At 59.5% G+C, this 54,628-nt stretch carries 57 protein-coding genes and 2 tRNA genes (1 of these 59 cut by a window edge); 31 read left to right on the top strand and 28 right to left on the bottom strand.

From position 1 onward, the window contains the following. On the bottom strand, positions 1 to 323 hold the 5' portion of the coding sequence (locus tag FEV16_RS16210; RefSeq protein ID WP_171015273.1) for a sigma-70 family RNA polymerase sigma factor. Its footprint begins 211 nt before the window's first position; 323 of the gene's 534 nt are visible here — the first part of the coding sequence; the start codon lies at positions 321 to 323; the stop codon falls past the left edge of the window. Between the two features lie 132 nt (positions 324 to 455). Next, positions 456 to 854: a nuclear transport factor 2 family protein gene (locus FEV16_RS16205; RefSeq protein WP_138168638.1), complete on the bottom strand. Its 399-nt coding sequence runs from the start codon at positions 852 to 854 to the stop codon at positions 456 to 458. A 271-nt stretch (positions 855 to 1,125) separates the two neighbouring features. Between FEV16_RS16205 and FEV16_RS16200 the strand changes: the two genes are divergently transcribed. The 3 genes from FEV16_RS16200 (at position 1,126) to FEV16_RS16185 (ending at position 5,030) form a co-directional block, all read left to right on the top strand. Then, the gene (locus FEV16_RS16200) at positions 1,126 to 2,811 is read left to right on the top strand and encodes a hypothetical protein (protein WP_246657390.1); all 1,686 of its coding nucleotides are present in this window, start codon (positions 1,126 to 1,128) and stop codon (positions 2,809 to 2,811) included. A gap of 100 nt (positions 2,812 to 2,911) precedes the next feature. Further along, entirely contained in the window at positions 2,912 to 3,157 is a 246-nt protein-coding gene (locus tag FEV16_RS16190) for a hypothetical protein (RefSeq protein ID WP_138168637.1), read from the top strand. A 61-nt stretch (positions 3,158 to 3,218) separates the two neighbouring features. Further along, entirely contained in the window at positions 3,219 to 5,030 is a 1,812-nt protein-coding gene (locus tag FEV16_RS16185) for a S8 family serine peptidase (protein ID WP_246657389.1), read from the top strand. On the opposite strand, the gene FEV16_RS16180 is transcribed toward FEV16_RS16185, so the two are convergent. Next, entirely contained in the window at positions 5,023 to 5,787 is a 765-nt protein-coding gene (locus tag FEV16_RS16180; protein ID WP_138168636.1) for a response regulator transcription factor, read from the bottom strand. The two genes, FEV16_RS16185 and FEV16_RS16180, sit on opposite strands and share 8 nt — an antisense overlap. Positions 5,788 to 6,089: 302 nt before the next feature. Beyond that, positions 6,090 to 6,563, bottom strand: coding sequence for a cupin domain-containing protein (locus tag FEV16_RS16175; RefSeq protein ID WP_138168635.1), 474 nt, complete (start codon positions 6,561 to 6,563; stop codon positions 6,090 to 6,092). Positions 6,564 to 6,640: 77 nt separating this feature from the next. On the opposite strand from FEV16_RS16175, the gene FEV16_RS16170 reads away from it, so the two are divergent. Continuing rightward, positions 6,641 to 7,540, top strand: a complete 900-nt coding sequence (locus FEV16_RS16170) for an isoaspartyl peptidase/L-asparaginase family protein (protein WP_138168634.1) — start codon at positions 6,641 to 6,643, stop codon at positions 7,538 to 7,540. A 7-nt stretch (positions 7,541 to 7,547) separates the two neighbouring features. Here FEV16_RS16170 and FEV16_RS16165 read toward each other — a convergent pair whose 3' ends face one another. The 8 genes from FEV16_RS16165 to FEV16_RS16135 all read right to left on the bottom strand — a co-directional run bounded on the left by FEV16_RS16165 (position 7,548) and on the right by FEV16_RS16135 (position 13,451). Further along, positions 7,548 to 7,874, bottom strand: a complete 327-nt coding sequence (locus FEV16_RS16165; protein ID WP_138168633.1) for a hypothetical protein — start codon at positions 7,872 to 7,874, stop codon at positions 7,548 to 7,550. Between the two features lie 248 nt (positions 7,875 to 8,122). Continuing rightward, entirely contained in the window at positions 8,123 to 9,958 is a 1,836-nt protein-coding gene (locus FEV16_RS16160; RefSeq protein WP_138168632.1) for a carbamoyltransferase, read from the bottom strand. A gap of 6 nt (positions 9,959 to 9,964) precedes the next feature. After that, the gene (locus FEV16_RS17015; protein ID WP_171015272.1) at positions 9,965 to 10,111 is read right to left on the bottom strand and encodes a DUF5989 family protein; all 147 of its coding nucleotides are present in this window, start codon (positions 10,109 to 10,111) and stop codon (positions 9,965 to 9,967) included. 11 nt (positions 10,112 to 10,122) lie between these two features. After that, positions 10,123 to 10,500, bottom strand: a complete 378-nt coding sequence (locus FEV16_RS16155) for an SxtJ family membrane protein (protein WP_281404868.1) — start codon at positions 10,498 to 10,500, stop codon at positions 10,123 to 10,125. A 150-nt stretch (positions 10,501 to 10,650) separates the two neighbouring features. Next, the gene (locus FEV16_RS16150) at positions 10,651 to 11,811 is read right to left on the bottom strand and encodes an SGNH/GDSL hydrolase family protein (protein WP_138168630.1); all 1,161 of its coding nucleotides are present in this window, start codon (positions 11,809 to 11,811) and stop codon (positions 10,651 to 10,653) included. Between the two features lie 220 nt (positions 11,812 to 12,031). After that, a complete protein-coding gene (locus FEV16_RS16145) occupies positions 12,032 to 12,181 on the bottom strand; it encodes a lmo0937 family membrane protein (protein ID WP_138168629.1) in 150 nt (49 codons plus the stop codon). Positions 12,182 to 12,215: 34 nt separating this feature from the next. Beyond that, complete coding sequence (gene hdeA, locus FEV16_RS16140; protein WP_138168628.1) at positions 12,216 to 12,551, bottom strand: acid-activated periplasmic chaperone HdeA; 336 nt, start codon at positions 12,549 to 12,551, stop codon at positions 12,216 to 12,218. A gap of 108 nt (positions 12,552 to 12,659) precedes the next feature. Continuing rightward, positions 12,660 to 13,451, bottom strand: coding sequence for a TOBE domain-containing protein (locus tag FEV16_RS16135; RefSeq protein WP_138168627.1), 792 nt, complete (start codon positions 13,449 to 13,451; stop codon positions 12,660 to 12,662). A gap of 604 nt (positions 13,452 to 14,055) precedes the next feature. On the opposite strand from FEV16_RS16135, the gene FEV16_RS16130 reads away from it, so the two are divergent. The 3 genes from FEV16_RS16130 to FEV16_RS16120 are packed head-to-tail and all read left to right on the top strand — an operon-like array spanning position 14,056 to position 18,803. Then, positions 14,056 to 15,276 (top strand): extracellular solute-binding protein, encoded by a 1,221-nt coding sequence (locus tag FEV16_RS16130; protein WP_246657387.1) that lies wholly within the window; start codon positions 14,056 to 14,058, stop codon positions 15,274 to 15,276. Next, a complete protein-coding gene (locus tag FEV16_RS16125) occupies positions 15,273 to 16,568 on the top strand; it encodes a di-heme oxidoredictase family protein (protein ID WP_138168625.1) in 1,296 nt (431 codons plus the stop codon). The genes FEV16_RS16130 and FEV16_RS16125 overlap by 4 nt, the downstream gene beginning before the upstream one ends. Before the next feature lie 15 nt (positions 16,569 to 16,583). Continuing rightward, the gene (locus FEV16_RS16120) at positions 16,584 to 18,803 is read left to right on the top strand and encodes a TonB-dependent receptor (protein ID WP_246657386.1); all 2,220 of its coding nucleotides are present in this window, start codon (positions 16,584 to 16,586) and stop codon (positions 18,801 to 18,803) included. A gap of 54 nt (positions 18,804 to 18,857) precedes the next feature. Here the strand turns inward: FEV16_RS16120 and FEV16_RS16115 are convergent, their stop codons facing one another. Both FEV16_RS16115 and FEV16_RS16110 read right to left on the bottom strand, forming a co-directional pair. Further along, complete coding sequence (locus FEV16_RS16115) at positions 18,858 to 19,760, bottom strand: pepsin/retropepsin-like aspartic protease family protein (RefSeq protein WP_138168624.1); 903 nt, start codon at positions 19,758 to 19,760, stop codon at positions 18,858 to 18,860. Positions 19,761 to 19,785: 25 nt separating this feature from the next. Beyond that, entirely contained in the window at positions 19,786 to 20,796 is a 1,011-nt protein-coding gene (locus FEV16_RS16110) for an MBL fold metallo-hydrolase (RefSeq protein WP_138168623.1), read from the bottom strand. 137 nt (positions 20,797 to 20,933) lie between these two features. On the opposite strand from FEV16_RS16110, the gene FEV16_RS16105 reads away from it, so the two are divergent. Continuing rightward, the gene (locus tag FEV16_RS16105; protein ID WP_138168622.1) at positions 20,934 to 21,926 is read left to right on the top strand and encodes an aldo/keto reductase; all 993 of its coding nucleotides are present in this window, start codon (positions 20,934 to 20,936) and stop codon (positions 21,924 to 21,926) included. Positions 21,927 to 21,936: 10 nt separating this feature from the next. Here FEV16_RS16105 and FEV16_RS16100 read toward each other — a convergent pair whose 3' ends face one another. After that, a complete protein-coding gene (locus tag FEV16_RS16100) occupies positions 21,937 to 22,497 on the bottom strand; it encodes a hypothetical protein (protein ID WP_246657385.1) in 561 nt (186 codons plus the stop codon). 19 nt (positions 22,498 to 22,516) lie between these two features. Between FEV16_RS16100 and FEV16_RS16095 the strand changes: the two genes are divergently transcribed. Next, positions 22,517 to 23,095, top strand: coding sequence for a DUF308 domain-containing protein (locus tag FEV16_RS16095; RefSeq protein WP_138168621.1), 579 nt, complete (start codon positions 22,517 to 22,519; stop codon positions 23,093 to 23,095). A 173-nt stretch (positions 23,096 to 23,268) separates the two neighbouring features. Here the strand turns inward: FEV16_RS16095 and FEV16_RS16090 are convergent, their stop codons facing one another. The 3 genes from FEV16_RS16090 to FEV16_RS16080 form a co-directional block, all read right to left on the bottom strand. Further along, entirely contained in the window at positions 23,269 to 23,475 is a 207-nt protein-coding gene (locus FEV16_RS16090; protein ID WP_138168620.1) for a hypothetical protein, read from the bottom strand. Positions 23,476 to 23,543: 68 nt separating this feature from the next. Further along, positions 23,544 to 23,620, bottom strand: a tRNA-His gene (locus FEV16_RS16085). Positions 23,621 to 23,792: 172 nt separating this feature from the next. Then, a complete protein-coding gene (locus FEV16_RS16080) occupies positions 23,793 to 24,356 on the bottom strand; it encodes a DciA family protein (RefSeq protein ID WP_138168619.1) in 564 nt (187 codons plus the stop codon). Positions 24,357 to 24,418: 62 nt separating this feature from the next. Here FEV16_RS16080 and mutY point away from each other — a divergent pair, with 62 nt between their 5' ends. Further along, entirely contained in the window at positions 24,419 to 25,480 is a 1,062-nt protein-coding gene (mutY, locus tag FEV16_RS16075; protein ID WP_138168618.1) for an A/G-specific adenine glycosylase, read from the top strand. Between the two features lie 23 nt (positions 25,481 to 25,503). Next, positions 25,504 to 25,770 (top strand): Imm74 family immunity protein, encoded by a 267-nt coding sequence (locus tag FEV16_RS16070; protein ID WP_138168617.1) that lies wholly within the window; start codon positions 25,504 to 25,506, stop codon positions 25,768 to 25,770. An 8-nt stretch (positions 25,771 to 25,778) separates the two neighbouring features. Here the strand turns inward: FEV16_RS16070 and glpK are convergent, their stop codons facing one another. After that, the gene (gene glpK, locus FEV16_RS16065; protein WP_138168616.1) at positions 25,779 to 27,275 is read right to left on the bottom strand and encodes a glycerol kinase GlpK; all 1,497 of its coding nucleotides are present in this window, start codon (positions 27,273 to 27,275) and stop codon (positions 25,779 to 25,781) included. A 96-nt stretch (positions 27,276 to 27,371) separates the two neighbouring features. Between glpK and FEV16_RS16060 the strand changes: the two genes are divergently transcribed. From FEV16_RS16060 to bfr, 3 genes are all read left to right on the top strand, one after another. Continuing rightward, complete coding sequence (locus FEV16_RS16060; RefSeq protein ID WP_138168615.1) at positions 27,372 to 27,686, top strand: hypothetical protein; 315 nt, start codon at positions 27,372 to 27,374, stop codon at positions 27,684 to 27,686. A gap of 304 nt (positions 27,687 to 27,990) precedes the next feature. Continuing rightward, positions 27,991 to 28,227 carry a (2Fe-2S)-binding protein gene (locus FEV16_RS16055; protein WP_138168614.1) on the top strand — a complete coding sequence of 79 codons (237 nt, stop codon included), beginning with the start codon at positions 27,991 to 27,993 and terminating at the stop codon, positions 28,225 to 28,227. A gap of 26 nt (positions 28,228 to 28,253) precedes the next feature. Then, entirely contained in the window at positions 28,254 to 28,733 is a 480-nt protein-coding gene (gene bfr / locus FEV16_RS16050) for a bacterioferritin (protein WP_138168613.1), read from the top strand. Positions 28,734 to 28,789: 56 nt separating this feature from the next. Here bfr and FEV16_RS16045 read toward each other — a convergent pair whose 3' ends face one another. Beyond that, the gene (locus FEV16_RS16045) at positions 28,790 to 29,407 is read right to left on the bottom strand and encodes an XRE family transcriptional regulator (protein WP_138168644.1); all 618 of its coding nucleotides are present in this window, start codon (positions 29,405 to 29,407) and stop codon (positions 28,790 to 28,792) included. Between the two features lie 251 nt (positions 29,408 to 29,658). Between FEV16_RS16045 and FEV16_RS16040 the strand changes: the two genes are divergently transcribed. From FEV16_RS16040 to moeB, 3 genes are all read left to right on the top strand, one after another. Further along, positions 29,659 to 30,492 carry a UDP-2,3-diacylglucosamine diphosphatase gene (locus FEV16_RS16040; protein ID WP_171015271.1) on the top strand — a complete coding sequence of 278 codons (834 nt, stop codon included), beginning with the start codon at positions 29,659 to 29,661 and terminating at the stop codon, positions 30,490 to 30,492. Continuing rightward, positions 30,492 to 31,592 (top strand): glycosyltransferase family 1 protein, encoded by a 1,101-nt coding sequence (locus FEV16_RS16035; RefSeq protein ID WP_138168611.1) that lies wholly within the window; start codon positions 30,492 to 30,494, stop codon positions 31,590 to 31,592. The genes FEV16_RS16040 and FEV16_RS16035 overlap by 1 nt, the downstream gene beginning before the upstream one ends. Positions 31,593 to 31,693: 101 nt before the next feature. Then, entirely contained in the window at positions 31,694 to 32,473 is a 780-nt protein-coding gene (gene moeB, locus FEV16_RS16030) for a molybdopterin-synthase adenylyltransferase MoeB (protein WP_138168610.1), read from the top strand. A 180-nt stretch (positions 32,474 to 32,653) separates the two neighbouring features. On the opposite strand, the gene FEV16_RS16025 is transcribed toward moeB, so the two are convergent. Together FEV16_RS16025 and FEV16_RS16020 are read right to left on the bottom strand one after the other, a co-directional pair. Further along, entirely contained in the window at positions 32,654 to 33,007 is a 354-nt protein-coding gene (locus FEV16_RS16025; protein WP_138168609.1) for a RidA family protein, read from the bottom strand. Between the two features lie 105 nt (positions 33,008 to 33,112). Further along, positions 33,113 to 33,334, bottom strand: a complete 222-nt coding sequence (locus FEV16_RS16020; protein WP_138168608.1) for a hypothetical protein — start codon at positions 33,332 to 33,334, stop codon at positions 33,113 to 33,115. Between the two features lie 431 nt (positions 33,335 to 33,765). On the opposite strand from FEV16_RS16020, the gene FEV16_RS16015 reads away from it, so the two are divergent. Together FEV16_RS16015 and FEV16_RS16010 are read left to right on the top strand one after the other, a co-directional pair. Continuing rightward, positions 33,766 to 34,458, top strand: coding sequence for a S24 family peptidase (locus FEV16_RS16015; RefSeq protein WP_171015270.1), 693 nt, complete (start codon positions 33,766 to 33,768; stop codon positions 34,456 to 34,458). Positions 34,459 to 34,539: 81 nt separating this feature from the next. Next, a tRNA-Phe gene (locus FEV16_RS16010) sits at positions 34,540 to 34,615 on the top strand. A 265-nt stretch (positions 34,616 to 34,880) separates the two neighbouring features. Here the strand turns inward: FEV16_RS16010 and FEV16_RS16005 are convergent. The 3 genes from FEV16_RS16005 to FEV16_RS15995 form a co-directional block, all read right to left on the bottom strand. After that, positions 34,881 to 35,504, bottom strand: a complete 624-nt coding sequence (locus FEV16_RS16005) for a pyridoxamine 5'-phosphate oxidase family protein (RefSeq protein WP_138168606.1) — start codon at positions 35,502 to 35,504, stop codon at positions 34,881 to 34,883. 31 nt (positions 35,505 to 35,535) lie between these two features. Further along, positions 35,536 to 36,024 carry a nuclear transport factor 2 family protein gene (locus FEV16_RS16000; protein ID WP_138168605.1) on the bottom strand — a complete coding sequence of 163 codons (489 nt, stop codon included), beginning with the start codon at positions 36,022 to 36,024 and terminating at the stop codon, positions 35,536 to 35,538. 61 nt (positions 36,025 to 36,085) lie between these two features. Then, on the bottom strand, positions 36,086 to 36,631 hold the full coding sequence (locus tag FEV16_RS15995; protein WP_138168604.1) for a peroxidase-related enzyme: 546 nt from the start codon (positions 36,629 to 36,631) through the stop codon (positions 36,086 to 36,088). A gap of 129 nt (positions 36,632 to 36,760) precedes the next feature. Here FEV16_RS15995 and FEV16_RS15990 point away from each other — a divergent pair, with 129 nt between their 5' ends. From FEV16_RS15990 to FEV16_RS15975, 4 genes are all read left to right on the top strand, one after another. Then, the gene (locus tag FEV16_RS15990; RefSeq protein ID WP_138168603.1) at positions 36,761 to 37,711 is read left to right on the top strand and encodes a LysR family transcriptional regulator; all 951 of its coding nucleotides are present in this window, start codon (positions 36,761 to 36,763) and stop codon (positions 37,709 to 37,711) included. 416 nt (positions 37,712 to 38,127) lie between these two features. After that, complete coding sequence (locus tag FEV16_RS15985; protein ID WP_138168602.1) at positions 38,128 to 38,496, top strand: hypothetical protein; 369 nt, start codon at positions 38,128 to 38,130, stop codon at positions 38,494 to 38,496. Positions 38,497 to 38,717: 221 nt separating this feature from the next. Further along, on the top strand, positions 38,718 to 38,918 hold the full coding sequence (locus tag FEV16_RS15980; RefSeq protein WP_138168601.1) for a hypothetical protein: 201 nt from the start codon (positions 38,718 to 38,720) through the stop codon (positions 38,916 to 38,918). A 683-nt stretch (positions 38,919 to 39,601) separates the two neighbouring features. After that, positions 39,602 to 40,324 carry a TylF/MycF/NovP-related O-methyltransferase gene (locus tag FEV16_RS15975; protein WP_138168600.1) on the top strand — a complete coding sequence of 241 codons (723 nt, stop codon included), beginning with the start codon at positions 39,602 to 39,604 and terminating at the stop codon, positions 40,322 to 40,324. 33 nt (positions 40,325 to 40,357) lie between these two features. Here the strand turns inward: FEV16_RS15975 and FEV16_RS15970 are convergent, their stop codons facing one another. The 3 genes from FEV16_RS15970 to FEV16_RS15960 all read right to left on the bottom strand — a co-directional run bounded on the left by FEV16_RS15970 (position 40,358) and on the right by FEV16_RS15960 (position 44,270). Next, on the bottom strand, positions 40,358 to 41,539 hold the full coding sequence (locus tag FEV16_RS15970) for a hypothetical protein (protein ID WP_138168599.1): 1,182 nt from the start codon (positions 41,537 to 41,539) through the stop codon (positions 40,358 to 40,360). Positions 41,540 to 41,653: 114 nt separating this feature from the next. After that, positions 41,654 to 43,018, bottom strand: coding sequence for an O-antigen ligase family protein (locus FEV16_RS15965; protein ID WP_138168598.1), 1,365 nt, complete (start codon positions 43,016 to 43,018; stop codon positions 41,654 to 41,656). 49 nt (positions 43,019 to 43,067) lie between these two features. Then, on the bottom strand, positions 43,068 to 44,270 hold the full coding sequence (locus FEV16_RS15960) for a polysaccharide biosynthesis/export family protein (protein WP_138168597.1): 1,203 nt from the start codon (positions 44,268 to 44,270) through the stop codon (positions 43,068 to 43,070). Positions 44,271 to 44,872: 602 nt separating this feature from the next. On the opposite strand from FEV16_RS15960, the gene FEV16_RS15955 reads away from it, so the two are divergent. The 8 genes from FEV16_RS15955 to FEV16_RS17500 all read left to right on the top strand — a co-directional run. Further along, the gene (locus tag FEV16_RS15955) at positions 44,873 to 46,246 is read left to right on the top strand and encodes an exopolysaccharide biosynthesis polyprenyl glycosylphosphotransferase (RefSeq protein WP_171015269.1); all 1,374 of its coding nucleotides are present in this window, start codon (positions 44,873 to 44,875) and stop codon (positions 46,244 to 46,246) included. Between the two features lie 60 nt (positions 46,247 to 46,306). Next, entirely contained in the window at positions 46,307 to 47,467 is a 1,161-nt protein-coding gene (locus FEV16_RS15950) for a glycosyltransferase family 4 protein (RefSeq protein ID WP_171015268.1), read from the top strand. 4 nt (positions 47,468 to 47,471) lie between these two features. Then, a complete protein-coding gene (locus FEV16_RS15945) occupies positions 47,472 to 49,904 on the top strand; it encodes a polysaccharide biosynthesis tyrosine autokinase (protein WP_171015267.1) in 2,433 nt (810 codons plus the stop codon). Between the two features lie 157 nt (positions 49,905 to 50,061). Continuing rightward, entirely contained in the window at positions 50,062 to 50,844 is a 783-nt protein-coding gene (locus FEV16_RS15940; protein WP_210234909.1) for a hypothetical protein, read from the top strand. Positions 50,845 to 50,909: 65 nt separating this feature from the next. Next, the gene (locus FEV16_RS15935; protein WP_138168593.1) at positions 50,910 to 51,671 is read left to right on the top strand and encodes a glycosyltransferase family 25 protein; all 762 of its coding nucleotides are present in this window, start codon (positions 50,910 to 50,912) and stop codon (positions 51,669 to 51,671) included. Positions 51,672 to 51,716: 45 nt separating this feature from the next. Next, complete coding sequence (locus FEV16_RS15930) at positions 51,717 to 53,243, top strand: lipopolysaccharide biosynthesis protein (RefSeq protein WP_138168592.1); 1,527 nt, start codon at positions 51,717 to 51,719, stop codon at positions 53,241 to 53,243. 7 nt (positions 53,244 to 53,250) lie between these two features. Beyond that, positions 53,251 to 54,282, top strand: coding sequence for a polysaccharide pyruvyl transferase family protein (locus FEV16_RS15925; RefSeq protein ID WP_138168591.1), 1,032 nt, complete (start codon positions 53,251 to 53,253; stop codon positions 54,280 to 54,282). Between the two features lie 222 nt (positions 54,283 to 54,504). Beyond that, positions 54,505 to 54,628: hypothetical protein (locus FEV16_RS17500; protein ID WP_138167664.1), on the top strand; the 124-nt coding region annotated here is incomplete at its 3' end.

Here is a 54,628-nt window from a genome sequence, read left to right as displayed (position 1 = left end):
GCGATTTCGAATAACGCGTCGCCGTCGAGCGAATCGTGCGCATCGTCGCGACGGCGCAGATCATTAAGCGCGATGCGGCGCGTTACGACGCTCATCCATGCTAGCGCCGCGCCCTTCGCCTCGTCATAGGCGTTAGCGCGCTCCCAGATACGCACGAATGATTCCTGCATCGCCTCCTCGGCGCGCGCACGGTCTTTCAACAAGGCGAGACAAATCGCATAAAGCCGCGACGACGTCGCCGCGTAGAGATCGCGAAAAGCCGTCCGATCTCCCGCTGCGACGCGCAACAACAATGCTTCGTTGGAAAACGATTTCGCGCTCACCCGCGCTTCCTGCCACACACATGCCGCGTGAAAGAAAATATAGTCAAAGCGCGGTCCTCCGTCGAGACGGAGCGTGGGGTTGTAGGCGCGAGAAGCGTTGTTCACTCGAGAAACTCTCGACGTCGGTGCGCCTTACGCCGCGATGGCGCTGACGATGGCGGCGGTGTCATAAAACTCGCGAAAGCGAGAAAGCTTGCCGTTCTTCACGGTGAAGACATGCGCCCAGTCACAGTCGAAGACGCCGCCGCTAGATTTGAGACGCGCGCGCGTGCGGCCGATGACGATCACCGTGTCGCCCGCATCGAAGAAATCGCGGGGTTCGAAGAGCTCAAAGTCCAGATTTTCGGAGAGCGACTTGAAAAAGTAAGCCGTCCCTGCGACGCCGTTGCGGCGACCGCCCCAAGGAATTGCCTTCGCGTCGCCGTTCGAGATCCATTCTATCGACGGATCGACATTGTCGAGTATCGTCTTGACGTCGCCCCGGCCGAAGGCGGCGTATAGCGAACGGATAAAGCTGCAATTGTCGGCCATGGCGTTCTCCCGAGCTAAACAGATTCGACGCGGCGCTTGGCGAGCCGAGCCGCTGATCTGTTACAGACGGCCGAGGAGAACGGATGCAGCCGATCTCGCTTATTTTGCGGGCAGACGCGATTGAGCCGTCCGTCCCGCATGTATCCTCAACTGTGCCCAACGATCCATATGTCCGGCTTCCCAAAGCGCCTATCGTTTGCAATGCGTCGATGAGCAAATGCGACAGGCGTTTGAGCGACGCGGATTCCTTTGACCTTTGGGAGGTTGAGATATGCAAGTCGCTTTCAATGGAGCAACGCCTACGGTCGCGCCTATGGGCGTCGTTGTCGATCAGAACTTTGCGCCGCAAGGCATCATCGGCGGGGCGCTCGGCAGCGCGCTGGGTGGATTAGGCGGCGGCGCGCTCGGCCGCGCCTTTGGCAATCAGAATCTCGGTCGGCAGATCGGCAGCGTCGCCGGCGGCGTGCTCGGCGGTTTTCTGCCGTTTGAGGCCGGTCCGCAAGCTTACGCTGGAACCTATTATGTCCCGCAGATGGCTGCGCCTGGATTCGCGCCGCAAGGCGTTATCGTCGATCAGCAGTTCGCGCCGCAGGGCATTATCGGCGGCGCGCTTGGCAACGCGCTCGGAGGTCTTGGCGGCGGCGCGCTTGGCCGCGCCCTGGGCAACCAGAATATCGGCCAGCAGATCGGCCGCGTCGCCGGCGGTTTTCTTGGCGGCTTGCTGCCCTTCGAGGCCGCGCCGCAGTTCGCGCCGCAGAGCCTGTTCGGCAGTGCGCCCTGGGCGCGCCAGCCCATCGGCATCGTCGATAATTGGGGTCCTCAGACAAGGGCGAATATTTTGCCCTTCGAGGCGGCTCCGGTTTTCGCGCCGCAGGGGATCGTGGGCGACGCGCTTGGCGCGATCGGCGGCCCGCTTGGCGGCTTCATCGGCGGCCGCTTCGGCAACGCCGGCCTCGGCCAGACGATCGGCAACACGGTGGGCGGACTGGCCCAACGCTTCCTGCCGTTCGAAGCCGCGCCTGTGTTTGCGCCGCAGGGGATCGTCGGCGACGCGCTTGGCGCGATTGGCGCCCCGTTTGGCGGCTTCATCGGCGGCCGTTTCGGCAACGCCGGCCTTGGCCAGACGATCGGCGGCACGGTGGGCGGTCTCGCTCAGCGCTTCCTGCCGTTCGAGGCGGCTCCGGTTTTCGCCCCGCAGGGCATTGTCGGCGACGCGCTTGGGGCAATCGGCGGGCCTGTCGGCGGCTGGATCGGCGGTCGCTTCGGCAACGCCAGCGCCGGCCAGACGATCGGCAATGTGGTGGGCGGCCTTGCCCAGCGCTTCCTGCCGTTCGAAGCCGGCCCGCAGCAGCCTGTCTACTACGCGCCGCAGGCGGCCGCGCCTGTGTTCGCCCCGCAGGGGATTGTCGGCGACGCGCTTGGCGCGATTGGCGCCCCGCTTGGCGGCTTCATTGGCGGCCGTTTCGGCAACGCCGGCCTTGGCCAGACGATCGGCGGCACGGTGGGTGGTCTTGCTCAGCGTTTCCTGCCGTTCGAGGCGGAGCCGGTTTTCGTTCCGCAGGGCTTCATCGGCGATGCGCTCGGCGCAGTCGGGGGCCGGGTCGGCAACTGGATCGGCGGACGCTTCGGCAACGCTGGCGTCGGCCAGACGGTTGGCAATGTGGTGGGCGGTCTCGCCCAGCGCTTCCTGCCGTTCGAAGCCGGCCCGCAGCAGCCTGTCTATTACGCACCGCAGGCGGCCGCGCCCGTGTTCGCGCCGCAGGGAATTATCGGCGACGCGCTCGGCGCGATCGGCGGCCCCGTTGGCGGCTGGATTGGCGGACGCTTCGGCAACGCCGGCGCCGGCCAGACGATCGGCAATGTGGTGGGCGGACTCGCTCAGCGCTTCCTGCCGTTCGAAGCTGGCCCGCAACCCGTCTACTACGCGCCGCAGATGCAGGCGCCGATGTACGGATGAGGTTGAGCCGCATAATCGACGCGGCGTGTGAAGGATGCTTTGCTGCCGCTCCCGGGCCGATTGTTCGGCCTGGGAGCCCACAAAAGATCAGGATCGCGACATGAGCGCAACGAACGGCAACGATCAATTTCTGGTGGCGCCGCGGAACGCGGCGAGCGCAGGCGATTTAGCGGCTTTCGAACAGGCGATGCAGTCTGTCCCGGGCGCCGCAATCCTCCAGCGCGCCGGCAAGGCCGGGCAGCCGAGGCTGGTCGTCACCCTTCCTGCCGCAAGCGCAAGTCAGTTGCGCGAACAATTCGGCGCGACCCTGATCATTGAACCGAATGCTCCGCTCAAACCATTTTAGCGCTGGCGTCGCGTCCTTCTCTGTGGCGCGCAGGCTGGCTTGATTTCTTAGGAGAGTCGAAATGGCTGGTCCCGACAATAGTAATCCGGCGCCCAATGGTCGTAGTTCTGGGCCCTCCGCGCCGTCGCCGAATGGCGCCGACACGCGCGTGGAGCCGATGGCGCTCGCGCCCACAGAGCGCTTTATGATCGCCTCGCGGCGGCTTCCCGGATTCGCGCCCGCTTCGGCGACGGATCTGGCCAATGCGCTCCCCGATGTAAAGATTGTGCGGCGGATTGCGCCCCGCGGGCTTAACGCCTTTTCAGCCGGCGGGTCATCCTCTCAGACGCCAGAAATTCTCGTCGCTGAGATGGACCCTGCGCGCGGCGCCGCGCTGCAGGCGTCAGCGCCGCCCAACGTCGTCGTCGAGCGCGACGCTTTTCTCCGCGCCTCGGATGATTTTCGTCCCTTCGACTTCAATGGAATGATGCCGATCGCTGCAGGCGTCGGAGTCGACGTTCAGCTTCGCGTCGTAGGGGCAGGCGGCAAGCCGCTGCCGAAAGCGACGGTCTATGTCTATGGTCAGGGTTTTCCTGGCCAAGGCGTCACGAATGAACGCGGCGAAGTCGTCGTGACGGTTTTCGGCGGCCCGATTGAGACCGTCCAGGCGATTTACGTGAAACCCGTCGCCGATCATTGGGATCGGATGCTTCGCGCGCCAGCGCTCCAGGCCGGCGCGATGAACACGGTGCAACTGCGTCCGCTGACCGACAGCTTCAACGGCTTCCCACAAACCGGCATGATTGGCTGGGGTCAGCGCTTGATGAAGCTCGATCGGCTTGACGCTTCATTCACAGGCGCTGGCGTCAAGATCGGCATCATCGATTCGGGTTGCGACAGCGCGCATCCCCAACTGCGTCATGTGACGCGCGGCGCCGATCTCACTAATGGCGGCGACAAGACGAGTTGGTCGAACGATCAAATCGGTCATGGAACGCATTGCGCCGGAATCATCACCGCCGCCTCTGACGGGGGCGTCGCCGGCATTCGCGGCTTTGCGCCGAAAGCGGAAGTTCACTCGTTGAAGGTATTTCCGGGCGGGCGTTTCAGCGACCTTATCGACGCGCTCGACGAATGCATCGAACGGCAACTCGACGTCGTCAATATGAGCCTCGGCAGCGGCGACCCTTCGGAACTGGTGACGCAAAAATTAGCCGAAGCGCGTCAGAACGGTGTCGCTTGCATCGTTGCGGCCGGAAATTCCAGCGGTCCCGTGCAGTTTCCTGGCATGCTGCCGACGGTGCTGACCGTCGCGGCGCTGGGTAAGCTCGATGAGTTTCCAAACGACAGCTACCACGCTCAGACCATCGTGCCGCAACTTGTCGCGGGTTCGATGTTCTCGCCGAAGTTCACCTGCTTTGGACCGCAGATCGCGGTCGCCGCGCCCGGCGTCGCGATCGTCTCGACGGTGCCCGGTGGCGGCTATGCGGCGTGGGACGGCACGTCGATGGCGACGCCTCATGTGACCGGCATGGCGGCGTTGCTTCTCGCGCATCATCCGCTTCTTGCTGGGGCGCGGATGGCGCGGAACGAACAGCGCGTCGCGCAGCTCTTCTCGCTAGTGGCGTCGTCCGGAGTGCGCTATCTCGGCGAGGCGACGCGCGAAGGCGTCGGCGCCCCCGATCTTGAGCGCGTGCCAGGTCTCGCGGCCGCCCAGCCGATGGGCGCTGCGGCGCCAGCCAGCGCTGGATTGGCGCCCGCCGGCGTCATGGTCGACGGATTTGCTCCCTTGAGCGCGCCGGCGCCATGGGCGGTCAATCCGGCAATGATGCAAGCGATCAATCCCGCGATCATCCAGCGCATGATTCAGCTGCGGGCCGCGGGTCTCATTTAGCCGCGAGAACAAACGGGACTTTATCGGTCGGCGTAAGAAGCGCTCCTCCATCATGTGTGGAGGAGCGCTTTCGCATCGAGTGCGCCGCTTCGCCACGTCCGCGCACTTGCAACTTCTGAAGAACATTGTGCACGTGATTCTTCACTGTGCCGAGTTCGATGCGCAGTCGACGAGCGATCTCCTTGTTCGACAACCCGCGTTCGATGAGCGCGAGAATCTCATGTTCGCGCGCCGTAAGCGCGTCCTTTGCGCCGGCGCCGGCGGTTTGCGAACTCTCGCCAATCTTCCCGCGCTCGTCGATCGAATGAATCGCAGGCGCAGCCAATTGCTCGAGCAGTTCGACGACGTCGTCGACTGAGCCCTCGCGAGGAACGACGCCTACGATGGTTTGACAAGCGGCGGTCAACGCCGCGCCGGCTGACGCTGGCGCTCCAATGGCGACGATTCGCAGCTCTGGATGTCGTTCGCGAAGATCTTGCGCAATCGCGAGACCTCCTAGCTCGCCAACGTCAAGCAGGACAATATCGGGTTTAGAATCAGCGGCCGCCGCCAGAGCGGCGTCGCCCGCAACGACAGCGACAATGGACATTCCTGGATGCTGACCGAGACGCAACCCGAGCGCTTCGCTAAACAGACGCACGTCGCTAACGATCAAGATGCGCGTGTTCCGCCTGAGATTCGCTGGAACAAACGCGCTTTGCGTCGACAGCCCGACGTTCACAATGGAATCGTATCGAGAGGCCGCAAAACGGGGCATGGAAAACTCCTGAGCGCTATTTTTGATTAGGGCGCCTAAGAAATTGGCGCGTTTCTCAAAGGCGCGACACTAGAGCGTCGCCGCCTGCAATCTTCTCAGCTCCGTGGCGGTTGTTAAACCGCATCGACATTTCGTCATCATGACGTTTTCGAGCGTTGCGCTGATCGTCAACATGATGGTCTTCATAAGCGCTTTTTCAAGAGCTTTGTCCTCGTGCAAACGAATGGCTTATCAAAGAGCCCGACGCGTGCTGTCGAGCGGCTCAGCTTAATTCGCACGAGCGAGGAGAGATTGAGCAGTGTCTATTTTTTGGTCGGATAGAGAATGACATGCTCCTGTTCATTCCCATCGTTGCGGGCGACGATCGCAACCGCTGCTTCGCTGTCGCTTAGGTTTATGGGCTGATGCGGCACGTCTGGAGGAATGAAAATGAAATCGCCAGCGACGTTCACGACGCTTTTTTCGAGATGTTCTCCGTATCGCGTCTCAACTTTGCCTTGCAAAAGATAGATTGCTGACTCGTGGCCCTTATGGGTGTGAGCCTCAGCCTTGCCGCCTGGAGGAATCACGACCTTCAGCAAAGACAGCCCCTTCGCGCCGGCGGTGTTTGTTGAAATTCCAGGAAAGATGGGCAGCGCTTGCTTGGACGGCATTGCATCGCCGGCGCGCACCGTGACGATGTCCTTCCCGTCCTTCTGGCCTATGATCAACGTCTCCGACGCAGCCGGCCCAATGAGCGCTGCGAGGATGAAGGAAACAAGCAATGTGTTGCGCATGGTGTTCTCCAAAATTTGGCGACGCGAGAATATAGCGCAAACGTACGGTGAGGCGACAAACGACAGGCTGAGGAACGATGGGCTTTTCGCTGATGATTCATGGCGGCGCCGGCGCGATTCGCGATCCGCAACGCTACGAAGCTTCGTTACGCGCAATCGTGAAGTCGGGCGCGAGCCTTCTTGCGGCAGGGTCGTCGGCGCTAGACGCGGTCGTCCACTGCGTCGCCTTGCTTGAAGACGATCCTTTGTACAACGCCGGTCGGGGCTCCGTGCTCGATGCTGAAGGCTCCGTATTGTGCGACGCGTCGATCATGGAGGGCCGTACGCTCAAAGCGGGCGCCGTCGCGGCGGTTCGCGGCGTGAGAAATCCGGTACGTCTGGCATTTGAGATCATGGAGAACAGCAGTCATGTTTTGCTCGTCGGAGAAGGCGCGGAACGCTTCGCGAGAGAGCGGCGGCTGGCGTTTGAAAGCGACGATTATTTCCGGACGCGAGAACGCATCGATCAATTGGCGAAAGCGAAGCGAAAGCGTGAGACTGCGCTCGATCATTCGGAATTGGACGATACTAAATTTGGCACGGTGGGCGCCGTGGCGCGTGATACAAACGGCGATCTCGCGGCGGCGACGTCAACGGGAGGCGTCGTCAATCAGCCGGTTGGCCGCGTCGGCGATTCGCCGATCATCGGCGCCGGCACGTTTGCCGACAACGCCAGTTGCGCAGTCTCATGCACAGGCGTCGGTGAGGATTTCATACGCACTGTGCTCGCTCGCACCGCCAGTTTCTTTGTTGAATTTCGCGGCATGCAAGCCGAGCAAGCCGCGTGTGAGGCGATCCGCTATCTCGTCGACAAAGTCGACGGCCAGGGCGGCCTCATCCTCGTGGATCGCCAAGGAAGGTGCGGACGCGCGCACTCGACTCCGGGCATGCTGACGGCGAGGTTCGCCGACGGCGTCGCATCGGTGGAGACGAGATAGACCGCCATCATCTCGTGAGCCCCAGTCGCGGCGCCTGCCGACGACGACTGGCGAGCCGCTGGGCCAAGGGGTGTCTGCGGTCGAGCGCAATTTGCGCCAGCGGCGCGACGAAGCCAGGCGCATCTACGTCGTCAGCGATCTCGAAGCGGCACATCAGACCTTGCGTTGCGCCAGCGTCGAAGATGTCGATGACGACGAGTCTCGGCGCGTTTCTCCCTATTGCGCCGCGCTCGCGCAGAAAGGCGAGGAGCGGCGGACGGGGATAAGCGGAAAGGGGCAGTGCGCCGCGCAAACTATGGACAAGACTTTCCTGTCTGACGCGATCGAAATTCATTTGCCGCTCCGCCAAAAAAACAATGCATTCGATGCAAATCTCAGGCGCTCACGCCTCCCTCAAAAGGATGAGGCTTTAGAGAATGCGTCAAGCTGAGCGGCGAATTTTTCTGTGGCCGATCCCCGCATCTAACAATGCGATGGTTACGAGGCCTCGCGCGGATGCATTCTGATCAAATCTTTTCAAAGAAATTCGTTTAAGCGATTCAGGCCAAATGCTGATCTACAGATAGGGGGACGCTGCGCCCCTCAGTCGAGTTCAAATTGCTCCTTATAGTCGTGCTTGAGCGATGCGTCCTGATTCTCTTTGCGAAGATAGCAGTCGCCGATCGCCAGCGTGTCCATCTCAGTGCCCATGAAACAGCCGAATGCGTCCTCCGGCGTGCATACGATCGGCTCCCCCCGCACATTGAAACTTGTGTTGACGAGCACCGGGCAGCCAGTCATTCGTTTGAACGCTGAAAGCAGCGCGTAATAACGCGGATTCGTCTCCTTATGCACCGTCTGGATCCGCGCCGAATAGTCGACATGGGTGACGGCGGGAATAGAGCTGCGAGGCACATTCAGTCTGTCGATCCCAAAGAGCGCCTGCTGCTCGGCCGTCATTGCGAGGCGATGTTTATCTGCGACGTCGGCGACGAGGAGCATATAGGGAGAATCGCCGTTAAGCTCGAACCAGTCGGCGACATCCTCACGCAGAACCGATGGCGCGAAGGGACGAAACGACTCGCGATATTTGATTTTGAGATTAAGCGTCTTTTGCATTGTATCGGAGCGTGGGTCGCCCAGAATCGAGCGTCCGCCAAGAGCTCGCGGCCCGAATTCCATTCGGCCCTGAAACCAGCCGACGGCCTTCTCGTTGGCGAGATCCTGTGCAGTCGCCTCGATGATATCGCTTTCCGTCATTGTCTCGAATTTTGCTCCGACGGATTTGAGCCGACGCTCAATCTCGGTTTGCGAGAATAAAGGACCGAGATAGGAGCCGCTCATGGCGTCGCCCCCGCCATTGAGACTCCTGGGATTCTTCTTGTGGCTATAGTACGCGGCAAGCGCCGCGCCGAGCGCGCCGCCGGCGTCGCCGGCTGCAGGTTGAATCCAGATCTGATCGAAACGGCCGTCACGGAGCAGCTTGCCGTTGGCCACGCAGTTCAGCGCAACGCCGCCGGCAAGACACAGATTGCGGGCGCCGGTCTCGCGGGCGAGCGCGCGCGTGAGCCTGAGGACGATCTCCTCGGTAACGGACTGTATCGAGGCGGCGATATCCATATGACGCTGCGTCAGCAATTCTTCCGGCTTGCGCGCGGGACCACCGAACAATTGGTCGAACTTGGCGTTCGTCATTCGCAATCCGGTGCAATAGTCGAAATAAGATTGATCGAGCCGGAAGGTGCCGTCCTGCTTGAGATCGATAAGGCGATCGAAGATCAGATCGACGTATTTAGGTTCGCCATAAGGGGCGAGGCCCATCAGCTTATATTCGCCGGAGTTCACCTTAAAGCCGGCATAATATGTGAAGGCCGAATAGAGCAGGCCGAGCGAATGCGGAAACCGCAGTTCGCGCTGCATCGTCAGCTGATTGTCGTCGCCAAAGGCGACTGATGTCGTCGCCCACTCGCCCACGCCATCCATGGTCAGAACGACCGCGTCGTTGAACGGAGACGGATAGAATGCGCTCGCGGCGTGACTGAAGTGATGTTCGGCGAAGAGCAACCTCTTCGACCAATCGACATCCGCCGAATAGGCCTTCATCTCTTTTAAGAGCAGCGACTTTTGAAAGAGCTTTTCGCGCAGCCAAAGCGGCAGCGCCATCTTGAACGATTGGAATCCTCGTGGCGCGAAGGCGATATAGGTCTCGAGCAACCGCTCGAATTTGACGAAAGGCTTATCGTAGAAGGCGACGAAATCTATGTCCTGAGGCGCAGCGCGGGCGGCCGCAAGACAATAGTCGATTGCGTGGCGTGGAAAGCGCGAGTCGTGCTTTTTGCGCGAAAATCGCTCTTCCTGAGCGGCTGCGATGATTTCGCCATCCTCTACCACGGCGGCTGCGCTATCGTGGTAGAAGGCGGAGACGCCAAGTATGCGCATCGAGCTTTAGAAGAGCGTGTAGATGAATGGCGCGACTGCGGTTCCTTGCAGCACGATCAAGGCGCCGATCAGCAGCATGATGACGAGCACGGGCGCCATCCAGTATTTCTTTCGGGTTTTGAGGTAGTCCCAAAGCTCGAACAGAAAACTCATTTATCTTCTCCTCAGAACTGTTTGCTCATGTCGCCCGCCGCGTCGACGGCATCGCGCATGGTCCAGTACGACGTCGCGTTCTTGTCGAACGAAAGTTTGAGCGGATCGGTGCCGCGAAATCGGAAAAGCATCGCGATTGGAAGGATCACGCCAAAGAACAGGACGCCCATGATGATCGGATTGGTGATCTTGTGCAGTGCCCCGCCAAGCTTGAACCAAAGTCGGTTGAGCGGCCGCAATCTGGCTGGCGCCAGCAACGCCGCCGCCGCAAAGGCGGCCGCTGCAGCAAGCCCCCAGAAGTGAGGGCTTTCTCCGTGCCGGATTGGCAGCATGCTGATCATCGCGATCGCCGCAGCGATCACCAGCCCGAATGATCGATCCGACCCCATGGTCGGCGAACGATCTCTCGAAAAGTCCTCGTGCGACATTCAGTGAATCCCCCCAGCCGCCTGGATAACAAATTATCTCCAATGTCGCCGAACCGCAAATTTTCTTTGCCTTTTCATGGGTTACAAAAAATTGTTTCGTCTGCGGGCGCCTTATTCGTAATTCTTGATGAGGCCTTGCGCCAACAGCGCATTGCCCTTTCCGTTAAAGTGGAAGTCTCCCCAGAAGTACAATGACCTGATGAAATCAGGATCTTGCGCCTTGTATTCGAAAAAATCGGGAAAGTGATTGAAAAATCTTCTGCATTTCCCCGCGCACCATTCGCGCCAGATGCGCGCTTGTCGCGAATTTTCAACGTCGTAAAGAAGCTGCTGCGGCCATGGATAGACCCCAACCGAAAGCGCGATCCCGCGCGACGACAGGAGTTCGTAGAGGCGATCCATTTGCTTCTTCGCCTTGTCGATAGACGCTTCGATCCCTAACGCGCCATAGCAGTTTGAATTCTCGCTATATGTCCAACTCGCGCGCGCATAGTCGCGACTATAGACGGCGCGAGATTTTGAGAGGTCTTCGAGTTTCGCTGCGCCGATCGCTCTTCCCAGTTCCGCCGAATAGCGCATCTGGCCGAGAAACTCGTCCATATAGGAGATCTTCTCCCACCACTGCTTTTCCGGGCGCTGCAGCGGCGGACGCGGGATAGGAGAACACTCGTCGGAGCCGGTCTGAAACAGGCCCATCTGCAATACGCCATTTTGGTCGTATGAATAGAGAGTGGCTTCGTCCTGTATGTCGGAGATATCGATATAGACGACGGCCTCGTCGAACTTGAGCCCCGCGTCGAGAAAATATTTGAGTTTCTCGTAATAGACGGACGGCGCGTAGCTCGAGACGCCGGCGTTCAGCACATCGAAGGCGGGAAACGCCTGCGCGAAGAGGCCGATAAAGGATTCTTCGTAAGGGACGCCCAGACTTTCAGCGAACGAATCGCCGATAAAGACGATGCGCTTTCGATCTGTCGCCATCGGCACGTCGCGGACGGCGGCGTCTCTGAAGCCCAAGGAGTTTGTGAAAATGCGGACTGTGTTCGAGCCCCAGGCGTCGAAGCCGTTGAAATTCGGCTTGAGGCCATGAGTGTAATGGGGATCACGTACCCTCAGCTCGTTTTTGGCGGGCGCAAGGAACGGATTGCCGCCCCTGTAAATGATATGAAGGACAATCTCGGCAACTAAGGCAAGGCAGAGCAGTAGGCCAAGGTTGATCAAGAGAATGCGACACAGCTTCCACAAGGCATTCATGGCGGACCACGATCGCATTGGTTAAATTTGGCTCCCGACGCTGCGGACATCAGTCCTGCCATAGCTCGCCTGAAAAGGGCAAGCTTCCTCTGCAAACTATCTCTGTGGGGGAAGGAGTTACGATGACGCCTCAGAGGCCGCTTCAAGCAAAAGGAGAGCGGGACGGGAAGCAAGCAAACGGCGTTGCGCTCGCTCCCCTTCTCGATTGTTAGCTCTGCGCGAGCGTTCCGGAGTTCTGCTAAATAATGCTACGGCCGCGAATGACGCGCAGAAGAATCACGATGATCGCGATGACAAGCAGGATGTGGATGAAGCCGCCGAGCGTATATGACGAGACGAGCCCGAGCAGCCATAGCACCAAGAGAATAACTGCTATCGTTTCAAGCATTCTCTAGCCTCCCGATTTGCGGCGCAGCAGATCCTCACAGCTTTTTGCCGAGCGACTTTGCGTCTGCTTCGACCTTTTTCCAAGCATCCTTGAGCTTGCTCCAGAAGGACTCCTGCGGCGCCTTCTTGCAATCGTCGATGACCATCGGAATGACCTTCTCCGTGCCTTCGATATCGACATTCTCTCCGGCCGGCTTGCCCTTCTTGCTCTGAGCGGACGACCAGTAGATCACTTTCGGCTGAAATTGATCATCGACGGCGAGGAATTCCTCGCATGTCCATTTCGAGGTCGGCTTCTTCGTTGTCGTTTCGGCGAGGACGTTCGTCGCACAAAAAGCCACGGCGACGGCGATGAAATAGATTCGCTTCATAGCTTGCTCCTTCGAATCGACGCTTTTCGCGAAGCGCGCCCAAAGAAACTATTGCGGAATCGAACCCATATCCAGTTGCGCCCGAGCGGTCGAGCGTCTTCGACCCGGCTATTCCACCGCTAAAATGACGTCCGACGCGTCGAAGGTCGCGAGCGCGGCGTCCCCTTTCTTCAGTCCCATATCTTCAACATGGTGGCGTGGGGTCACCGCGGTCATCGTCTTTCCGAAGCCGACGTCAAGCAGGATTTCGCTATTTCGTTCGGCGTCGATCCGCTGCGTAACCACGCCACGGAAGCAATTGCGCTGCTGCGGCGCCACATCGCCTGCAGGCGAGAGATTGACAAAAGACGCCTTGATGAGCGCCAGCGCCTTCTGTCCTCTGGAGAGATGCAGCCGCTCGGCAGACTCATTGGTGACGATCGCGAGGATCGTATCCTTCTCCGACACACGCAGCGTCACTTCGACGTCGACCGGCCATTTCTTGACTTGCGTCACTTCGGCTCTGAAAACATTGCGCGCCGAAATCGTCATTCCGGCGGTCCAGAGCAAGAAATCCTCGGCGCCGGCAAGGCCTTCTTCGGCGATGGTCTCGGATATGCGCCCGAGTTTTTCTTCGAGGCGGTGGAATGTTGCGATCAGCCGGCGTCCCTCGTCGGTCACCTCGGCGCCGCCGCCGCTGCGCCCGCCCGCCTTGGTGACGAAAGCGGGCGTCGGCAGCAGATTGTTGATGGCGTTCACCGCATCCCACGCGGCCTTGTAACTGAAGCCGACCGCCTTGGCCGCCTTTGTGATGCTGCCGTGGGCCGCGACGGCTTCGAGCAGCTTGACGCGATCGCGGCCCACGAGGAGTCGCCCCTCGCTGCGCAGCGCCAGTGAAGCATCGATCTTACCGTCGGCCATGTCAGAGCCTCGCCCTTTCGCCCGAGGTACAGGGTCGCACAAGCGGACGCAACCATGGCGTGAGACGAAATTCCTTCAACGAAGCGTCGCCTTAGCGAATTGGCCCGTCGCCGTGCAGCGCGGCGGGCGCCAAGGCGATTTCGTTCGCCCGACAGTGACCGGAAACGCAATGCGAGGGAGGACTGCGCGCTGATCGCCAGGGGCCGTGAGCGATAAGTCGGGGAGACATCGCTTCTTTCGTCTTCCTGTGTGAATTCGACTTTGCGTACTGTATTAAACTCAACACAATGTAGTAAAGCCGTCAATGGTCATCTAACGGCTCCACGGCTGCGGCTCATCACATTGAGATATTTATATAATTTTTGCGAGCTGCGATATTAATCGATAACATATCGATATGTGTTGCATCTATATCACACGTCTATATACTTATCGTTTCTGCATAAAATTCTCATATTGACATTTATATGGCACGTTCGTAGTTCAGCATTATATAGATGGAATATACAACGGTGTCCCTGCAATGACTCGCCTTTTCCCTGCCGGGCTAATCGCCCTTGTTATCAGTATCTTGAGCGCGTGTCCCGGGGGCGCGACGGATGCTGTGACGATCATCGTCGTCACAAGCTTTCCGGAAGAGTTGACGACTCGCTACGAGCGGGAGTTCGAGCGCGGCCACCCGCAAATTCACGTTCAATTCGTCTGGAAGCAGTCCCGCGACGCGCTTGTCGAATTGACCAAGCCCGAACAGGGCGGAGCCGATATCTATTGGGCGCCATCGCCGGCGAATTTTGCGCTTCTTTCCGACCGCGGCGCCTTTCGCAAGATATCGGTCGATCGCGCTTCGCTCCCTGGAAGACTCGGCGCGCAGCAATTGTCCGATCCTGCCGGATCCTACGAAGCATACGACGTCGCCGGCTATGGGATCGTCGTCAATCCGAGCGCGTTAGCCGCCGTTGGACTTTCGGCGCCTCGACGCTGGCGCGATCTCGCCTCTCCAGAATTTGCGCGCCGATTGGCCATGCCCGTCGCCGGCAAGGTCGGCTTTTCGCCTGCGCTTTACGACATCTTTTTGCAGAGCGAAGGTTGGACGGAAGGGTGGCGTCTCCTTAGCGAAATGGCCGGAGAGGCGACGCTGCTCGATTCGGGATTCGGACCGACGGCGTCGGTGCGAGACGGCAAGGCCGCCCTCGCGCTGACGATTGATTTCATCGCCGAGATCGCCAGGGCGAATGGCGCGCCTGTCGAGATGATCTATCCCGAGCGCGCCGCCTTCCTGCCCGCGCATGTTGCGATGACCGCCGGCGCCAAGCATGTCGCCGGCGCGCAGGCCTTCATCGACTTCCTGCTGTCGAAGGATGGCCAGCAACTCATGATGGAGCGCGACAGCCGGCGTCATCCGGCGCGACCCGACGTCTATCAAAACGCGCCGGCAGGCTTCGCCAATCCCTTTGCGCTGCCAGCGTCGACAATCCTCGACTACGACTCCGAGATAGGCCGTCGCCGGCCGCCGCTGATCACTCTGTTATTCGATCTCGCAATCGTCGAAGGCCACGCCGAAAGCGCCGACCTATGGCGCAAGATTCACGACTCTGAGAAAAAGTTTGCCGCCGACGCCAAGGCGATGGCGGTCCTCGGAGAGGCGAAGAACCTCGCCGCCTTCGTTCCGATCTCCGAGAGCGATGCGCGCGCGACGGTCTTCCTTGAGCGCTTCTCGCGTCGCGACGCCATCGATCCGCAGCAGATCGTGCAATGGCGTGGGGAAATAGCGTCTGCGCGGCAAAAGGCGCGTGACCTCGTCAAAAGCCTGGAGCCGGCGCCATGAAACGCTTCGGCGTCCTTCTATGCGCAGCAATGCTGGCGGGCGCCGCGCGATACGAGGCGAGCGCTCCCGAAAGCGAAGCCTTTACCCAGCCCATTGAAGGACTGGACGCGACACATGCCGCGAGCTTTCGCAAGGGGAGCGGCATTTTTCGACAGGCCTGGGTCATCGGGCCTTCGCAGGATCATCCCGACTTCATCGGTCTCGGTCCCCTTTACAATCGGCTTTCCTGTATCGCCTGCCATGTCAAGAATGGACGCGGCGCCGCGCCCGACAGCGAAAATGGCGTCGCGCGCACGATGGCGGCGAGGCTGAGCGTCGACGGAAAGGATGCGCATGGCGGACCGCGCGTCCATCCTGACTACGGCGCTCAGCTCAATCCAGAAGGCGTGCCTGGCGTCGCCGGCGAAGGCCAGGCGGTCGCCAATTACGCCGAATTCGATGTGTTGTTCCCCGATGGGGGGAAAATAACGCTTCGTCGGCCGACGCTCTCTTTCCGTAATCTCGCTTACGGTCCGTTTGGGCCCGAGACGAAAACGTCTCTGCGTAACGCGCCGCCCGTTTATGGCTTGGGCCTGCTTGAGGCGGTCGCCGAAGCGGAAATTCTTGCCGGCAAAGGCAGGCCGAATTTCGTTTTCGACATCGAGACCGGCAAGAGGGCGCTCGGACGCTTCGGACTCAAAGCCAATCAGCCCAATCTCAAGCAGCAGATCGCCAACGCCTTCGCTGAAGACATTGGGATTACGTCGTCGCTATTTCCCGTCGAGACCTGCGCGCCGACTCTAAGCGAATGCCGTAGCGCATCGAAGCCGGAGTTATCGGACGCTCAACTCGATGCGGTCCTAAATTACATCCGCGCGCTTGCGCCTCCAGCCCGACGCAATCTCGAGGAACCTCCCGTCAAGGACGGCGAAGCGCTGTTTCATCAGATTGGCTGTTCCGATTGCCATCGCGATGCGCTGCATGTCGCAGACTTCCCTCTGCAGCCTGCGCTCAACGGCGTCGATATCCATCCTTATACCGATCTACTGCTGCACGACATGGGCGAGGAGCTCGCCGATGGCCGCGACGATTTCGAAGCCGGCCCTCGCGAATGGCGAACGCCGCCGCTCTGGGGACTAGGCCTCGCCGGCAAGGGCGGAGACGGCGCCAATTTTCTGCATGACGGCAGAGCGCGCACGCCCGCCGAGGCGATCCTCTGGCATGGCGGCGAAGCGCAAACATCGGTCGACGCCTTCCGCAATCTTCCCGAACCCCAGCGCGACGCGCTGCTCGCTTTCCTCAACTCTCTCTGACGTTCCATGGGGGCAATGATGACCAGGCTGCTGACTACGACGGCGATTTCAGGCGGCGTTCTTCTCTCGCTATCAGCGCCGGTAGGCGCGCAGACGACGCTGCCGCCGATCGAAGTGCATGCGCCCAAAGCCTTCGAACTCGGTCAGATCAAAGTCGGCGCGCGGCGGCTCGGCGTCCCCACAAGAGCCGCAGAAGCCGGCGACGGCGAAGGCGCAGCGCGTTCGACGCAGGCGGTCCCTTCGGAGAAAGTCGATAATGGCCCGACGCCCAGTCAGCATACCGACGCCTTCGGCGGCTACACGATCACCAACAGACAGATGGAGACCTTTGCGCGGCCGACGCTCGACAGCGCGGTCAATATCGCGCCGGGCGTCAACAGTCAGATCTCAGGCAACTCGCGCAATGAGCAAAACATTTATGTGCGGGGTTTCGATCGATGGCAGGTGCCGCTCACCGTCGACGGCGTCCGCGTCTATCTGCCGGTCGACAACAGACTCGATTTCGCGCGCTTTCTGACCGCCGACATCGCCGAAGTGCAGATCGCCAAAGGCTATGTCTCGGTGCTCGATGGTCCTGGCGGCATGGGCGGTCAGATCAATCTCGTGACGCGCCGGCCGACCCGAGAGATTGAAGCCGAATGGCGCACGCGATTCGAATTCGGCCGCGACGGAACCTTCCTCGGGCCGATGACCTACGGTTTTGCAGGCACCAAGCACGACCTCTGGTACGCGCAGCTCAGCGGCACTTTCCAAAACTACGACGGCTGGATGCTGCCGGCGAGTTATCAATCGACGCTCGCTCAGGGACCGGGCATGCGCGGGCAATCCTATACGCAAGACTATAACGTCAATGCGCGTGTGGCCGTGACGCCCAACGCTACCGACGAATATTCGTTGAGCTTCACCCGTCAGGAGGGTCAAAAAGGCTCGCCGCTCCATACAACCGATCCGCTGTCAGGATCGAGCGCTCAACGTTTCTGGCGATGGCCCTATTGGCGCGTTCAGAACCTCTATTTCCTGTCGAGAACTCAGCTCAATGAAGCCGCCTATGTGAAGACACGCGGCTATTGGAGCAAATACGACAATTCGCTCGTCAGCTACGACGATCCTTCTTTCATCAATCAGTCTCTGCCGAAGTCCTTTAATAGCGCTTACGCGGACTATGCGCTTGGCGCCGAAGTCGAGGCCGGCGCGCAGATCGGCGACATCGATACCTTGAAAGCGCTGTTCTTCTATCGCATGGATAATCATTCCGAGTGGCAGGAGAATTTCGGACAAAATATTCGCGGGACTCGCGTGGGCTGCGTGGCCACCGTGCCGTGCTTCACCCAGCCGATCATTAGGGACATAGAGGACACTTATTCGGCGGCGGTCGAAAATACGTTCCACCCGCGACAGGACATCGATATCGTTGGAGGCTTCAGCTACGATTGGCGCCATCTGCGGCAGGCGCAAGGCTTCGCTGTTCCGCAAGGCGTCATCAACTATCAGCCGGCGGACGTGCAGGCGCCGAACTATCAGGGCGCGGCCATTTGGCGTTATACCGACACTGACCGCATCTACTTTAACGGCTCAAGCAGAACGCGCTATCCGACGCTCTTCGAGCGCTTCAGCACGCGCTTTGGCGGCGCGACGTCCAATCCGACGCTCATGCCTGAACGCGCCACCAATTTCGATCTTGGCTGGTCGAGCCTGTTCGCGCCGGGGAGCCGGGTGTCGGTCGACGTCTTCTACAGCCTCGTCGACAAACTCATCCAAAGCGTGCCCGCGCCTCAATTTGGACCTAACGTTACACAATCTCAGAATGTCGGCGGCGGCAGATTCTACGGCGCGGAAATCTCGGCCGATTATTTCGTGCGCGAGGATTTCTCGCTCGGCGGCAATGTCACCTTCATTAGGCGCCGTGTCTATTCGCCTTCAATCCTCAATTTTCAGCCGACCGGCGTGCCTGACTTTAAGATGTTTCTTTACGCCGGCTACCGCCCAATTCCCGAACTGACCTTGACGCCAAGCATCGAAGTGGCCGGCGCTCGCTGGACGACCATCACAAACGGCAACTGGTACTATCGAACCGGCGCCTACTGCCTGACGAATTTCAACGTCGATTATCAGCCCGGCGACAACATCAAATTCTCCGGCGGCGTACGCAACGCTTTCGACGACTATTATGTGCTCGCCGATGGCTATCCCTCTCCGGGCCGTACCTTCTATCTCGCGTCGAAAGTGAACTTTTAGGCGTTCTAAGACTCGACACGAAATCGGTCGCGCTGCGCTCGCGTGGCGCGCCGTCTATTTCAGCTTTGCGTCCCATGTCGGGGAATCCGGCGCGCGAAAATCGAAGTCCCAATCGAATTTCCTAATGAGATTATCGCCGATCAGAAAATGAACGTCGCGGCCGAGCGCGTTGCGCAATGCGCCGAAGTCATAGGAGATTGCAAAGAGATCGCGCAGAATGCGACCTCCGCCGAGATCGATCGATTTGATCTTGTAGACTTGCATGGACATGCGCTTTCCTCCGACGCCGCTTGCTTGGGCCTTGGCGTTCACGGGAGCGAATAACGCTTTGTGCTTACGCACGAACTGCTGATCGACTGCGGAGACTTCCGCGCCTGTATCGAACAGGCCGATCGCAGCGGTATTGCCGAAGCGCAGGTCGACGCCGACGAGATTTCCCTCAGGTCCCAGTCGTCGGAATGGTTTTGGCCGACCACTGGCGATCGCATCTCCAAAAAAGACAAGTTCGCGGCGATCTAGATCGAGGCTGAAACGCGCGCCTTTGAAAAAATCGAGGCCAAGTAAGTCGTCGGCGTCGCCGGGCGGACATCGCGTGATTTGATATTTCGCTCGCGCGATATTGTTCCCTTGGTCGGCGACGAGTTCAAAATTCTGCGCTTCGACGTCTTCGCAGCGCATTGTCGCGCCTGACGCTCCAGTTGAAAGGCTTTGGCCGAGAGCCAGCAAGTCCTTGTTCCAGGGCGCCAGCCTGACGCGCGTGCTCGAAGCCCCGGTGTCAAGGCGCATGGTTCCCATGACATTGCTGATGCGGACCGGCAGGTAGATGCGTCCGCCGGCATATTGATCTTCGGTCAAAGTCAGCGGAATGACGGAGCGGCTTCTCTCGGCGCCAGTCGCCGAGGCCAACATGAACAGGGCTGCAATAATGAAAACCGCCGCCCATCGAAAGAACTGCATCACTGCTTCCCGCCTCCGAACAGGTTCAGCCGCTAAGAAACGCGTCCTGAGCTTCCCGCGCAAGCTCCGCGCCTTGTCCCTTGTAGCGCGGCGAATAGTGGAAGGTGACGAGCCGCTTGACTCTGGCGAGGCGCGCGATTGTTCCCGCCTGCCGCGCCGTCAAATGTCGTCGCGCCGCCGCTGCGACGGAGTCGCATTCTAAGAATCCGCCTTCGATGAAGAGCGTGTCTGCGCCTTCAGCGAGCTTTACGATTCGTTCGATGTTGCGCTCGGTATAGGCGCAATCGACCACGTAAGCGATCTTGCGGCCCGAGGAGATCTTCATGATCTCCTTCTTGAGTAGGCCAAAGGGCAGAGAGTCGGGCTTCGCGCCTTCAGCATCCGCCCAGGCGACGTTGATGGGAGATTGATCGTCCGCGCCCTTAAGCGTCGCCTCTTTGAATTTGCGCAGCCACGGCCCGACGGCGAGGCCCATCGCGTTGAGCCTGTTGCGCCAGATGTTGATATGCGCGCGTTCCTCCAGCGCGAAGGCCAGCGCCGGCAGTCCGTGATCGAGCGTCGTGACGCGAACCTGAATTCCAGATTCTTTTAGAAGCACGCCCTCGCTCGACTGGCTTTTCTCTTCGTCGCGCCTTGCAAACCGCGTTCGTCCGGAAAATGAAACGGAGGACGTGCGACCGGATTCGTCCATTTCAGTTACGCGGAATGTCAGATTGCCGTCGTAACCGCCGATGAGATTCCAGGAATAGGCTTTGAGCTTATGCTCTACGGCGTCGACTATGCCACGCGGCCCATAGACGCCGAGGGTCATTTCGCGCCCGAGCAGACGCCGCAGCAGCTGATCGAAGCCCGCGAAATGATCCATGTGCAGATGCGTGACGAAGACGTCGCTGATTCGCAGCATTTTTCGCGGCGAAAGCCGTCCGAGATCGCCAAGATCGAAGAGCAATGCCCGCTTTTCGAACACGAGATCGACGTAAAGTCCCGGATCGTCGAATGGATCATTGATCAGCGCAGGGTCGAAATGGCGCGGCACGCGTTTTTTGCTCTCATTTGTCGCCGAGCAAAGCTCATGCGCGACCATGCAGGGCGTACAGTAACAGGGGCATGCAGTAACATATAATGCCGCGGCGCAGATTGGATCGCTCTTTAGCCGTCCGTTGGAGGTCTTCAATGAAAACTCGCAAGCTTGGCGCAAACGGTCCCGCGGTGTCAGCCGTGGGGCTCGGCTGCATGGGAATGTCGGACCTCTATGGCGCGTCGGATCGCGCCGAAGGCGTCGCGACCATTCACGCCGCGCTCGACGCCGGCGTAACGTTGCTCGACACCGGCGATTTCTACGGCATGGGCCATAATGAGATGCTGATCGCAGAGGCCCTGCAAGGCCGGCCGCGCGACGCCGTTATTCTCAGTGTCAAATTCGGCGCCCAGCGCGATCCGCAAGGAAACTGGGTCGGCTTCGATGGTCGGCCGTCAGCCGTGAAGACGTCGCTCGCATACAGCCTTAAGAGGCTTCGCGTCGATTATCTCGATATCTACCGTCCGGCGCGGCTCGACCCGAATGTGCCGATCGAGGAGACGATCGGCGCCATCGCCGACATGGTCAAGGCGGGCTATGTTCGTTTCATTGGGCTTTCGGAATTCGGGCCGGAGACGATCCGCCGCGCGGCCGCCGTGCATCCGATCGCCGATGTGCAGATTGAATATTCTCTTATTTCGCGCGGAATCGAAAAGTCGATCCTTCCAACGTGCCGCGCGCTCGGCGTAGGAATCACCGCCTATGGCGTGCTGTCGCGCGGATTGATCGGCGGCCATTGGCAGGCCGGCAAACAAACGGGAGCGGGAGATTTCCGCACGACCATTCCGCGCTTTCAGGGCGAAAACCTCGAAAGGAACCTCGGGCTCGTCGATGAAATCAAGCGCATCGCCGACGCCAAGGGCGCGACGGTCGCGCAGATCGCCATCGCCTGGGTCTTGTCGCGCGGCGACGACATCGCGCCCCTCATCGGCGCGCGGCGGCGCGACAGACTCGCCGAATCGCTTGGCGCGCTTTCTTTGACGCTCGATCGCGATGAGATTTCCCTTCTTGAGCAGCTTGCTTCTTCCGTCGCTGGCGAGCGCTACGCCGAGTCGCAAATGGCGCATCTCGACAGCGAACGCGGCTGAGCCTCTTCGATTACGCATGGGGCGGCGACCACAGCAGCTTTCCGAAAAGCGCTTGCGGGAAAATCGCGATCACCGGACGTTTGGCAAGCAGTCTGGCGCTTTTGCTCCGCCCATGCAGCCAGGCGAGGACGGCGCGTTCACCAGTCATATCGCTCGCAGGAATGGAGCGGCCCATGACGTCGACGCGCCGGCCGAGATAGCCTTCGTCCGCCGGATGGCGACCGAACCGCGATGGGCCAAAATCGGCGCTCCAGCGCGCGCGCCAGGGAAATGGCTTGCCGGTCCCGCCGCGAAAGAACGCCCAGACATCCAAGTCTTTGACGCCGGTGACGCCGTCCACATAATGTTGCGCGCCGCCCTGGCAGAGCGCGAGCAGGATCAGTCGATCCTTGTAGTTTCGACCGACCGGCGTTCGAAACGCCTTATTGCGCAACACGTCTTGAGCAATCTCGCTCAGTCGCGCGAGATCGTCATTCGTTAGAGTCTCGAAACTGCGCTCGGCTTCCATGCCTTTGAAATATCGGCTTGCTATTTGCCGCCGATCGGCGAAAGATTCGGCTTTCGTCGTCATCTTGCCATGGAAGCCATAAATGTCTCGACAGTTTGACTCTTTCGCTTCTATACCGCCGGACGTCCTCGCCGTTCATTGGGGTTGGGTCATCGCCCTCGGAATCTTGGTCGGGGCCCTTGGAATCATCGCCATCTTGCGAGCCAGAATGGCGACCATCATCACGGTCGGCTTCTTCGGCGTTTTGCTCATCGTCAGCGCGGTGTCCGTGCTCATATTCGCCTTTACGACGGCGGGCCTGTGGACCGACTTTTTCGTCCATGTGCTCTGGGCGGTTCTTCTGGCGATCCTCGGAATCATGCTTCTGACGCGTCCCGCGATCAGCGCCGAAGCGATCACGCTTCTCATCGCCTTTTATTTCATTGCCGAGGGCGTGCTTGTCATCGGCTTCGCGCTGACCTCTCACATCGAAAGCCTTTGGATGTATCTGCTGCAGGGCGGCGTCGCGTTGGTCCTTGGCGCGCTGTTGCTCACCGGCTGGCCGTTCACTGGAATTTGGGCGATCGGAACTTTCCTTGGCGTTGATCTGCTTTTCAAAGGATGGGGAATCGTTGCGCTCGGCTTCGCCCTTCGCGCAATCTCGGAGGGCAATCTGCTGTAGAGCGAAGGGACGATCGCATTGGGCGTTGCGCGTCGGCCCGTTTTGGCGCGCGTCATTGCGAGCGGAGCGAAGCAATCCAGGGACAAGAGCGCAACTGGATCGCTTCGCCTTAGGCTCGCGATGACGGCGTTTCGCAGCGGCGAATTTTCGGCGTTCTTCCTGACGGCTCGCCGTCAATCAAGGCCTCCGGTGGGATTGGCGAGCCAATAAACTACGCAGAACGCCGCCGTGATCAGGCCTGAGCCAAAAAAGGCTCCCGCCATGTTCTCATCGGGAATAGCGTAGCTCGCAGCCGCCATCAGCAGACCGAAGGTCGCGACATAAATGGGTCGCGGGTCGCGCTCAGGCGGCCTGCCCTCGAGCCTTCTTCGCCAACTCATATGTCCCCGGCCCATGCTCCGCGGTGGACATGTCGAAATTCACCGCGCATTTGCTGGCGCTGAGAATATGGTACCGCCACCCCGGCTCGAACGGGGGACCCCCAGATCCACAATCTGGTGCTCTAACCAACTGAGCTATGGCGGCACTAGATCACGCTGCCTTGGGCGCAATCGCCCAAAGGCAGATAACGTGATCGAACCCAAAAGTTTAGAGCGCGCTCTACGCGAAAAACCGGGTTCCACTTTTTCGGAGCGCGCTCTGGCGGCGCGAACCTAAAAGCATGCGTTGGCGATTGCAAGCTTTTGGAGAGGCGGCGTCAAGCGTCGCCGGGCTCGCCGGCCGACCCTGCGATCGCGCGTTCGCCGAGCCTGATGAGCGCGGCGCGCAAACCTTCCTCGGCGACGCCTTCGGTCGCCTTTACGGCGCGGGCGCGGGCGTCGTCGTTTGGCTTCGGCGCGCGATCGGCTCTTGGCGGCGACCCCGGAGCGGCGCTCAATTCTTCCTGCCGCAACGCGATCCGTGCGACGCATCGCCAGCCGAGATGGGCGTTCACCCGGTCGATAATAATCGGGGCGAGATGCTGCGCTTCAAGTCCGAATCCGGGGTCGACCCGCAGCACGAGAGTCGCCGGCTCTCGCGGCGTCTTTTCGCGGCGCTTCGCCGCCGAGGGGTCGGTCGATTTCGTCCGTGCTCGTGGCGGCCATTGCAACGAGGCTGGCGCGCAGATTCGCGCGATTCGCGCGCCGACGATCTCGCGCCAGGATAAAAGCAGCGAGGCTTCGCTAAAGCCGCGCGTGGCGACGAGCGGGTCGAGTTCGCGCAGGACGTAATCCGCGAGCGGGCGCGCTCTTATACCTTTGCAGCGCGAGGAAGCGCTCATTGGGCTCTCGGCGAAGCCGCCTCCTTGCGAGGGCGAGGTTTCGCCCTCTATCAATCACCCTCATGATAAAGCCTCGCGCGAGATCGACCAAACCGGCCGAAGCGCTGCTCGCCTGGTATGACGCCGAGCGGCGCGAGCTGCCCTGGCGCGCGCGGCGTGGCGAAGCGCCCGACCCCTACAGGGTCTGGCTTTCCGAAATCATGTTGCAGCAGACGACCGTCGCGACCGTGAAGGAGCGCTACGCAGCGTTTCTGTCGCGCTGGCCGAGCGTTGAAGATCTGGCGCGCGCGCCGCTCGACGATGTTCTCGCGCAATGGGCGGGGCTCGGCTACTACGCCCGAGCGCGCAATCTGCACGCCTGCGCGCGTGCGGTCGCGGACTCCGGCGGCGGATTTCCACAAGAAGAAGCGGCCCTGAGAAATCTTCCCGGCGTCGGCCCCTATACGGCGGCGGCGATCGCGGCCATCGCCTTCGATCAGCCCTGCGTCGCCGTCGACGGCAATGTCGAGCGCGTCATCGCGCGTCTCCACGCGATTGAACAGCCGCCGCGCAAGGCCGCGACGCTGATTCGCGAGAAGGCGGCAGCGCTCATGAGCCATGCGCGTCCCGGTGATTCCGTCCAGGCGCTGATGGAGCTCGGCGCTCTTATATGCGCGCCACGCACGCCGGACTGCCCCGCCTGTCCACTGTCGCCCTTCTGCTCTGCGCGGCGTTTGGGCGCGCAGGGCGACTACCCGGTGCGCGAGCCTAAGCGACCAAAGCCAAGACGCCATGGCGCGATCTTTATCCTGCGGCGCGGCGACGAGACGTTGCTGCGTCGTCTGCCGCCGAAGGGACTTTTTGGCGGCATGAACGCCTTTCCGTCGACGCCATTGACGCAGGATGTCGCCGCCGCGGAATTCTCGCATTTCGCGCCCAGCTTGGCGCGGTGGCGCGCGCTCGACGCGCCGGTCACTCATGTGTTCACACATTTCGCTTTGGAAGCGACAGTGTTCGTCGCGCATACGCGCGCCAAATCGGCGCCTTCAGATTGCCGCTGGGCGGCGTGCGCCAATCTCGATAAAGAGGGATTGCCGACGCTCATGCGCAAGGCCGCCGCTCACGCCGGACTTGTCGAAATGTGAGAACCGCGAGGCTGGAGGGAGCCATGGCGCGACGCGCAAGCGGCTATGAGGTTGAGGTGACGGAGGGCGCGATTCGCGTGCGGCGCGCCGGAAAAACGCTCACCATTCCCGCCGCGCCGCCAGACGCAGAATCCGACGAAGACGCCGACTTCGTCGTGCGTCTCGACGACCTCGACCATTGGGACGCGCCGGACGACGAAACGCCGATCGACATAGACGAGCTACAGAAAATCCTCGACGCTGTCGAAAAACAGCTTGAGAAACACGGTTTGAGCGTCGATTTCGACTAGCGCGTCTCTCAGATTGCCCAGCCTAGCGAACGCTCGACGGCCTTTTCCCATGACGCAATGAGACGGACGCGCTCTTGCGGCGACATATCAGGCGTAAAGCGATGGGACTCGCGCGTATGCGCGACGATGTCGTCCAAGCTTTTGTAAACGCCAACGGCTAATCCCGCCGCATAGGCGGCGCCGACCGCCGTCAATTCCAGTTGCCTCGGCCGAACGACCGGCGCATCGATGATGTCTGCCTGAAACTGCATAAGCAGGTCGTTCGCCGCCATGCCGCCGTCGACCTTTAGCGCGCTGATCTCGACGTCAGCGTCCGCGACCATTGCGGCCAGCACTTCTCTTGTCTGAAAGGCCGCCGCCTCGAGCGCCGCCCGCGCGATATGGCCCCTGTTGGAAAATCGCGTCAGCCCGGCGATGATTCCACGCGCGTCGCCGCGCCATCGCGGCGCAAAGAGGCCCGAGAACGCCGGCACGAAATAAACGTCGCCATTGTCAGGAACGCTTCTCGCCAGCGCCTCGATTTCGTGGCTCTCCTTGATGATCCCGAGATTGTCGCGCAGCCATTGCACCAAAGCGCCGGCGATGGCGATCGAGCCTTCGAGCGCGTAACAGGGTTTTGCGTCCCCAAGCTTATAGGCGAGCGTCGTCAGCAGGCCTTTGGTCGAGACGCGCGGCGTGTCGCTGACGTTCATCAGCAGGAAGCAGCCGGTGCCATAAGTGTTCTTGACGTCGCCTGCATTGACGCAGCCCTGCCCGAGCAGCGCGGCGTGCTGGTCGCCGAGATCGCCGGCGATCGGAACGCCCGCGAGCGCGCCGACGCATTCTCCGTAAACTTCGCTCGAGGAGCGAATCTTCGGCAGGCAGGCTGCGGTGATGTCGAAGACCCGCAGCAGCTCTTCGTCCCAGCTCAGGGTCTCGATGTTCATAAGCTGCGTTCGCGAGGCGTTGGTCGCGTCGATGATGTGACGGCCGCCGCGGGGGCCGCCCGTCAAATTCCAAATGATCCAGGAATCGACTGTGCCGAAAAGCGCAACGCCTTGCGCCGCCTTTTCACGCGCGCCGGGGATTTCGTTGAGGAGCCAGGCGAGCTTGAGCGCGGAAAAATAGGTCGCGAGCGGCAGTCCAGTTTTTGCGCGGATCAGATCGCTCAGACCCCGCGCCGCCAGTCGATCGACGGCCGCTTGCGTGCGCGTATCCATCCAGACGATCGCGTTGTGAAGCGGCGCGCCAGTCGTCGCATCCCACAAGACCGTCGTCTCTCGCTGATTGGTGACGCCGATTGCGGCGAGGTCCTGAGCCGAAAGGTTCGCCTTGCTAAACGCGGCCTCGATCACGGCTTGCGTGTTGGCCCAAATTTCAGCGGCGTCGTGCTCGACCCAGCCGGGACGGGGATAGATTTGCCGATGCTCACGCTGGGCTTGCGTGACGATCTCACCTGCCGCGTCCATGATGACGAAGCGGGTGCTGGTCGTGCCTTGATCGAGGGCGCCCAGAAATTTCGACATCATAACTTTCTGATGAATGGAAGTTTCAGCCGCGGTTCACAGGCTACGCCGTAGTTTGAAAATCGGTTCCGTGATGTCTCACGAGGAGGATGCTCCATGAAATCGGCAGCCGTCAAAACCCTATCGGGGCCAGTCAAACCGGCCTTCGCCGCGTTGATATTCGTTCTCGCCTCCGCCGCATTCGCGCCTGAGGCTTCTGCGCTGCCCGGGATCGATCGCGCACTCCCGGCCCAGGCCGGTCAAAACATCGAGAAGACGCGCTGGGTCTGCGGGCCGTACCAATGCTGGTGGCAGCCCGGCTATGGCTATGGCTACGGCTGGGGCGGTCCGCGTTGGGGCGGAGGATGGGGACGCCCCTATTGGGGGCCGCGCTACGGTTGGGGCGGAGGATGGGGGCATGGCCACTGGTAGGAACGAATCAATCTAATTATGCCGAGCCGCGGACGCCGTTCGCGGCTCTTTTTGTCTTCCTCTTGTTTTGCTTCACTCTTGCCGCAAGGCCGATCGGTCCAAAATGAATTTGATGAACCGGCACGTTACTTGCCACTCACAGCCTAACGGCGTGCTTCTGTCAGGAAGCCGACACGCGACAGTTGGCAAACGATAGGAGATCGTGTAACCTACTGATACGAAAGGTAGTTTGCAATCTTTCCAAAGAAGAAAGTTTGTAACCTTTCCAAAAGTAGTTTGCAATCTTTCCAAACTAGGCTAAGCAATGATCGTCTGTTCGTGCAACGTCCTATCAGACCGCGATGTGCGCGATACGCTTGGGCCACGGAGCGACCGGCCTTCGGTTGCAGCAGTGTTCCGGCACATGGGTTGCGAGGCGAAATGCGGGCGCTGCGTGCGCAGCATCGTCGCCATCGTCGACCAGCACGCCGCGAGAGGACTGGATGACTGCGCAGGGAACGGCGATTGTGAGGGCTGTCGCGCCGACGAATTGGCGGCGTAAGTCTATTTCATGGAAAGGATGCGGACATGCGCGGTGACGCGAAGGTCATCGACTATCTCAATCGCGGATTGCGCGCAGAATTGACGGCCGTCAATCAATACTGGCTGCATTACCGAATCTTCCACAATTGGGGCTTTCTCGAACTCGCCAAGAAATGGAAAGAAGAATCGATCGAGGAGATGCATCACGCGGATCACTTCGCTGAACGCATCCTTTTCCTCGAAGGGTTCCCGAATATGCAGGTGCTGGATCCGTTGCGCATCGGGCAGTCCGTCGAGGAAATCATCAAGGCGGATCTCGCCACCGAGCTCGACGCCCGCGATCTCTATCTCGAAGCCGCGGCCTACTGCCTTTCAATCAATGATCGCGTTTCCGAGCAGCTGTTCGAAGGCGTGGTCAAGAGTGAGGAAAGGCATATCGACTTCCTCGAGACGCAGCTTGAGTTGATCAAGCAGCTCGGCGTCCAGCTCTACTCGCAAAAGCACGTCGGCGAACTGCATTCCTGACGACGGACATCGCCATCGGCCGCCGCGGGCGTTTCGACGCCCTGCGGCGGCAAGCGTCACTCCATTACAGCCGCTTTCAGAATGCAGACCATCGTCGCCTGCGCCGGCGTTTTTCCGAGATTGCGGATGACGTGGGGCTTGTCGCAGCGATAACGTAAGGTCTCGCCCGCCTTGACGCTCGACTTTGCGCCCGCCACTTCGACCTCGAGTTCGCCCTGGCGCACGGATAGGCTTTCGACCGAACCGCGCTGATGCGCGTCGGATTCAAGCACGCCCCCGGGGTCGGCGGCGAATTCGTAGGACTGCAGCCATTCGACGGTCTTGATCCAACCGATGATCGCCAGCCGGCACTTGCCGTCGTCGGAGACGAGGATCGGCGTGTCGGCCTTGCTCGTTTTCTCGAGGAAGGGTTCTTCTTCCGTCGTCTGCAACACCCGCTCGATTGAGACGTCGAGAGCCTGCGCCAGGCGCCAGATCGTCGCGAGCGTCGGATTGGTTTCATTGCGTTCGATCTGACTGATGATCGATTTGGCGACGCCAGACTGCTGAGAGAGTTCGGAAAGCGACAGATTATAGGCCTTCCGGAGGCGCTGCACGGTCGCGCCAAGCTGACCCGAAAGCGCCAGCGCCCCGGCATCCAGTATTTTCTGCTTGTCCTGGCCTTCGACGCCCATAGTCCCTGGCGCTTTGGCCGCGCCCATCCGTTTCAGAATTGATCCGGTAAGATATCCGATTTTGTTCGAAATATCGAACGGACGGGCTCCCGGCGCCGCTGACGGCCGTGTCGAGGCTGAGCCGTGTCATCTCGCTGTGATGCGAATCTGGTCAATCAGGCCACGCGGCGAAGCGAGAGGCGAACAGGCTCATGCTCGACAGAAACGCCAGGGTGGATGTCTCCCAAGCGGCGCGCTCCAGCAGAGCGCATATGTCGGATCCAACAAGCGAACATGCAGTTAAACGCTATCGGACGCTGTTTTTGTCCGATCTGCATCTCGGCGCGCGAGGCGCCCAGGCCGAACTGCTGGTCGATTTTCTCAAGCATAATGACGCCGACACATTCTATCTCGTCGGCGATATCGTCGACGGTTGGCGTCTCAAGAATGGCTGGTACTGGCCGCAGGCGCACAATGACGTCGTACAAAAACTGCTGCGCAAGGCCAGGAAAGGCGCCCGCGTCATCTATGTGCCGGGAAATCACGACGAGTTCGCTCGCGATTACACCGGACTCAATTTCGGTGGGGTCGAAGTCGTCGAGGACGCGCTGCATGAGACCGCCGACGGCAAGACCATGCTCGTCATTCACGGCGATCAGTTCGACATCGTCGTGCGCAACGCGCGTTGGCTCGCCTTCTTCGGCGACTGGGCCTATGATTTTGCGATTGTCGTCAATACTTGGTTCAACCGCGCGCGCCGCATGTTTGGCGTCGGCTATTGGTCGCTGTCGGCCTGGGCGAAACTGAAGGTCAAGAACGCCGTCAATTTCATCGGCGATTTCGAGAACGCACTGGCGTCAGAGGCTGCTAGGCGCAATGTCGACGGCGTCATCTGCGGGCATATCCATCACGCGACAATCAAGACGATTGGCGGCAAGCTCTACGTCAATACCGGAGATTTCGTCGAAAGCTGCACCGCGATCGCCGAACATAATGACGGAACATTCGAGATTCTGCGTTGGCACGATACGGCGGCTGAACGCGCGGCGGCCGAGGCTTCGGAGCGCGCGAAGGTCTTGCCAAACGAGAGAGCTGCGGCGGCTTAATGCGAATATTGGTTGCGACGGACGCCTGGCGTCCGCAGGTTAATGGCGTCGTCCGCTCCCTTGAGGCCATGGCGGAATCGGCGCGCGCGCTCGGCGCTGAGATCGACTTTCTGACGCCGCGCGATTTCAACTCGCTGCCAATGCCAACCTATCCGGAGATAGCGCTGGCGCTCGCCTCGCCACGCGCCGTTCGTCGTCGGCTCGAAGACGGCTATGATCATGTCCATATCGCCACGGAAGGACCAATCGGGCTCGTGACCCGCGCCGTGTTGCTGCGGGAGCGCCGATGCTTCACCACGAGCTTCCACACGCGTTTCCCCGAATATATCCAGGCGCGTTTCGGCCTGCCCGTCGGACTCGCTTATGCGGCTCTGCGCCGCTTTCATAACGCCGGGGCCGGCGTGATGGTGTCGACGCCGAGCCTGTCTCGAGAATTATCGGAGCGCGGATTTCGTCGGATTCTGCGCTGGTCGCGCGGCGTAGACCACGCGCTGTTTACGCCGAATGCGGCGACGCCACTGCCTTATCCGCGGCCGATCTTCCTTTACGCCGGGCGCCTCGCCGTCGAGAAAAACATAGAGGCCTTCCTGTCGCTTGATTTGCCGGGCACGAGGCTTGTCGCCGGCGACGGACCAGCGCGCGTCGGCCTAGAAGCGCGATTTCCGGAGGCGCGCTTTCTTGGCGTCAAAACGAGCGCCGAACTTGCGGCGCTCTACGCCTCCTCGGATGTGTTCGTCTTCCCGAGCCGCACCGACACGTTCGGCATGGTGCTGCTTGAAGCCATGGCCTGCGGACTGCCGGTCGCGGCCTATCCGGTGATGGGGCCGCTTGACGTCATCGGCGCGAGCGGAGCGGGAGCGTTGAACGAAGATCTGCGGACGGCAGCTCTGGCTGCGCTCGACATTAAACGCGATGCCGCGCGAACCCACGCGCTGACCTTCACCTGGGAGAATTGCGCCCGGCAGTTCCTCGATAACATCGCTTACGCCCGCGGCGCGGCCGCCCTCGGCGGCGTCGGCCTGGAGGCGCTGCGCGCCGCGAGCCCGCCGTCTGCCGAAGAGCGGCGCTCGGCAAAAAAGCGTCAGCCTGTGCAACCGTAACGTCATCATTTCCGCGCCCACATTCGCCTTAGCTGGAGACGAGCGCACGAAGCCGCTATGGTCGCCCGCGCCGCATCCAGAGCGCGGCGTCGGAGCGCCTTTTGAACCTTTCGCCTGAAGAGATCGAACGCTACGCAAGGCATCTCGTGCTGCGCGACATTGGCGGGCCGGGCCAGAGCAAGCTCAAAAACGCGCGGGTTCTCGTGATCGGCGCAGGCGGGTTGGGCGCGCCGCTGTTGCAATATCTCGCCGCCGCCGGCGTCGGCGCGCTCGGCGTCGTCGACGACGACGCCGTGTCACTGTCAAATTTGCAGCGCCAGGTGATCCACGCGACGCAGGACATCGGCCGCCCTAAGGTCGAAAGCGCACGGGACGCGATCGCCCGAATCAATCCGCACGTCGCCGTCGAGCCTCACGCGCTGCGATTCGACGCGGAGAACGCGCGAGCGCTGATCGCGCGCTACGATATCGTTGCCGATGGTTCGGATAATTTCGCGACGCGCTATGTCGTCTCTGACGCCTGCTTTTATGAGAAAAAGCCGCTTGTCACCGCCGCGCTCGGCGGTTTCGATGCATCGCTGACGACGCTGCGCCCGTTCGAACAAGGCGCCGACGGCCCGAACCCAACCTATCGCTGTCTGTTTCCGACGCCGCCACAGGCAGGCGAAATCCCGACCTGCGAAGCGGCGGGCGTTCTCGGCGCGCTTGCCGGCGTCGTCGGCGCGATGATGGCGCTTGAAGTCGTGCGCGAGATCGTCGGCTTCGGCGAGGGACTGGTTGGCCGCCTGCTGCTCATCGACGCGCATGGCATGCGATTCGAAACAGTCCGCTACGCCTTTGATCCAGAGAATCCGCTGAGCGGCGCAGGCGCGCATTTGTGAGTGAGTACGCTCCGTCTTTAGAGCGCTTCCCGATCACATGGAATCATGTGATCGATAAGGAATCGCTCAAGATCAAAACGTTGGAGCAGGTTCTCATCGAGAAAGTCTGTTAACTTTCGGAACCTGCTCTAAGGGCGCATTTTCAATGCCGAACCGGCGTCCGCTTCGGCGAAAAATGGGCTAGAGCGCCGCGATGACCGCGATTTCGACCTTATAGGCTGGCGATACAAGCTTTGCTTCGACGGTGGCGCGCGCGGGCGGATTGGCCTTGTCGACCCATTCATCCCAGACGCTGTTCATCTCTGTGAAAGTCGAGATGTCGGCAAGATAGATTGTCGCCGACAGGATATTCGCCTTAGCGCTGCCGGCTTCGGCGAGAAGCGCGTCGATCTGCGCGAGAATTTCGCGGGTCTGATCGGCGACCGATCCTCCCTTCGCCTTATCCGCCACCTGGCCGGCCGTATAAACCGCGTTGCCGCGAACGACCGCCTGGCTCATGCGCGGTCCCGCGCCAATCCTTTTGATGCTGCTCATCTCGCCTCCGATTTCGCAGGCGGGTTTAGGGGAAGGGCGGCGCGCCGGCAAGGGCGCCAGAAGGGCGTGAGAGAAGCGGCGGTCAAAGAAGCGTCGGTCTAAGACTTAATCGCTTGCGTCGTCTCCAAGGCGTCTTCTCTGAGCCTCGACTCTCGCGGTGATGATGCGGAGCAATGCGTGCGCCAGTCGGCGTCGGCGTTCAACGGGATCGCGCTCGGCAAGGGCGAGGGCGAAGGCGTCAATAATCTCGTCGAGTGCGCTGTCGCCATATAGATTGAGCACGGCTGTCAAAGTAATGACGACCTCGCTTTTGCGGCGATCTGACATTGAGCCTCCGGCTTGAAGAACATTGGTTCCGGCGATTCGGAAAAATGAAGCGAAAACCTTCGATCGATATTGGTTGGTGACGCCTCGCTTCAGGGGCGAGCAGGTCTGGACGGACCGCGACTGCGCAAGATACGGTTGACGGTGGGAACCTGTGTGGAGACAGAATTGGCGATTCCGTCGAGCGGGACGGCGACCGCGGGCAGCGCGAAAGAGGGTCGAATTTCAGCGGCGGATTTGCCCTTCGCATATGTTTCGCGACAAGCGATGGCCACGCGACTCGCACGGAGCCCTCGCGTTGCCTCAACCGAAAGGTCGTTCATGCAGCAGCCGCCAATCCATCGACCAAATTTGATCGAACCATACAGCGGCGTCTGCGATTGTCAACCATTATTAGTTCGTCGAAGCGCATGAAGGGCCGGAAAGACCCAAATTTGGTTGAATTCGCGCGCCGTCTCAAAGGCTTGCTGGCGAAATACAAATCGTACCGCGAAGCCGCGGAAGACCTCGACATTCCTGAAAGCACGCTTGCGCGCGTGGCGCGCGGCGCCAATGAGCCGGGCTCGGCCTTGCTCCTGGCCCTGTCGACGAAGCTCAATATCTCGATGAGCTATTTGCTCGGGCTCGATGACGAACCAGCGCCGGCGGTGAGGACGGGCGAGCGTTCGAAGCCGGACGTGAGCCTCGTGCAAATTCGCAGCCTCGACGCGCGCGCGGCCGCTGGCGCTGGAGAGATCAATCACATTGTGGCGATTGAAAAGTCACTGCCGTTTCCCGTTTGGATGCTGCACAAGCTCGCTTCCCCGGGCGCCAAGGTGAGTTTCATGCGCGCGTCGGGCGATAGCATGTCGCCGACCTTCGAGAACGGCGCCCTGCTGCTCGTCAACGAAAGCGAAAACGAGCTGCCGCCAAAAACCGCCAAGCTCAAAAGCGATCGGGACAACGCCGATATCTTCGTCTTTCTGCAGGGAGCCGATCAAAGGGTGAAGCGGCTGCGTCGCCTAGCCTCCGGCGAAATCCTCATCTTGAGCGACAACGCCGCCTATGAACCGGAAATCCTGCGCGGGGCCGAGCTCAAGCGCCTCAAGGTCGTCGGCCGCGTCATATGGTGGGACAACCGGTTGTGAGTGCGCCGGATCAGCCGCGCGTAGGGTCTGGACAAGGGGCGGCGCGCTTCCTATAAGCCCGGACATCTCGCGCTCGCGCGCGCCCAGGTAGCTCAGTTGGTAGAGCATGCGACTGAAAATCGCAGTGTCGGTGGTTCGATTCCGCCCCTGGGCACCATAACCCTCATCTGCAGCATCTTTTCACCGCCCCAGCTATGCTATTGCACCCCATGGTATTCTGATTACCTGGGGTATTTCTGCCATTCTGTGTGCTCTGGCGTGGTTTCGGATACGTTGTCGCGCTCGCGGCATTAGGGCCTGACTGCTGGTATTATTGTTGGTATCGACTGCCCTTGTTGGTATCGTGCCTTCAGGGAGGACGGGGCGATGCCTGGGCTCGAGCGGCCTGAACCGGCGCCGCATCTCCAATTCTCGCGCCGAACCTAGATTGAGTGCGCAGCGCCGGTCGCCTCGGCGAGTTGTTGCTCGAGTTCGGCGATCCGCGCGGTGAGCGGCGCCATCATCGCGCGCATCTCGTCGAGCGTGTAGCGCTCGACGATGTGCTGCGGGCAGTTCCAGTCGAACCCTTCGACCTTGATCAGAAAGCCGCGTTCGACGCGGGCGCGGTAATCCGAGGTTTCGAGTCGAGACAAGGTCGCTTCATCGTCGAGACCGACGATTTTCGCGCGCCCGAAGAGCTTCAGCCGAGTCTTGTTTGGATAGTCCATGAAGAACAGCGACACGCGGTCGTCAGTCATCAGATTCCCGAGACTGATATATTGCCGGTTGCCGCGGAAATCTGCGAAGCCGATTGTGGCGTCGTCCAGCACGCGCACGAATCCTGTCGGACCGCCGCGATGCTGGATGTAGGGCCAGCCGGTCTCGCCGACCGTCGCCATGTAGAACGAATTTCGCGCGGCGATGAATTCAGCCTCCGCCTCGCTCAGGCGATGGTTCCTGGTCTCCAGAACGCCCTCCATTCGGGCATAAGCGTTCCGGCTGCCCAGTTCCTCCTGCGTCTTCTTCACCGTCGGGGTGAACGCGATCTCAGCGTAGCGATGCGGCACGGCGTCCTCCTGCAGCTCCGAACTCGCGCCGTCAAAGCCCGAGGTCGGAAAGACCAGGGTGATCCGCGGGTCGCGGACCTTGCGGCCAGCGGAACTTCCGTTCGCTCTCCTGGATCGGTTGATCGTTGATGCTCGCGAAGCGCAATCGCATCAGCCCGCGCTCGTCGAACTCCCAATTCTCATTGCCATGGCTGCGGAACCAGTTGCCGGCGTCATCACGCGATTCATAAACAAAGCGCACCGCGATCCGGTTCTCGGCAAAGGTCCAGAGCTCCTTGATCAGGCGATAGTCGAGCTCGCGCGTCCATTTGCGCGTCAGGAACGCGACGATCTCGGCGCGGCCGACCGGGAATTCCGCGCGATTGCGCCAGCGGCTATCCTCCGTATACGCGAGCGACACGCGCTCTGGGTCGCGCGTGTTCCAGGCGTCTTCGGCCATTCGGACTTTCTGTATCGCGGTTTCGCGCGTGAACGGCGGCAACGGCGGACGGACGCCGGCATGTTGGGCGGTCTCGGTCATCGAAAGCTCCTCTCCCGGTCGGTGGCCGGCGCAGACTTCGCCGCGCCGGAGCTGCGATAAGTCAGGCGGCCTTGTTGAGCTCGATCTCCGGGAAGTCGATCTCGATCTGGGTGGCCTTGCCCAGCAGATTGGTGAAGATGTTCATTGCGACATGCGTGATGATCTCGATGATCTCGCCATCCGAGTGGCCGGCGGCGCGCACGGCGTCGAATTCCGCCTTGCTCACCTGTCCGGCGTGTTCGACGAGAGCGCGGGCGAAGGCGAGCGCGGCTTCCGCCTTGGCGTCCGACGAACGACCCATGCGGTTCGCCAGCATTTCCTGAGTGTCGAGACCGGCCTTGCGGCCGATGGCGGTGTGCGCCGAGACGCAGTACTGGCAGGCGTTCTGTTCGGCGACGGCCAGCGCGATACGCTCGCGCGTTTTCGGGTCCAAGAGGCCGGCGCCCGCGATCGTGTGGATGCCGAGGAACGCGTTCAGCGCCGCCGGAGAATTGGCGAGCGCGCGGATGAAGTTGGGGACAGCGCCAAGGCTGGCCTGGACGCCGTCCAGCAACTTCTTGGCTTCGCCAGTGGCGGATTTGGGGTCGATGACGGCAATTCGGGCCATAAGTCAATTCCCTCGTTTCGTTGACGGCGCGGCGCGTTTCGGCGCCGCTCGTCCAGACAATGGCTGGTTATTTTTCTTGTAAGAATATCTGACGTATGGAATTCATTATTCCGCATCGCGGAATAAAAAATGGATCGTCTCCACGAACTCGAGGTCTTTGTCGCGGTCGCCGACGCCGGCAGCTTCGCCAAGGCGGGAACACGCTTGCGCCTGTCTCCTCCCGCGGTGACCCGGGCGATTTCCGCGCTCGAAGAGCGTCTCGGCGCCCGCGTCTTCACCCGCACGACCCGCAGTCTGACCGTCACCGACGTCGGTCAGCGCTTCCTCGAAAGCGCGCGGCGTATCCTGACCGATCTCGATTCCGCCGAGAAGGAGGCCGTCGGCGAAACGGCGGTTCCGCACGGCCATCTCACGCTTACAGCCTCAGTGACTTTCGGTCGGTCTGCTCTTGCGCCCGTGGTGTGCGCGTTTCTTAACGAACACCCGCGCGTAACTGTTTCGGTGCTGCTGCTCAATCGTATCGCCAATCTCATAGAAGAAGGGATCGATCTCGCTGTTCGCATCGGTCCTTTGCCGGATTCGAGCCTTGTTGCGAAAAAGATCGGAACAGTCCGAAGGATGCTGGTCGCGAGCCCGGATTACCTTGCTCGGCGAGGCGTTCCGCTGACGCCAACCGATTTGCGCCTCCATTCCATGATCGCCTTTACCGGCCTCATGCCTAACCGCGAGTGGCGGTTTCTCGACGGCAAAAGAAGGAACAGCATTTCCTTTGTCCCACGGCTCGAAATCAACGACGCGGTTGCATCCATCGCCGCGGCGGAAATGGGAGACGGGATCACCGTGGCTCTGTCCTACATGGTCGCCGAGCAGATTCGCGACGGCCGACTCGCGCCAGTTCTCGACAGTTTCACGCCGCCCCCCGTACCTGTGAATCTTGTCTACCCTCAGAGCCGCTTGGTCTCCGCCAAGCTGAGAGCATTCATCGACTTTGCCGCGCCTCGCCTCCGCGCGACGCTGGATAGCCTCGGCCTTCCTGCAACTAATGCCGACGGCCATCCAGCTGATGGGCTGCAGGCGTGAGCTTTCAATTGGGTGTTTGGTCTGCGGCATCGGCGAAGAGGCGGGCAACGTGATAACCAAGAAGTAAGACAATAGGTCCGCTACTGTAATGGAGGCGGCTCGCCCTACGCACAGTTGTTTTGACGGCCTGGCCGTCATCAACGACCATTCCACGTTTGTCGCATCGCTTGCGCAGCGCAGTCTCTCTCACCGATACTTGCGCCGGGTGTTTCGTTGCAGGCCACCGTGACGCCCTCGAACCTGAAATCCGAAGGAATCACAATCTACTCAATCGCTAAACAGCATTTTCGGTCGGCCGCTCAACCTCCTCCGACGACATGGCGGGAGGTCATTGGCAGCAGCAATGGCGCGCTCCTGCGCCAGAAAGGCGAGTCGGGCGAGCATATTTTGACCGCAAAGAACGACGAGTGAGAGGCATGTTGAACCCTTATATCGCGCGCATCATCGGTTGGATGTGTATCCTCGTGATCCTGGCGTTGTCGTTGGCGCCGGGAAGCGATCGGCCACATACAGGCTATTCTGGCGGGACCGAACACATTTTTGCCTATGCAGGAACAGGATTTTTCTTCAGTCTCGGCTATCGAGCGCTGCGCGACCGTCTCGCAATCTGGATCTCGCTTGCGCTCCTCAGCGGCCTGTTGGAGTTCGCGCAAACTCAAATTCCTGGCCGCTCGGCGCGCCTGATTGACGCCATCGTAAGCACAACGGGGATGACGATTGGCCTCATGATCGGCAGCGTTTTTCTTGTAGCGATCACGAAGTGGAGCCTTGGAGATAATGCTTAGCTGATTGAACGCGCCTTTGGTGGAAGCGCCAAAAATCGTAGCTTGATCCTAGAATTGCACGTTCTGAAGATTTTGAATGGAATCGGCCCCGTGAGCGCTGTTGCGTGTCGGGCGCGCTACTTCATACGTCTCGCTCGGCTCTTATCGTCTGATGGAAACGGAATCGATGCGGACGCCACAGGCTCCAACATAGTAGCGAGTTCGCGCGCGGAAGCTTCGACATGCGCTTCGTAAATCGTTTCCGCGTCGCTCATGGCCTTGCCGCGGATCTCGGCCCAGCAGGCGGCGGCTTGGCGATCGACCGCCGCAAGCGCCAGCGACCTGCAGTCGTCGCGAGCATTGTCCGCTTCGGCGACGGCAAGACGACGCAGCGCGGACGGCAGCCGGTCGAATGTTTCGCATTGAAAAGCGGCGCCGAATAGTTCGGCGGCTGTTAGCGTGAGTTGAAGCGCCGGCTGAACCGGAGGGTTGGGGCTTCTGAAACGGACGTGGTGGAACATTGATTGTCGACGCGGCGGCTGCGTTGACGACGACGGCTCGGTCAACCACTTAATAAATCGGGAAAAGATCTGTCGCATGGTCGTTATCTAATAGAGTGCGCGTTGGGGCGCATATCGTTGAATGCGAAACTAGACGTCACATCCTGCGGCCATGCGCGGCTACAACATTTTCAATCAATAGCATCTACATGGCGGCGCAACCACTGCCCTAACGCATTGGCGTTTGCGTCGGAACAGCTTGAGCTAAAGCTAGCGGATCGCATCACAATTTGCTGGCGTCCCCGCGCCCGAGATACCCGCGCGCCAAATTGATCCGTTATCGCTGAAGTAGTCAACCTTTAAAGGACGTCTCTTGAAGGGACGTCGACGCCGTGACTGAGGCGCTCGAGTGGAGCGTCGTCCATGCGCCATTGATTTAGCCGCGCTTCGATCCCTTTGCCGTTAATCGACACTCTCGCCCGAAAAACTCCGCGATCGTGCTTTAGTCGTAGCAGCGTACAGCCGCATTAGTAGTCAATGGTTAACGACAATCAACGGTCCAAATCAGAACTTGTTGCAAGACAGTTTTTTGGGCGAAAAAAGATCCAGCAAAAATGAGAACGAATATGCTGAGTCTGTCTAAGAGAATTCGACGTTATATCGATTTGGCGAAGCTCGACGCCGTCACCCGAGCCGTTGTCAGGGATAGGCTGACTTATCTCTCATATGAAAAGCTCGAGCGTATTCAGCGCGCCTTGGCCGAGACGAAGGACAGGCGCGGAGATATCATAGAATTTGGCGTCGCCCTAGGAGGATCGGGCATTATTCTGGCGCGCGGCGCCGGAGCATCACGAAGATTTCTCGGCTTCGATGTATTTGGGATGATACCGCCGCCTACGTCCGAAAAGGACGATGCAAAATCCAAGCTGCGCTACGAAGTTATTAGCTCCGGCAAATCCCGGGGCATCAATGGAGATACATATTACGGATATAAGAAGGATTTGTTTAATGAGGTAGTGGATTCGTTTGCGCGCCATGGCGTTGAGGCCGATGGGAATCGGGTATTTCTTCACAAGGGGTTGTTTGAGTCCACTTGGTCGGCGGCGGACGAATCAATCGACGCCATAGCGCTCGCCCACATTGATTGTGATTGGTATGATCCAGTGCTTTTTTGCCTTAACGCCTGCGCCGACAAATTGGTTGAAGGCGGCATTCTGATTATCGATGATTACAACGACTATGGAGGGTGCCGTACGGCGGTCGACGAGTTCGTTTCAAAGCGCGCTGATTTTAGATTGGAGCCAGGCGCTAATCCATTTCTGAGAAAATGCGGAGGCTTAGTGAGCTAGCGCCATCCTGAATCAACAGTTCGCGAGCACCCACTAGCGGCAAACAAGCTCGCCCGACGAGTTGCCCGCAATTTCCACCTGATAGACTGAGGATGGAAGCTCCTTCCTGTCATTGCAACGGATATGGGCCAGCGCGTCCGCTTGCGGCGGATCGCGCAGCAGGAGTTTGGCATTGTTGAGTTGGAAGTCGCTCTTGTCGCCTGCTACGCGACACCGAATGCAGATATAGGGATAACCCCAGAATCTGAAGCCGGATCGAGAGACTCCCGCGCTATCAGCGAAGAGATCCTCCAACGTCATGTCCTTGGCCTTGAGATCGAAGGCGCCGTCACGGTTTCCCGTCGACACGACGCGGCGAAGCGCGATACGTTGCGGCGCGCCCTGCTTATCGTCCGCCTCTATACCGTCGCCCTGCTGATAAGGCGGTCCTGCGCAGGCGATATTATTCGCGATACTCACGTCCTCGATCGTCACGTCGCTCACGGCCTCGTAAAGCTGAATTCCGGCCTTGTAACAGTTGTTGTCGGCGCGCACGCCGCCGCCATCTATGACAGCGCCGTGGATAGCGATACGTTGCGTGCGCGGGCCCGCCAGGCGAATGCCGACGCGAACATATCCGGATATGTCGAGATTCTCGATGCGCCAATCCCGCGCAAGGAGCTCCTTGCCGCGGTCAATCACGATGCCGTCATATACGTCGCGAATCGCTATGTCGCTCACGACAACGCCCTCGGGCGTCCCTCCGTTCGGCACAGCGATCAGCCGTGCGACATTGCGAACCATGAAGTTGCGGAAGGTGACATTCCCGCGCCAGAGTACGAACAAGGAACTGTCTGGGCTCGCGCCGGGTCTGTAGCCGCCAACGAGAACCGTTGTGAGTCCCGCGCCCTCGATCGTAAGGGGCGAGTCGGCCTGCGTCTGAAGATGGGCCGAGCCGAGAGCGGAGACGTCGTATTTTCCGGCCGTGAGGAGCAAGCGGATCGCGTTGGACCCCGTTCTTGCGAGCTGCAGGCCTTGCTGCAGCGTCATGGCGTCCGTGGGTGCATGTCCGTTGCGCGACCCCGCGCCTTCCGGACTGACGTAGACATCTCTTTCCGCGGCAAAGACATGTGCTCTCATCGAGAGCTGCGCTACCGCCGTAACGCCAAGCATCATGAGGATTTGCATCACGCGAGCGATGATGAATGCTCGCGATCGCCGTTTGGGGGTCGTCATTTCACTTTTCCAATTTCTTGCGGCCAACCATCCCCCACTGATTGGCGATTCTTCGTGCGGCGCTCAGTCAACTATTTGAAGATGGCGCGGGCAGGGCGCTTAAGAGGCGGACGTTCAGCTGCTTTCCGCGACGAGAGCCGAGCCGGCGTTCCCGTTGTGTCGGGAGGGCGCTCGCTCCTTCGCGGGCGCGAGGTGATACAGGACGGAGGCCTGGATTAAAGCAAACAGGATGGTTCCCTCAATTTGCCAATGGGGCATAGTGGCGAGATTGAACAGCATGAAGCATAGCTGGGCGAGCAGCAGCTTATAGCGCATAAGCGAGTCATGGATGCGTAGGGTGGCGGCGAAGAAGGCGCCCCAGACAGCGAGAAGAGTCAGCAGGCCTGCGACGCCGAGTTCGTAGAGATAAGACACCATTGTGTTGTGGGCGTATTTAGCGAAGACTCCAACCCAACTGTTCGGCCCAAAACCAAAAAGTAACTGCATATCGGTCCCATTAAGATAGGCTTCGACATAGGTTGACCATATGTAAATCCTTCCAGACAGCATTCTTTTCTCTTCCGCGACAAACTCTCTCGGCGGCTTCAACAAGAGATCGGCATGACCCATCAGCGCCGCTAGGTCGTTGAAACGTTCCGCAAGCTGGCTGCCAAGGATCACGGCGATCACCAGCATGACAGGGATCGCGAGCACCATGATAAAATTGCGGCTCTTGTGATCGAAGCGTGACACGCCCTCAAGCAAAAAAACGCCAATCACCAAAGGAAGAATTGAGATGATCCCTGTGCGGTAGTTCGCGAGGACGGCGCTTATGAGGCCCATAAGAACCATCGCCGCCTTGGACGCAAACTTCGCTCTCGTCGTGAGATAGACGGCAAGCACGAAGGTTGCGATCATTATCGAGAATGCGGACTCATGATAATAGCCGCCGATGTAACTTAGCCCGCCTTCGTCCTCCGTGCTCTTGGCCCTTCCCAGCGCAACGGAGAGCGCCTGCAAGACGAAAATGGGCGCATAACAATACGCCGTCAGCATTAGGACTCGATGCGGCCCAGCCTTCATCATGGCTTCCCGCGCGGCGGCAATGAGGACGACCGCATAGCCCCATTTGAAGAACATATCGATGGCGCCGCTCGTTGAGCGGTTCAGGATCCCGCTCGCGATCACGATGACCAGGAGCAGATAGATAGGGATCATCCATTGTTGCGTGAGCGCGCGCCGGTCGACGACCAGCAGGCCGACAGCGACAGTTGCGACAGAGAGCAAGGCGTTAATCGACAGTCCGCCGACAAGTGGCGCAAAGGTAATAAAGTGATAGGCGCCCGCAATGACGCGAAGCCAGATTGCCACAACGAGGAAAGCGCCAGCCTGGCTTCCGGAGCGTCGAACCATGAGAATAAGCAGGACAACGAATATGCAGGTCAGCGTCAGGAGTATCGGAAGCGGAGTCTGAGGCGCCGAACCTGCCAATTCATCCATATTGCTTTTCCGATTCGGATTGGGCCGTAACGCCGCAGATGACGGTCTTTCAGAAGGCTCCCGCGCGACGAATGGCCCAGGCGCTCGTGGCGGTCTGGCCCAACGGCTGCGTTATTGCGCTGACGACTTGGAAGAATTTGACGACTTCAAGCGAGTCAGAGTCAGCGACGTAGATCACGTCCTTGTCTCGAACTTCGAACTTGCGCGCCGAGAAAATGGCTGATGGCCTTTGGAGATCAGCCTTGTAAATCGTCGGTATGTGGGTCAGCGACGGGTCAAAGCTCGACAGGTCGGCGCCTAGCCTTGCAAGAAGATCGCGTGATTCCGCGCGATAGAGAAAGACGGATCCCGGACTGGCGCGAGAGTCGACGAGGCCGCCACTGGCGCCGATCGCTTCCGACAGCGTCAATCGTTCGTCTGGGAACGGCACACGGCTTTGCACGCCTGTGGCGCCGAGGACGGTATAGGAGCGCGGACTGCGCGAGACATAGATAACGTCGCCCGGTTGGACGTAGACGTTTTCCTGGGGCGAACTGACGAGCGAGTCGAAGGGCACGCGCACGGATTGTGCGCGGCGCTGAAGCGTCACATAGGTTTCATAGCCGGGGCTCTTGATGCCGCCCGCGCGTGAAATGGCGTCGAGGATACGCTCTCCGTTCGGGTTGAGCGGGAACTTGCTCGCGGCATTGACATCGCCAAGCACAGAAATTTCGCAGCCTCGCTGCGTCACCATGGTGACGACCGCCTGCGGCTGGATCGCCCGGTGCGCGAGCTTGCTTTCAATTTCCGCCTGCACGCTCTCGGCCGATCGGCCTACCACGCTGATGTTGCCGGCATAAGGAACCTTGATGACTCCCGTTGTGTCCACGACTTGGGGAGGAACTTGGATAAAATTGCCTGGTCGGGTTCCTGCAGCAGTGTCGATGAAAAGCCCGCCAGACTGGGACTCAAAGATTGTAGCTTGAAGGACGTCTCCACGGCTGAAGGTCAGGCGTGTCGGTCGCGCTCGCCCAATGGAATCGCCAAATCTCTTGTAAATTGAGCCAATCTCGGCATCCGCTATGCCAGCTTCGGTTCGCGCAGCGACGTCGAGCAGCACAAATTTGTTTGCCTCCCCGCCCTGAGTCGTCAGCGCGGTGGTGGCCTCGAAGTTGATATCGGAGCCACGAGGGCCGGAAGCCGGCAGCGTGCATCCGGAAAGAACGGTTGCGAGGAGGAATGAAGTTAAACGCTTGTATCGGACTTGGTCCATCACGCAACAACGCCTCACTCTGCCCTCAAATTTCCTAACAAGCACAAAAGCGGTCCTTTACGGACTGATTCCAACGCCCTCGTCGGATCAGCGCCGTTGGCGCGCTTTGCGTGTCGTGCACCTTAAAAAGTTGTCGGCTCCTTCCGCCGCCTCTCCAAGGCGGCGGACCTCGCCGGTCTTGCGTTGCGAGATCGTCGGTGGCGCTCTTGCAATGTACAAATATGCTCTCGCAGTGGCGAAACAGAGGGCGGCTTGCGACGTCTGAATGGCGACAAATCGAAAAGATTGCGATCACCATCTTGTCGCTAAAAATTAGTCTCTTGATTGGACTTACGCCAAATTTTCGACTCTTTGCCTGAGCTAACTTACGGCCCATAGACAATGTGATGGTGGTCTGGGCCGCTGCTTTTTATGTGAACGCGCTGCAGCATCAGTGGTGTCATAGATATTGATATGAGGAGCGTCGCTTGAAGTCGCCAGCGTTTTCTAAGGAACGGTATTTGTCGGCTGTTGAAACGAGCATGGATCAATGCGACGACTTAGCGCCGGCGCCGTTGGGGGCTCTCCAAATTGAGCAAGTGGGCGCCATTCGGCGCGTTTCATTGGAAAACTATTCGGTATTTTTTTTGCTCACCGATGTGGCTGTGATCATAAGCGTCGGCGCGGCGCTGAGCTATCTGCTTCACACTTTCAACCCACACGTCTATCCAGCGCCCGGCCGGGAAAGTTCAGCGTTCATTGTTGCGATCGCGATGCATTTTCTGGCGACGGCCGCGCTGAGAACATACGACAGCAACAAAATTCTAGACTGCGACGGCGCGATAGGCAGGCTGAATCTGGCGATGGGTACCACCTTTTCGCTATTTTTGATGCTCGCTGCGGCAACCAAGACCGTGCAGGACTATTCGCGGCTATGGCTTTTCTCCTGGGTGCTGGCGAGTTGGCTCATCGTCGTCTCCATGCGCAAGGTGGCTCTCGCACGCGCCCACCGATCCCTGCAGACAGGCGCATGTGTGAATACAAGCCTTTCCGTGGGGATTTTATGCGAGCCGTTGAGAGAGGACGATATCGCCAAAAACACGGGGGGGAAAACTCGCGTCATACGCACGCGACGACTAAGCCGTCTCGAGGAAGTCGCATCGCTTTCGGATGAGATCATTCGAAATCAGTACGACCAGGTTCACATCGCGACCAGGTGGGAAGACGTGCCCAACGTCTTGAAGACTCTCGACCTGCTGTTAATCGGTCCTCGGCACATATCAGCGGAAGTCGTCGTTTTGCCTCAAGATGTCCACGTCGAGACAAAGGTGTGGCAAATCAGCAGGCTCGGCAGGCAAATGTCCCTCTGCGTCATAGAGAAGCCGATCTATGGCTGGGATCAATGGTGGAAGCGTAATGAAGACATCGTCATTGCGGCTGCCGCCCTTGTGCTGCTGTCGCCGCTTCTCCTGCTTATCGCTGTGGCCATCAAGTTAGAAAGCCCTGGTCCGGTTATTTTTCGCCAGAGCCGAGCAGGGTTCAACGGCGCGATATTCGAAGTTTTCAAATTTCGTTCAATGTTTCACCATCATGCCGATCTCACCGCATCGCGTCAGACCGCCAGAAACGACCATCGCGTTACGCATGTCGGTCGATTCATTCGTCGGACGAGTTTTGACGAACTGCCGCAACTCCTCAATGTCCTGCAGGGAACGATGTCGATCGTCGGGCCACGCCCTCATGCCTTGGAGACAAGAACCGAAGGTAGGAATCTAGAAGAGCTCGTCGAATATTACGCGGCCCGTCATCGCGTGAAGCCCGGCATTACGGGATGGGCGCAAGTCCATGGCTTGAGGGGGGAGCTCGATCGAATCGAAAAACTGCGTCGCCGCGTGAACTACGATCTGTACTACATCGAGAACTGGTCGCTCTGGCTAGATCTGACAATTATCCTAAGAACCATCACTCTGATGTTTCATGATGATCACGCTTACTAGCGCGGTTTGCGCATGTCGACGATCAATGGGCGACAAGATGTACAGTACGGAATCAGGTCGATGAAGATAGTGGCGCTTGGTCTTAGAGGGTTCCCCGGCGTGATGGGCGGCGTCGAAGCCCATTGCGAACAGCTATATGCTAGCGTACGAGCGATAGCCCCCGACATCGAGATCACAGCCCTTGCGCGGGCCCGCTATGTGTCCGGGAACGGATCCGACTTCAAAGAAGTCAAAGTGCGACCGATCCCCGCCATAACAAGCCCGTACCTCGAAGCTATCACGCATACATTTCTCGGCGTGCTTTATGCGCGTTTTTCAGAGCGCGCCGACGTGTTGCATGTCCATGCGATCGGGCCGGGGTTGCTTGTCCCTCTTGCCAAAATCCTCGGCATGTCCGTGGTCTTCACGCATCATGGCGAGGATTACGGCCGCTGCAAATGGAACGGAGCCGCGAAAATGGCGCTCCGGCTCGGTGAAGCGCTAGCAGTCCGCTTTGCTGATCGCGTTATCTCGGTTTCGCGACCAATCGCCAGATCACTGGCAACGCGAGATTCGGCGCTTTCAGGAAAGCTGTGTTGGATCCCCAATGGCGTTTCCGTGGAGCTTGGACGTGATTCCAAAAACTTGGCGCCTTTAGACATGCTACGTCGCTTCGGACTGGAGCAGGGCAAATTTGCAATGACCGTTGCGCGTCTCGTGCCAGAGAAAGGCATCCATGATCTAATAGACGCCGCGTCTGGCCTTCCTGAAGGAATGAAACTCGTCATCGTTGGCGGGGCGCAGATGCGAAGCGGCTATTCAGATAGCCTCCTGGCTCGCGCCAGCGATCGCGTCATTTTCACCGGAGAATTGCCGCGCGAAGCGATCGCGCCTCTCTATGAGAACACTGCGCTCTTCGTGCTTGCGTCCTATCACGAAGGTCTGCCGATAGCGGCGCTGGAAGCGCTTTCTTTCGGCGCTCGAGTGTTGCTTTCGGATATCGCGGCCAACAAGGACCTCGATCTCCCGCCCGAAAACTATTTCGCCGTCGGGGATGTTGTGGCGCTTCGAACAAAGGTTGGCGACATCCCGAAAATACGCCCGGCGGACGCCGAGGCGATTCTCGAAAAATACGACTGGAGGGCTATCGCAAGAGAAACGGTTCTGGTGTTTCGCGCAGCCGCGGCGCGTCGCAGCTTTGGCGATGTCGGAGTTGACGCGGCAGGCGGCTTGGCGAGTTGATCCGATGAGCCGCGCGGACAATGACGATGTCTCCCTGCTGAAGGGCATTGATCTCGTCGCATTCATGGCTGTGGCGCGACGCCATTTTCGCACGACGGCGAACTGTATCCTCGTCTGTTTGGGCGCTGCGCTGCTTTTCGCTCTGTTATCCGACGTCAAATTTACGGCGCAGACGGCGCTGTTGATCGGAAATCGACAACCTCGCGCCGTACAGGATATCACCGCCGCGCCCGACGCGGTCGCGGATTCAGCGCTGGTCGATAACCAGATCGAGGTCATCAAGTCCGAACGCGTGCTGCTGTCGGCTATCCAACGCCTCAAGCTTACGGACGATCCCGAGTTCAATGGGACAGAACCACCCTCGCTGCCAAAGAGGCTCTATTCACTGGCTCTGGCGCTCAATCCGATGCGCCTCTTTTCACCTTCATCGGGCGAAAAAGACCCCGAATTTCGCATGCTGCGCACTGTTGTAACAAAACTGACGAGCGCGATTACCGTCACGCGCAACGGCAAGACGAATGTGATTCTCATTGCTGTGACGGCGAACTCGCCTCGGAAGGCCTCCGCAATCACGAAGGGTCTGGCCGAGGCATATCTAGCAGACCAAATCGAGGCGCGCGTCGAGGCGGCAAAAAGCGCTGGCGAGTGGTTCCGCGTGCGCCTCGGCGAGTTGCGCGCGCAGAGCATAAAGGCGAGCCGCGCTGTCGAGGATTATCGCAACCGCAACAACCTTCTCGCGACCAACGGGCAGTTGGTGACGGAACAACAGCTCGTCCAACTCAACGCCGACTTGGCGCAGGCTAACACAGCGTTAGTGCATAAGCAGGCGCAGTACGACAATTTGAGGGCGCTCATCGATAGCGGAAAAATTGGCGAGGTTGTTCCGGAAGCGCTGAACAATTCGATGGTGACGCAGCTCCGAAACAGTCAGGCCGAAGCCGCCAGACAGTACAATGAAATTGTCGCGAGCGTCGGTCCAAATCACGAACAGGCAATACGGCGAAAGCGACAGATTGAAGAAAGCGAAAAATTGATTTTCGTGGAGCTTCGGCGCTTCCTTTCCGGCTATCAGAGCGAACTCGCCGTGGCGCGGGAACGCCGCGAAGAGCTTACGCGTCAACTGGCGAATTCGAGCGCGATAACGAGCACCGCAAATACTTCACTCGTTCAGCTCCGCCAACTCGAGCAGGAAGCGGCGACGGTCAAATCGCTCTATCAGAGCTTTCTCCAGCGTTATCAGGAAACCGTGCAGCAGGAATCGTTTCCGATTAACGACGCACGCGTGATTTCGGAAGCTACGCCTCCACTAATTCCGAGCGAACCCCGAATGGTCTTGATCATGGCCGCCGGCGCGCTGCTTGGACTCGGGCTTGGCATTGGAATTGGCGCATATCGCGAACTTCAAGACCGAACCTATCGAACAGCGGACCAACTTGCGGAGGATCTCGGCGTCAGCGTCTTCGGTTTGCTCCCGCTCATCGAGACAGCCGTCCCGGTAAATGCTGGCGGCGCGAAGCGTCTTGGTTTTAGTGTCGATAGGCCAGCGGAACTCTGGAAGCTCGTCAAACAAGCGCTTGAGCAAGCGGGCCCGCTTTGTTCCGGCGCGCTACGCACCGTCAGGAAGGGCGGTAATGTCGCTAATCTTGCGCCGCTCATCGATGCCGTCGCCAAGACACATAATCAACTGAAGGCGAACCCCGTGCGGCGCGATAAAATGCCCTCGGACTCGAGGAGGGTCGCGAAATATGCGATGGAGCATCCCCTTTCACGCTACTCGGAGACATTGCGCGCTATAAAGATTGGAGTGAACGCCGGTCTTCAGCACAAAGGCTCGAAGACGATTGGCATACTTTCAAGCATGCCGGACGAAGGCAAGTCGACAGTTTCGTTGAACCTCGGCAGTTTGCTCGCGCTGCAAGGCAGCAGGGTGGCGTTGATCGACGCTGACTTGCGCGAGGCGGGCCTCACGCATCTCGCCGCGCTCAATCCTCCGGCGGGTCTTGGAGAGTTTCTTTTAGGTCGCGCATCTCTCGAGGACGTATTGATTACGAAGCCCAACTCGGGTCTTGCCATTCTGCCTGCGCTAAAGAAGGGCGATCTGTTTTTAAGCGGAGACCTGATTGCTTCGCCACTCATGGCGAATTTAATTCGAAGCCTCAAAGCGCATTATGATTACATCATCGTAGATCTTCCGCCTGTTGGTCCGATCGTCGACGCGCGAGCGGCGGCGCAATTGCTCGACGCCGCGGTACTGGTGGTGGAATGGGGGATGACTCCCCGTCGCGTCGTGTGCAGCGCCATCGCCTCCAGCGCCGCCGTTCAGGAAAAGGTAATCGGCTGCGTATTGAACAAGGTGGCGATCGACAGGCTGAAAACATATGAACCTTACGGCCTCAACAAGAAGCAGGAAGAGATATTCACCCACTACTACGCTTAGACCGGCGACATTGGCAGCAGTTGGGCCCATCGCCAATCTTACGGCTCCGCCCATTCAGCTTGGGACCAGGAAATCAAGAATGCGATCATTGCACGCGTCGCGAATGCCTCAGTGGGAACGATCGGTGTTGCGCCATCATGGGGAGGAGCACTCGAACATGGGAGAGACCATAGGCGCAGGGATCGCCGCCGCTATCGTTGCCGCCGCCAGCGCTGAAGCCAAGCCGCATTTGCGCGGCTGTGCGACAAGCCTTGGCGAGGTGCGCGCGCTTCTACGCGCCGATCTCTACCGCTACGCCGGCGACACTCGCATCACGAGCTTTATAAAGCATTTCGGTTTTACGCCGGGCTTCAAATATACGGTTTGGATGCGGTACTGCGGTTGGGCCAAGCGCGGTCGCGTGACCGGCTATGCTCTCTACCCCTTTCTGAAATGGATGCTCTTAAGATGCCGGTACAAATACGGCATCGCGATCCCGGAATATACGGTTATTGGTCCTGGCTTTTTCATCAATCGGTTCGGCGGAGTCTACTTCGTCGGAGACGTTGTCATCGGATGCAATGTGAATGTCACGCACGGGACTGTTCTGGGGCACACCAATCGCGGCGCACGCAGAGGCGCGCCGGTCGTCGGCGATCGAGTGTTTTTTGCATCGGGCGCGAAGGTTGTCGGCCATGTCTTTATTGGGGACGACGCCGCAGTGGGAGTGAATAGCGTCGTTACAAAAGACGTTGCGGCCTCTGCCGTCGTCGGGGGAATCCCCGCCAAGCAACTCTCCGTCAACGGTTCGGAAGGCTATATCAACCGGCAAGCGAGCGAAGAAATGATCCGCGCCGCCGGCTGGGAGCCTTCCTCTACGGGACGACGGATAAACGATCTGGCGTCGCCAACGAGTCGCGAACAGCAACATATGGCCATCGGCCCTGCTAACCAATGTTAGCTGGGAGCCACGAAGTTGCTTTGTTTGGCTGGAATAGAATTGGTCCGTCGTAGCTTGGAAGTGTGATGCATACGCGCGTTCTCGTCGTCAGCTTGCAGGCCGCGCTTGATAGGCGCGAAAGATTCGCTGCGCGAGCAAGCGAAAACATCCTCCCCTTCGAGTTTTTTGACGCCCGAGAGGAGCTGATTCCAACTTTGAGTTATGAACCCAGCATGGCTCTGAAAGAGCACGGCAGAACTCTGCAAGCGGGGGAACTCGGCTGTTATTCGAGCCATTACGCGATCTGGACGCAACTCATATCTGATGAGGAATATGATCAGTACATTGTTCTCGAAGACGACATAATCGCCGATTGGAGACGGCTAAAACAGATCGCCGAATATCCCTTTGCGGCGGATGGGTTCCATTATGTCCGGCTTTATCAGAAATCCCCCGCAAGATTCATCATGCTGAAGAAGCGGTTTATCAATCGGGATCTGAAATTGATAAGGCTTTTGGACAGCGCCTACGGCACGCAGGGTTACGTCATTACGCGTGACGGCGCCCGGGCCTTTCTCGAAAGCTGCCGGCAGGTGCGACGTCCGATTGATGATGCGATGGATCGATGGTGGGCGCATGGCGTTCCAAATTTGGCGCTATTTCCTTTCCCTTTGATCGAAGAGGCGGTGAGCTCCGGGATTGGAACCGCGCGTTTTGATGCATGTGACGCTAAGACGACGCCGGCTTCACATCGCGCGTTTCGTAGAAGGGAGCGAGCCGCGCGGCGTCTCGCGACTTACGGTCTGCTGTTGCGCGATTTGGCGACGCGCTTGGGTCTCAATCAATAGGCTGTTGCCGGCGGTTCGGTCTTCAATGTTCGCATTGGGAGTATCATGTCCACACGAGAAAGCGCGCGGGCAAAGGTTGCAAAAGGCGCCACATGGCTGGCGGCTGCTCGCTTCGCCGTAAATGGCCTTGGTTTTCTCGGCTCGCTCATTCTCGCTCGTGTTCTCGTTCCGGCCGATTTCGGACTCGTGGCGCTCGCGATGTCGTTCCTCGCGATCACGAACTCCATAACCGATCTCTCGTTATCAGCTGCGCTCATTTCTCACCCCGCGCCGGTTTCAGCGCATTATGACACGGCCTGGTCGCTGGGTTTGTGTCGCGGCCTGCTTGTCGCGACGGCTTTTGCCGCGCTCGGATGGATCGTTGCGCCGCTCTTCGGCGACCCGCGGCTTGTGAGCGTGATGCTCGCCCTTTCGATAACGATCATATTGTCGGGATTGAGCAATCCGCGAGCGATTATGCTGACGAAGGATTTGATTTTCTGGCAGCAGTTCATGCTCCAGGTTTCGCAGAAGATCGTCGGTTTCGTCGTTTCCGTGGCGATCGCGCTCGCGTATCACAGCTATTGGGCGTTGGTCCTGGGCGCGCTTGCCGGACAATTCGCCGGAACGATACTGTCTTACGCCGTCCTTCCGTATCGACCTCGGCTGCGCTTCTCCGGATTTTCGGAATTATTTACCTTTTCGTCGTGGATGAGCCTCAGCGCGGTGATCAACACCTTCAACTGGCGTCTCGATCATTTCCTCATAGGCGGCTACGTCGGTCAGACGGCCCTCGGATATTATGCGATCGGTGATACTATCGCGGCCTTGCCGACGCGAGAGACGGCCGCGCCACTCGTCTCGACGATGTTTCCAGCCTTAAGTCGTCTTGCGCATAGTCCGGAACGGCTGTCCTATGCCTATATTCGCGCTCAGTCGTTGATCACCGCGATCGCGCTCCCCGCCGGCGTGGGAATGGCGCTGATCGCCGAACCGCTGGTTCATCTGGTGCTGGGGCAGAAATGGACGCACTCTATACTCGTCGTGCAGGCGCTCGGCTCTGTCTTTGCGTTCCAGTCGATGGCGGTCCTGGCGCAACCCATCGCGATGGCGACGAATCAGACGCGCCTCCTGTTCATTCGCGCCCTCCAAGGGTTTCTCATTCGCGTGCCCCTCGTTCTATTTGGACTTTGGTATGCGGGTTTCGCCGGAGTGATCTATTCCCGATGCATTTCAGGCCTAATCGGAATTGGCCAGAACATGCAGATTGTGAAAGCCGCGTGCAATCTGACATACAGGGCGCAAATCGCTGCATCCGCCCGTTCTGTTCTGAGCGCGGCCGCCATGGCGGCGATTGTGGCGATCACAAGCCGGCAAATAGGGCAGTCTGGCGAGACGCTCGAACTCATTATCGTCATCGCGAGCATGGTCCTTGCGGGCGCGTCAAGTTACGCCTTTACGCACTGCATGCTGTGGCTTGCCCAGGGCAGACCGGAAGGCCCCGAATCTGAAATCCTTTCTGCGCTATCGACGCTCGCTTCTCGCATACGTCAGGAACGAAGGTCTTTCGGATGGACCGGCGAGCAGGAGTGAGACCTCCATGGCCACGAATGTCGAACTGATCAGCCGTCAATGCGCGCTGTTGACGCATCGGATAGCGCCCTTGGTCGATCGAGGCACAAAATATGCGCTGCTTGATTTCCCCCACCACGCAAATGTTGGCGATAACGCCATCTGGCTCGGCGAGCGCGCGCTGCTTTCCGCGATCATGGGCGGTGAACCCGCTTATGTTTGCACCTATAAGTCGTTCGACGCGCAAGCGCTTGAGGCGGCATGTCCCGCGGGTCCGATATTTTTGCATGGCGGCGGAAATTTTGGAGACATCTGGCCGGTTCATCAGAACTTCCGCGAGCGCATTCTTGATCGGATGCTAGGGCGAAAGGTCATCCAGCTTCCTCAAACAATCGCTTTCAGCGACCCGCATCGAGCGCATGCCTTGCGCGCGCGTATCGCCAGGCACGGTGATTTCCACCTGTTCGTGCGTGATGAAACGAGTCTCGCTTTCGCGCGGGAAAACCTTGAATGCTACATTGAGCGCGTTCCCGATGCGGCGGTGGGAATGGGCGCCCTCGCCAGGCGCGGGCGGCTTCGCAGCGACATCGTGCTGCTGCTGCGCACAGACAAGGAAAAGTCTGGTCAAGACATGTCCTGTCTGCTCGATTTGCCCGCCTCATGCGCCTTCGACTGGCTCGACGAATTCCCTTCATTCAGAAGGAAAGTCGCGATGCTTGCGAACACGAGCTCTTACGCGCTTGGACGCTTCGACTCGAACAAGCGCCGCTTGACGGCGTTCGATTTCACCGCCAGGTCAAGGGTCGCCCGTGGCCTTCGAATGCTTTGCTCCGGCAACATCGTCGTTACAGATCGGCTGCACGCCCATATTCTTTCGATGCTGCTCGATATCCCGCATATTGCGATGGATAATAATTACCGAAAGATCTCAAATTACATTGACGCCTGGAACAAGGATTACGAGAAAGTTCTGCTCGCGACTTGCCCCGAGGACGTTCCGCGTTTGCTTGGTCACGCAAAAAGCATGCTCTGTCCTCAGGCCACGACGCATTGGCAATAGCTAATAGCAACCCGACGGTCGCGAAGAAGAAGGCAGTCGTCGCGATAAAATCCGGTAAGCGGCGGCAATGGCGCAAAGGCGCATGCGACGACGCGTCCATCGAATACCTTACAGAAAATCTGCGACGAAAATCCGATAGGCCGTTCGATTGCGACATAAAAAGCGCTGATTTTCTATAGAGAACGTTAAGCCGATAGCACCAGCGCATATGAGGAAGTTGCTGTGAACATTACGATGATTGGTTCGGGCTATGTGGGTCTGGTGTCGGGCGCGTGTTTTGCTGACTTTGGCCACAACGTCATTTGCGTTGACTCGGATGCGAAAAAGATCGAGCGCCTCAAGGCCG

The sequence above is a fragment of the Methylocystis sp. B8 genome, from assembly GCF_005771425.1.
Taxonomy (GTDB): Bacteria; Pseudomonadota; Alphaproteobacteria; order Rhizobiales; family Beijerinckiaceae; genus Methylocystis.
This window is presented reverse-complemented; position numbering and strand designations above follow the sequence as displayed.

Bases quoted from the DNA above. Each gene is read 5' to 3' on its own strand.
- FEV16_RS16040 (WP_171015271.1), top strand. From the start codon at position 29,659: ATGTCGGATCCAACAAGCGAACATGCAGTTAAACGCTATCGGACGCTG.
- FEV16_RS15925 (WP_138168591.1), top strand. From the start codon at position 53,251: ATGGCCACGAATGTCGAACTGATCAGCCGTCAATGCGCGCTGTTGACG.
- FEV16_RS16100 (WP_246657385.1), bottom strand. From the start codon at position 22,497: ATGACGACGAAAGCCGAATCTTTCGCCGATCGGCGGCAAATAGCAAGC.
- FEV16_RS16105 (WP_138168622.1), top strand. From the start codon at position 20,934: ATGAAAACTCGCAAGCTTGGCGCAAACGGTCCCGCGGTGTCAGCCGTG.
- FEV16_RS16070 (WP_138168617.1), top strand. From the start codon at position 25,504: ATGGCGCGACGCGCAAGCGGCTATGAGGTTGAGGTGACGGAGGGCGCG.
- FEV16_RS15995 (WP_138168604.1), bottom strand. From the start codon at position 36,631: ATGGCCCGAATTGCCGTCATCGACCCCAAATCCGCCACTGGCGAAGCC.
- FEV16_RS15935 (WP_138168593.1), top strand. From the start codon at position 50,910: ATGCATACGCGCGTTCTCGTCGTCAGCTTGCAGGCCGCGCTTGATAGG.
- FEV16_RS16060 (WP_138168615.1), top strand. From the start codon at position 27,372: ATGAAATCGGCAGCCGTCAAAACCCTATCGGGGCCAGTCAAACCGGCC.
- hdeA (WP_138168628.1), bottom strand. From the start codon at position 12,551: ATGAAGCGAATCTATTTCATCGCCGTCGCCGTGGCTTTTTGTGCGACG.
- FEV16_RS15940 (WP_210234909.1), top strand. From the start codon at position 50,062: ATGGGAGAGACCATAGGCGCAGGGATCGCCGCCGCTATCGTTGCCGCC.
- FEV16_RS16055 (WP_138168614.1), top strand. From the start codon at position 27,991: ATGATCGTCTGTTCGTGCAACGTCCTATCAGACCGCGATGTGCGCGAT.
- FEV16_RS16175 (WP_138168635.1), bottom strand. From the start codon at position 6,563: ATGCGCAACACATTGCTTGTTTCCTTCATCCTCGCAGCGCTCATTGGG.
- FEV16_RS15980 (WP_138168601.1), top strand. From the start codon at position 38,718: ATGCGCTTCGTAAATCGTTTCCGCGTCGCTCATGGCCTTGCCGCGGAT.
- FEV16_RS16165 (WP_138168633.1), bottom strand. From the start codon at position 7,874: ATGAATTTCGATCGCGTCAGACAGGAAAGTCTTGTCCATAGTTTGCGC.
- FEV16_RS16020 (WP_138168608.1), bottom strand. From the start codon at position 33,334: ATGTCAGATCGCCGCAAAAGCGAGGTCGTCATTACTTTGACAGCCGTG.
- FEV16_RS15950 (WP_171015268.1), top strand. From the start codon at position 46,307: ATGAAGATAGTGGCGCTTGGTCTTAGAGGGTTCCCCGGCGTGATGGGC.
- FEV16_RS15985 (WP_138168602.1), top strand. From the start codon at position 38,128: ATGTTGAACCCTTATATCGCGCGCATCATCGGTTGGATGTGTATCCTC.
- FEV16_RS15945 (WP_171015267.1), top strand. From the start codon at position 47,472: ATGAGCCGCGCGGACAATGACGATGTCTCCCTGCTGAAGGGCATTGAT.
- FEV16_RS16120 (WP_246657386.1), top strand. From the start codon at position 16,584: ATGATGACCAGGCTGCTGACTACGACGGCGATTTCAGGCGGCGTTCTT.
- FEV16_RS16000 (WP_138168605.1), bottom strand. From the start codon at position 36,024: ATGACCGAGACCGCCCAACATGCCGGCGTCCGTCCGCCGTTGCCGCCG.
- FEV16_RS16045 (WP_138168644.1), bottom strand. From the start codon at position 29,407: ATGGGCGTCGAAGGCCAGGACAAGCAGAAAATACTGGATGCCGGGGCG.
- FEV16_RS15960 (WP_138168597.1), bottom strand. From the start codon at position 44,270: ATGGACCAAGTCCGATACAAGCGTTTAACTTCATTCCTCCTCGCAACC.
- FEV16_RS16090 (WP_138168620.1), bottom strand. From the start codon at position 23,475: ATGAGTTGGCGAAGAAGGCTCGAGGGCAGGCCGCCTGAGCGCGACCCG.
- FEV16_RS16145 (WP_138168629.1), bottom strand. From the start codon at position 12,181: ATGCTTGAAACGATAGCAGTTATTCTCTTGGTGCTATGGCTGCTCGGG.
- FEV16_RS16155 (WP_281404868.1), bottom strand. From the start codon at position 10,500: ATGGGGTCGGATCGATCATTCGGGCTGGTGATCGCTGCGGCGATCGCG.
- FEV16_RS16190 (WP_138168637.1), top strand. From the start codon at position 2,912: ATGAGCGCAACGAACGGCAACGATCAATTTCTGGTGGCGCCGCGGAAC.
- FEV16_RS16160 (WP_138168632.1), bottom strand. From the start codon at position 9,958: ATGCGCATACTTGGCGTCTCCGCCTTCTACCACGATAGCGCAGCCGCC.
- FEV16_RS16095 (WP_138168621.1), top strand. From the start codon at position 22,517: ATGTCTCGACAGTTTGACTCTTTCGCTTCTATACCGCCGGACGTCCTC.
- FEV16_RS15970 (WP_138168599.1), bottom strand. From the start codon at position 41,539: ATGACGACCCCCAAACGGCGATCGCGAGCATTCATCATCGCTCGCGTG.
- FEV16_RS16180 (WP_138168636.1), bottom strand. From the start codon at position 5,787: ATGCCCCGTTTTGCGGCCTCTCGATACGATTCCATTGTGAACGTCGGG.
- mutY (WP_138168618.1), top strand. From the start codon at position 24,419: ATGATAAAGCCTCGCGCGAGATCGACCAAACCGGCCGAAGCGCTGCTC.
- glpK (WP_138168616.1), bottom strand. From the start codon at position 27,275: ATGTCGAAATTTCTGGGCGCCCTCGATCAAGGCACGACCAGCACCCGC.
- FEV16_RS16025 (WP_138168609.1), bottom strand. From the start codon at position 33,007: ATGAGCAGCATCAAAAGGATTGGCGCGGGACCGCGCATGAGCCAGGCG.
- FEV16_RS16185 (WP_246657389.1), top strand. From the start codon at position 3,219: ATGGCTGGTCCCGACAATAGTAATCCGGCGCCCAATGGTCGTAGTTCT.
- FEV16_RS15965 (WP_138168598.1), bottom strand. From the start codon at position 43,018: ATGGATGAATTGGCAGGTTCGGCGCCTCAGACTCCGCTTCCGATACTC.
- FEV16_RS15990 (WP_138168603.1), top strand. From the start codon at position 36,761: ATGGATCGTCTCCACGAACTCGAGGTCTTTGTCGCGGTCGCCGACGCC.
- FEV16_RS15975 (WP_138168600.1), top strand. From the start codon at position 39,602: ATGCTGAGTCTGTCTAAGAGAATTCGACGTTATATCGATTTGGCGAAG.
- bfr (WP_138168613.1), top strand. From the start codon at position 28,254: ATGCGCGGTGACGCGAAGGTCATCGACTATCTCAATCGCGGATTGCGC.
- FEV16_RS16115 (WP_138168624.1), bottom strand. From the start codon at position 19,760: ATGCAGTTCTTTCGATGGGCGGCGGTTTTCATTATTGCAGCCCTGTTC.
- FEV16_RS16135 (WP_138168627.1), bottom strand. From the start codon at position 13,451: ATGGCCGACGGTAAGATCGATGCTTCACTGGCGCTGCGCAGCGAGGGG.
- FEV16_RS17015 (WP_171015272.1), bottom strand. From the start codon at position 10,111: ATGAGTTTTCTGTTCGAGCTTTGGGACTACCTCAAAACCCGAAAGAAA.
- FEV16_RS16170 (WP_138168634.1), top strand. From the start codon at position 6,641: ATGGGCTTTTCGCTGATGATTCATGGCGGCGCCGGCGCGATTCGCGAT.
- FEV16_RS16150 (WP_138168630.1), bottom strand. From the start codon at position 11,811: ATGCGATCGTGGTCCGCCATGAATGCCTTGTGGAAGCTGTGTCGCATT.
- FEV16_RS15930 (WP_138168592.1), top strand. From the start codon at position 51,717: ATGTCCACACGAGAAAGCGCGCGGGCAAAGGTTGCAAAAGGCGCCACA.
- FEV16_RS16205 (WP_138168638.1), bottom strand. From the start codon at position 854: ATGGCCGACAATTGCAGCTTTATCCGTTCGCTATACGCCGCCTTCGGC.
- FEV16_RS16035 (WP_138168611.1), top strand. From the start codon at position 30,492: ATGCGAATATTGGTTGCGACGGACGCCTGGCGTCCGCAGGTTAATGGC.
- FEV16_RS16125 (WP_138168625.1), top strand. From the start codon at position 15,273: ATGAAACGCTTCGGCGTCCTTCTATGCGCAGCAATGCTGGCGGGCGCC.
- FEV16_RS16200 (WP_246657390.1), top strand. From the start codon at position 1,126: ATGCAAGTCGCTTTCAATGGAGCAACGCCTACGGTCGCGCCTATGGGC.
- FEV16_RS16080 (WP_138168619.1), bottom strand. From the start codon at position 24,356: ATGAGCGCTTCCTCGCGCTGCAAAGGTATAAGAGCGCGCCCGCTCGCG.